Genomic DNA, 54,519 nt, shown 5'->3' with positions numbered 1-54,519 from the left:
CGTTCGACGGGGTCGACGAGGAGCGAGTAGTGGAGCCAGACCTGGATCCCGACGCCACGCTCCTTGCCGTAACGCACCAGCTCGGGCATCCAGTTGTTCGTCTGCCAGTCGGGGTCGATGACGTCCCACTCGCCGGGCTTGTAGTACCAGCCCGCGTCGACGACCTCGTACGGCCAGTCGCGCTGGGCCGCGTAGTCGACGTACTTCTTCTGCGCGTCCAGGCTCTGCCCGGCCTCCTTGCCGCCGGCGAGCCAGGTCCACAGGGCCGGGCCCGGCTTGATCCAGGAGGTGTCGCGGACACGGGACTTGGGGGCGAGGTCGTCGGTGAACGTCGACTCGGTGACGGTCGGCAGATCGCCGGTGACCACGGCGCGCCAGGGTGTGGTGAGCCCGCCGGACACCTGGACCGGCTCGTCGTTCCACGGACTCACACCGAACGTGGACGAACCGGCGGTGTGCGTGAGGTGGGAGCCGGCGTAGCTGCCGGTCAGGTCCGACTCGGCGACCAGGGCGTAGCCGCCGTCCGTCTTGAAGAGGGCCTGCATCGAGTACGTGCCCGCCGGTACCGCGGCCGCCGACGGGTAGCGGACGAAGGGGAGTTCGTTGTCCCGGCGGTAGGCGCTGATGACGGGCTCGGCGGTGGCGGGGAAGGTGAATGCGGACGCCTCGCGTACGACGTCGCCGTGATCGTCCGGCAGGACGTAGCGATACGCGACGCCGTCCGCGGCGACGCGGGTCAGCAGGTCGATACGCGCGCCGTCCGCCGTACGGAAGCGGAAGCGGGACTCGGTCATACGGACAACCCGCTTGTGCGACTTGCCTGTTGGGACCGTGTAGCGCTCCGAGATCGTGCGTTCGGAGCGGCCGGTGAAAGTCAAGTCCCGGGAGAAGTCGGCCTGTTCGGTGACGAGGCCGACGGGGGACGGTTCGAGGACCGTACGGCCGGCGCGTCTGACCGCCAGGGCAGGGCTGCCGTCGGCCGGGTCGAGGGAGACCACGGCCGTGGGGGAGCCGTGCGGACCGCGCACCTCCCAGGACGTGTGCGGGGTGGCTGCGACGGGAGCCTCGGCACGGGCCGGAAGCGTCGCCGCGGTGGTGGCAAGGAGTGCGGAACAGAGCGTCAACACGATGGTGCGGGCCCGGGGTTGGACCGCCATGTGGAACCCCTCCTGTCGCAGTCATCCGATGACTGGTCGATAAATGTGAGAGTGGAGGGGGCTTTGGGGCATGTCAAGGAATCTGACAGCATCAGACATCGGATTGCTGATGTGCCATTCAGTAAGAGAGGATCACTCGGGTCAGTGAGAGAGGATCACTCGGGACGGTGCGAGGTTCACTCCGGAAGGCTGAGGACGATCTTGCCCTTGGTGTGCCCCGCCTCCCCGAGTTCATGGGCCTTGGCCGCCTCCGCGAACGGCAGGACCGCGTCCACGTGGATCCGCACCCGGCCGCCCGCCAGCAGTGAGGCGATCTTCGCCAGCCGCATGCCGGACGGTTCCACCCGCACGACCGCGAAACGCAGCCCGCGCGCCTCGACGTCCTCGGCCGACAGGCCCGTGTCCCCGGGGAGCGCGGACACCAACAGGCCTCCCGGGCGCAGGGTGTTGAGGGTGCGCGGGCCGTAGTCGCCGCCGATCAGATCGAGGGCGACATCCATGTCCCGCACGGCCGTGGCGAAGTCCGTGGCCGTGTGGTCGACCGGCTCGTCCACGCCCAGGCCGCGCAGGAACTCGTGCTTGTCGGCGCGGGCTGTACCGACGACGTACGCGCCCTCCGCCTTGGCGATCTGCACCGCCGCGTGACCGACCCCGCCCCCTGCCGCGTGGACCAGCACCCGGGTGCCCGGGCCGACCCGGGCGAGGTCGACCAGCGCCTGCCAGGCGGTGAGGGTCGCCGTGGGGGCGCCCGCCGCGTGGACGTGGTCCAGAGTCGACGGCTTGGCCGCGAACTGGTCGGCGGGGGCGGCCACATGCTCCGCGTACCCGCCCCCCAGGACCTTGCCGAAGACCTCGTCGCCCGGCCGGAACCCGGTGACGCCCTCCCCGGCCGCCTCCACCACACCGGAGACATCGCCGCCGAGGACGAACGGCGGTTCCCCGAAGAGCGGCGCGGTGCCCGAACGCACCAGCCGGTCAACGGCGTTGACGCCCACCGCGCGCACCCGCAGCAGAACCTCCCCCGGACCGGCGACGGGCCGCTCCCGTTCCTCGACCTCCAGAACCTCAGGACCGCCGAAGCGGTACTGGGTGATCACACGCGTACGCGGAAGTGCGGTGGTCATCGGGTCTCCCTCCCGAAGCCGGTTTCACGGACCGCTCGGCCCCCATCGTGCTCCCGCGGCCCGGCTTCCGCAGCCCGCGGAATCAGGACGAACAGCGGAATCAGGACGAATGCCGGGGCGGTGGTCATCCGATACTGATGTGATGGCCATCCGACTGCGCACCGCCCACACGGCGGACCTCACCCCCGCCGAACTCCGCGCCGCCCGCACCCTCCTGGACGACGCGTTCGAGGGCGACTTCTCCGACGAGGACTGGGACCACGGGCTCGGCGGGGTGCACGCCCTCGTGCACGACGGGGCCGGACTCGCCGCCCACGGCTCGGTGGTCATGCGCAGGGTCCTGCACCGGGGCCGCTCCCTGCGCACGGGGTACGTCGAGGCGGTCGCCGTCCGCGCGGACGTACGCCGGACGGGCCTCGGCGGGCAGGTCATGGCCGCGCTGGAAGGGGTCGTCGACCGCGCGTACGCCCTCGGCGCGCTCTCCGCGAGCGACGAGGGTGCCGCCCTCTACACCGCCCGCGGCTGGCAGGTCTGGCCGGGCCGGATCTCCGCCCTCGGCCCGGACGGCATCGTGCGCCTCCCCGACGAGGAGGGCGCCACCTTCGTCCGCCCCGCCTCGTCCGGCCCTCTCGACCCGTCCCGCGACCTGACCTTCGACTGGCGCGACGGTGATGTCCTCTAGAGATGCCCTCTAGGGAGGCAAATGTAAAAAGCACAGGTCAGACCGGTGCGACCCGATGTGCCGTCTCAGATAGTAGGAAGTCCGACTAACTGTGGAGACAGATGCGCGGTCCTCACTTAGCTTTGTAGGAGCCGAACGTCTCGCTCGACCAAGCGAATGGCGGTCGTGAGCCGGAGCCCCTTGCAGGCAACCCCTGTGGCACCGCTCCCCGCCCCATCCGGCGTCTCGTAAATCCCTCATCGCACTTCCGGCGGCCGCTGCCGGAGGCAAGGAGTCGATTCATCATGGCCGAGACGACCGCCCGCCGAGTCCGTCACGTCTCCCGTTCGAGCGAGTCCGACCGCAAGAACGCCGCCGCCGCGCTCCAGCGCGCCCTCGACCGCAGGGACAACGGCGGCTCGACCGGGCACTGAGCCCGGTCCTGCCTCACCGGACACAGCTTCACCGAACACAGCTTTACCGGAACAAGCCGGGAGCCGCGCCCGCACGAGGTGCGGTGCGGGGCCTCACGCCCCGCGCCGCACCTCGAAGTAGTCGATGCGCTTTCCGCTCTGCGCCAGTGCCGACACCTTGAGCTTCGGGGCCGCTCCCGCCTCCGCCTCCACGGAGAGGAAGGAGTAGCCGGTGTACCGCACCCTCGACCACTCCACGGTGTCGGGGTTCTGGTCCCGCGACTTCGTCCAGTGGTACGTCTGCACGGACTCGCGGTCGGCGATCTTCCCCTCGTAGCTGTCCTTCACCCCGGCGGGGAAGTGGTAGAGGCTCTTGCCCGCCCCGCCCGCCGTGACGTACACGATCCCGTCCCGCGTCGGATCGGTCGACGCACCGACGGGCACCCGCCTGCCGACCTTGCCGCCCTTGATGGCGTCGGTCCGCTCGTAGACGTGGTTGTGCCCGTTGATCACCAGGTCCACCTGGTGCTTGGTGAACAGCGGCAGCCAGGCGTCGCGTACGCCGCCGTCCGAGGCGTGGGTCGACGTCGAGTACGTGCAGTGGTGGAAGAAGACCACGATGAAGTCGACCTGCCGCCGCAGTTCACCGAGCCGGGTGTCGAGCCAGGCGGTCTGCCGGCCGTCCGAGTAGCCCTTGTTGGCGGGGATCTCGTACGACACGTCGTTCGCGTCCAGCGCCACCACCCCGACGTTGCCGTACGTGAACGAGTAGACGCCCGGGGAGTTCTTCGCGTCGAAGCCGTTGTCCGGGAGGGCCCAGCGCGCGGACTGCCCGCCGTACCCGTTCGGGGAGTACCAGGCCTCCATGTCGTGGTTGCCGGTCGTCACCATCCACGGGACGGATCTGGCCACCGGCTCGGTCTGCTTGAGGAACAGGTCCCAGGTGGTGGGCGCGTAGTAGTCCGACTTCTTGCCGTGTCCCGTGTCGTCGGCGTAGCAGATGTCCCCCGCGTGCAGATGGAAGGACGGCTGCCGGCCGAGGATCAGCCGGTCGTTGGCGAGCGCGTCCGCGGTGACGCCCTGGTCGCCGAACGCGGTGAACACGAACGTCTCGGGGCGGGCGGGCGCCGTGGTGAACGAGCCGACCGTGGAATGCCGCTCCTTGGATGCCGGGTCGAAGCCCTCGTGACCGACGCCGTAGTAGTACGTCGTGCCGGGGCGCAGGCCGTCGAGCGCCGCATGCAGGTAGTACTGCTCCACCGCGAGCCGCTGCCCCTCCACCTCCGGGGTGTGCAGGTCGCGGACCTCGGCCTCGATCTTCCGGCTCAGCTCCCACGGCTTCAGCCCCACACGCACGTACGGCTTCCTGACCGGGAGCGGCACCTGCCACGAGATCCGCATCTGGGTCTTGGGGTCCGCGCCGAAGGCGAGGTGGCGGCCGAAGGGGGCGACGACCGAGCCGTTCACCCCACGGGTGCCGGTGGGTGTGGACGTGGCGGACAGGGGCGAGGCCGTCCGGCTTGCCGTGTCCGTACCGGAGCCCGGGCCGGAGCAGCCGGTCAGCAGCCCGCCGGCCACCGCGCCCGCGGTCACCAGGGCGCGGCGCCGCGAGTACTTCGTCCGCAGGTACTCGTACTGCTCCGCCATGCTCATCCGGCGTGCGAGCTGCGGCGGGATGCCGACGTCGGGAGTGTCCATGCTGGTGAACTTCCCAGCGTGTCCCAACAACCGCCATACATACGGGTGAACGGGAGCCGACAGATTGATGCGCGGCCATCCGGTGGTGTCCGTATCGCGGACTCCCCATGTCATCCCGTGGGACGAGGAGTAGGGTGCCGACATGTCTCGCAGCCTCAATCTCGCAGTGATCCCCGGTGACGGCATCGGCCAGGAAGTCGTGGCCCAAGGCCTGAAGGTCCTCTCGGCCGTCCTCCCGCAGGATGTGAAGCTGGAGACCAAGGAGTTCGACTTCGGTGCCAAGCGCTACCACGCGACCGGTGAGACCCTCACCGAGGCCGATCTGGACGCCCTGAAGAAGCACGACGCCATCCTGCTCGGCGCGATCGGTGACCCGAGCGTGCCGTCCGGTGTGCTGGAGCGCGGTTTCCTGCTCAAGCTCCGCTTCGCCTTCGACCACCACGTCAACCTGCGTCCGTCGAAGCTCCTTCCGGGTGTCGCCACCCCGCTCGCCGGCCAGCCGGAGATCGACTTCGTCGTGGTCCGCGAGGGCACCGAGGGCCCGTACACGGGCAACGGCGGCACCATCCGCAAGGGCACCGAGCACGAGGTCGCCACCGAGGTCTCCGTGAACACGGCCTTCGGTGTGGAGCGCGTCGTCCGTGACGCCTTCGCCCGTGCCCAGGCCCGCCCGCGCAAGAAGCTCACGCTGGTCCACAAGAACAACGTGCTGACCTTCGCGGGTCATCTGTGGACGAACGTCTTCAACAAGGTGGCCGAGGAGTTCCCCGAGGTCACCACGGACTACATCCACGTGGACGCCGCGACGATCTACCTCGTCACGGACCCCGCCCGCTTCGACGTGATCGTCACCGACAACCTCTTCGGCGACATCATCACCGACCTCGCCGCGGCCGTCTCCGGCGGCATCGGCGTCGCCGCCTCCGGCAACATCAACCCGAGCGGCGAGTTCCCGTCCATGTTCGAGCCCGTCCACGGCTCGGCCCCGGACATCGCAGGCCAGGGCAAGGCCGACCCCAGTGCCACCGTCCTGTCCGTCGCCCTCCTGCTGCGCCACCTCGGCCACGAGTCCGAGGCCGTGCGCATCGAGGACGCCGTCTCCGCCGACCTCGCGGAGCGCGTCGGCAAGCCCGCCCGCAGCACCGAGGAAATCGGCGACGCGCTCGCCGTACGAGTAGCCGGCTGACCCGCCGCGCCACTCGAAACTCTCGAAGCCGCCGGGTCACGCAAACACCCGGCGGCTTTTCTATGTCCCCGCCGGGTGTCACCATCATCCTCTGGGTCGCATTCACGCCCTTTTCGTCCATGGCCCCGCACGCGCGATAATCGAACGCGGAGCCGCGGAATGAGGGAATGCTCGGACGTCCTAACACCGGCCACTGGCAGGTACAGGCGTGAGCGCGGCCCGTCACACACGAAACCGGTGAAGGACATCTACTCATGACGACGCCCACGATCGAGCTCAAGCCCTCGGCCTCGCCACTTTCCGGCGCGGAGCGCGAGGCCATCCTCGCCAACCCCGGGTTCGGCCGCCACTTCACCGACCACATGGTGACGATCAAGTGGACGGAGGGCCGCGGCTGGCACGACGGCCAGCTCACACCGTACGGTCCGCTCTCCCTGGACCCGGCGACCAACGTCCTGCACTACGCGCAGGAGATCTTCGAGGGCCTGAAGGCCTACCGGCAGCCCGACGGCTCCGTCGCCACCTTCCGCCCGGACCGCAACGCCCTGCGCTTCCAGTCCTCCGCCCGTCGCCTGGCCATGCCCGAACTGCCCGTCGAGACCTTCATCGAGGCGTGCGACGCGCTGGTCCAGCAGGACAAGGCATGGGTGCCCGCGCACGGCGGCGAGGAGTCGCTCTACCTGCGCCCGTTCATGATCGCGAGCGAGGTCGGCCTGGGTGTGAAGCCCGCCAACGAGTACCTCTTCCTGGTCATCGCGTCCCCCGCCGGCGCGTACTTCCCGGGCGGCGTGAAGCCCGTCTCGATCTGGCTCTCCGAGGACCGCGTGCGCGCCGTCCCCGGCGGCATGGGCGACGCCAAGACCGGCGGCAACTACGCCGCGTCCCTGCTCGCCCAGGCCGAGGCCGCCTCGAAGGGCTGCGACCAGGTCTGCTACCTCGACGCCGTCGAGCACAAGTGGGTCGAGGAACTGGGCGGCATGAACCTGTACTTCGTGTACGGCGACAAGATCGTGACCCCCACCCTCACCGGCTCCATCCTGGAGGGCGTCACCCGCGACTCGCTCCTCTCGGTCGCCCGTGACCTCGGTTACGAGTCCGAGGAGGCCCGCGTCTCCATCGACCAGTGGCAGCGCGACGCCGAGAACGGCAGCCTGACCGAGGTCTTCGCCTGTGGCACGGCGGCCGTCATCACCCCCGTCGGCACCGTCAAGCGTTCCTCCGCCGAGTGGCAGCAGTCCGGCGGCGAGCCCGGCGAGGTCACCCTCAAGCTCCGCCAGGCACTCCTCGACATCCAGCGGGGCGTGACGAAGGACCAGCACGGCTGGATGCACAACCTGGGCTGAGGCTCCGGCCCCGCTGTCGCCCGGCTCGGCGGTTACGTTGTCGCCCGGGCTCAGCGGTTACGTTGCGAAAGGCCCGCCCCCTGTGTCGGGGGCGGGCCTTTCGCGCTACTGGGCGACCGAGGCTCGCTGGGTCTCCGTCCCCGGCACCTCCGAGGGCACCGGCGGCTGAGGTGCACGTGTCCGTGCCGTCAGAGCCAGGTACGCGGTGCCTCCGACCAGCCCCGACAAAAGGAAACTGCAGTCCACCCCGCCGGTCAGCGTCAGCAGTAGGCCCTCGTACGACGGGAGGGACACCGCGAGCAGTCCGGTGACGGCGCCGAGGGTCCACGACACCGTGGCCGGGATGTTCCAGCCGGCCGAGTACCAGTAGATCCCGCCCCGGGAACGGCGGTTGAAGACCTGGAGGGCGTTCGGGTCGTACATGCCGCGGCAGCGTACGAAGCCGATGAGTGTGATGACCGCCCATGGCGTGCCGATCGCGGTCAGCAGCAGCACGAAGGACGTCATCGCGTCCTGGGCGCTCGACGCGTAGTGGCCGACGAAGACACAGGCCGTGGCGACGACGGCGACCGTGTACGTGGCCCGGGTACGGGAGGCGCGCGGGAGGATCGCGTCGAGGTCGAGGCCCATCGAGTAGAGCATCAGGCCCGCGTTGCCGACCGACCCGGCGGAGGCGGCGAGCAGGAGCGGGACCAGGTACCAGCCGGGGGCGGCGGAGACCAGCGGGCCCGCGTAGTCGAGGGCCGCGCCGGCCGCGTACGCCGTGAAGGTGCCGAAGAGCTGAGGGACCAGCAGCCCGGCGGTCAGGCCCAGCCAGGTCGCGCGCAGGACCGTGCGGGAGGAGTGCCGGGCGGGTGAGATGTAGCGCGTGTAGTCGCCGAGCAGCGTGATGAACGCGACCGGACCCGAGAGACCCGCGGCCACCGCCGCCAGCAGCCACGTCGGCCAGAAGCCGCCAAGCAGATACCCGCCCGCCTCCGGCAGCGCGGAGGTCGTGAAGTGCGGCGCGTACGCGAACACCCCGAGGACCAGCAGGGCCGTCATGCCCACGGCCAGGATCCGGGACATGCCGAGCAGCACGCGGTAGCCGTACACCGCGCCCGCCACGGTGGCCGCCGAGAGCAGGGCGTAGACCAGCGCGTACGAGAGGTCCGAGGCGGGCAGTCCGAACAGGCGGTGCAGGACGCCCACCATCACGTCGCCGCCGATCCACACGGTCAGGGCCGTGTAGCCGAGGGCGAGCAGCAGCCCGACGACCGAGCCGACGAGGCGGCCCCGGACGCCGAACTGGGCGCCGGAGGACGTCGAGAGGTTCGTCGCCGTGCGCAGGGAGACCAGCGCGAGCGGAGCCGTGAGGGCCGTGCCGACCAGCGTGCCCACGACGACCGACGTGACGGACGACCACCAGTCAAGGCCGAACGACGGCGGCAGCCAGCCGAAGATGATCACGCCGAGGCAGAGGTTCGAGCCGAGCAGGATCGAGACCAGGTCCCGGGGACCGCTCGTCCGCTCCTCCTCCGGGATGGTGTCGACTCCGTGTTGTTCCACCGGCATGGCAGGTCCCCTTCGATCGGCCCCTTGCGCCCCACACTTTAGAGCGACGTTCAATGTGCCGGGTTCGTATTCGTCCGTCAATGGTTCCGTTCCATGAAGCTCATGGTTAGAGTGATGCTCTAAATCGTGTGACGCAAGGAGGTGTCGCGGCGTGAGACTGACCCCCACGGAACGTGACCGGCTGCTCCTGTTCGGGGCCGCCGAGCTGGCCCGCGCCCGCCGGGCGCGCGGTCTCAGGCTCAACGTGCCGGAGGCGACCGCCCTCATAGCGGACACCGTCTGCGAGGCCGCGCGCGACGGGCGACGGCTCGCCGAGGCCATCGAGGCGGCCCGGGCGGTGCTCGGGCCGGACGACGTGCTGCCGGGTGTCGCCGACGTCGTGACCGAGGTGCATGTCGAGGCCGTCTTCGACGACGGCTCGCGGCTCGCGGTCGTGGCGGACCCCATCGGCGGCGGCCTGGGGGACCGGGCCCCGGGCGCGTTGCTGCCCGGGCCCGTGCACGCCGAGCCCGAGCCCGAGGCGGTCGTGCGGCTCGCGGTCACCAACACCGCCACCGTGCCCGTCTCCGTCACCTCCCACTTCCACTTCTTCGAGGCCAACCCGCGGCTCGACTTCCCGCGCGCGGACGCCTACGGAATGCGGCTCGCCGTGCACGCCGGGTCGTCGGTGCGGTTCGGGCCGGGCGAGCGCGTGGAGGTCGGGCTCGTACCCGTCGGGGGCGAGCGGATCGCGATCGGGTTCGCCGGGCTCGTGGACGGCCCGCTGGACGCGCCGGGCGCGAAGGAGGAGGCCCTGCACAGGGCTGCCGCCTGCGGATATCTGGGAGCCGCGGCTCCCGGGGGCGAATCTCAGCAGGGGCAGGGGCAGGGGCAGGGGCAGGGGCAGGGGCAGGGGCAGGGGCAGGGAGCGACACGATGAATCCGTACGAGTACGCCGCCACCCACGGCCCCCGGGCCGGCGACCGCGTCCGCCTCGGTGACTCGGGGCTCACGATCCGCGTCGAGTCCGACGCCCAGAAGTACGGCGACGAGTTCCTCGCCGGGTTCGGCAAGACGGCACGCGACGGGCTGCACCTCAAGGCCGCCGCCGTCCGCGAGACCTGTGACGTCGTCATCAGCAACGTGGTGGTGATCGACGCGGCGCAGGGGATCCGGAAGGTCTCCATCGGCATCCGCGAGGGGCGGATCTGTTCCATCGGCCGGGCCGGGAACCCCAACACCCTCGACGGCGTCGATGTCGTGGTCGGCACGGGTACGTCCATCGTCTCCGGGGAAGGGCTGATCGCCACCGCCGGAGCCGTCGACACACACGTCCACCTGCTGTCGCCGCGCGTCATGGAGGCCTCGCTCGCGTCCGGCGTGACGACGATCGTCGGCCAGGAGTTCGGGCCGGTGTGGGGCGTCGGCGTCAACTCGCCCTGGGCACTGAGGCACGCGTTCAACGCCTTCGACGCATGGCCGGTCAACATCGGCTTCCTGGGCCGGGGTTCGTCCTCCCACGAGGCGCCGCTCGTCGAGGCCCTGGCCGAGGGCGGGGCGTCCGGCTTCAAGGTCCACGAGGACATGGGCGCCCACACCCGCGCGCTCGACACGGCCCTTCGAGTCGCCGAGGAGCACGACGTCCAGGTCGCCCTGCACAGCGACGGGTTGAACGAGTGCCTGTCCGTCGAGGACACCCTGCGCGTCCTCGAAGGCCGGACCATCCACGCCTTCCACATCGAGGGCTGCGGCGGCGGGCACGTGCCGAACGTCTTGAAGATGGCGGGAGTTCCGAACGTCATCGGCTCCTCCACCAACCCCACCCTGCCCTTCGGCCGGGACGCGGTCGCCGAGCACTACGGGATGATCGTCTCCGTCCATGACCTCAAGACCGACCTGCCCGGCGACGCGGCGATGGCCCGCGACCGGATACGGGCCGGGACGATGGGCGCCGAGGACGTCCTGCACGACCTCGGCGCGATCGGCATCACCTCGTCGGACGCGCAGGGGATGGGGCGCGCGGGGGAGACCGTGCGTCGGACGTTCGCGATGGCCGGGAAGATGAAGGCGGAGCTGGGGCCGCTGGACGGGGGCCACTCCGGGGGTTCGGGAGGCTCGGCCGGCTCCGGCGGGCCGGGCGGTTCCCGCGGCTCGGGCGGCTCGGCCGACTCGGGCGATGACAACGCGCGCGTCCTGCGCTACATCGCCAAGCTCACCATCAACCCCGCCATCGCGCACGGCCTCGCCCACGAGGTCGGCTCCATCGAGACCGGCAAGCTCGCCGACATCGTGCTGTGGCGCCCCGAGTTCTTCGGCGCGAAACCGCAGCTCGTGCTCAAGTCCGGCTTCCCGGCGTACGGAGTCGTGGGCGACCCGAACGCGGCGACCGACACCTGCGAACCCCTGGTCCTCGGACCGCAGTTCGGGGCACACGGCACCACACCCGCGGACCTCTCCGTCGCCTTCGTGGCACGGGCCGCGCTCGACCAGGGCAACGACGGCATGCCAACACGCCGCCGCCGCGTCGCGGTTCGCGGCACCCGCGGTATCGGCCCCGCGGACCTGCGCCTCAACTCCCGTACCGGGACGGTCGATGTGGACCAGCGCACCGGCCTGGTCACCCTCGACGGCGAACCGCTGCGCTCCGAGCCGGCCGACTCGGTCTCCCTCAACCGCCTGTACTTCCTGTGAGAAACCCGATGAGGACCCCGATGAACAAGCCTGCCGCCGACGGCTTCCGGATGCCCGCCGAGTGGACCCCGCACGAGCGCACCTGGATGGCATGGCCGGGCCCCAACCACACCTTCGACGACCCGGACGACCTCGCCGGGTCGCGTGCGGCGTGGGCGGCGGTGGCCCGTACGGTCCGGCGCTTCGAACCGGTGACCGTGGTGTGCGGTCCGGGGCAGTCCGCGGCGGCCCGGGGGCTCCTCGGTCCGGACATCGACATCGTCGAGCGGGAACTCGACGACGCCTGGATGCGCGACATCGGCCCCACCTTCCTCACCGACGGAAAGGGCGAACTCGCCGCCGTGGACTGGGTGTTCAACGGCTGGGGCGCCCAGGAGTGGGCCCGCTGGGAACACGACGCCAAGATCGCGGCGTACGTGTCGGACCTGGCCGGGGCACGGACGTACACCTCGAAGCTCGTCAATGAGGGCGGCGCGATCCACGTGGACGGCGACGGCACGGTGCTGCTCACCGAGACCGTGCAGCTCGGCCCCGAGCGCAACCCGGACTGGACGAGGGAACAGGTGGAGGCGGAGATCCACGCCCACCTCGGCACCCGCAGGGCAATCTGGCTGCCGCGCGGGCTGACCGGCGACTATCCCCCGCACGGATACGGGACGCTCGGCCATGTCGACATCGTCGCCGCCTTCACCCGGCCCGGAGTCGTCGTCGCGCACTCCCAGCCGGACCCGGCGCACCCCGACCACGAGGTGTCGAAGGAGATCATCGGGCTGCTCAGGGCACAGACCGACGCCCGGGGCCGCCGGATCGAGGTCGTCGAGGTCCCGGCCCCGACCGTCCTGGAGGCGGACGGCCACTGGGCCGACTACTCCTACATCAACCACTACCTCTGCAACGGCGGAGTCGTGCTCTGCGGCTTCGACGACCCGCGCGACGAGATCGCGGCCGGGATCTTCCGGCGGCTGTTCCCCGACCGGACGGTCACGCTGGTGGACGCGCGGGCGATCTTCGCGGGCGGCGGCGGCATCCACTGCATCACGCAACAGCAGCCGAGGGACTGAGAGCGGCCGCGGTCAGGTAGAACGTACGGGTGAACGTACTGTCGTGTGCCGCCTGCGACCACCGGCCGACCGATCGTGCCGTCGAGGCCGTCGAGGCCGTCGAGGCCGCCCGGGCCGTCGCGTGACGACCCGTCGGCGCAACACCGCCCCGCCCCGCGAGGACGTCCTCGCCGTGGCGATGGACATGATCGCCGAAAGCGGTCTGGAGAAGCTCACCATGGCGGCGCTCGGCCGCGAGGTCGGCATGAGCAGCGGCCATCTCCTCTACTACTTCCACTCCAAGGACGAGCTGTTGCTGCGCACCCTGGAGTGGAGCGAGGGGCGGCTCGGCGCGGAGCGCGGCCGGCTGCTCGCGCGGGTGGCTCCGGCGCGCGAGCGCCTCGACGCGTACGTCGACCTGTACGTGCCCGACGGCCACCGCGACCCGCACTGGACCCTCTGGCTGGAGGTCTGGAACCGCTCGCAGAACGCCGACGAGGACGCCCGCGAGCGACAGGCCGCGATCGAGGGCGCCTGGCACCGCGACCTGGTGGCGCTCCTGGCGGAGGGGGTGTCGCGCGGGGAGTTCCGCCCAGTGGACCCGGACCGTTTCGCGTCCCGGTTGAGGGCCCTGCTGGACGGCTTCTCCATCCACGTGGCCATCGGGCTGCGAGGCACCGACCGGGGCCAGATCCTCGACCACGTACGGGAGTTCCTGGACGAGGCACTGGCGCGCTCGGACGCCTGAGGGCCCGTCCAGGTTGTACTCAATTCGGCGGATTGACCCGTGCCCGCCGGTGCGTTTGCATCGAATGAGCCCTCGGCGCAGGGCCGGGGGAACAGCGCCAACGGGGAAACAGGGGGAAGCAGGCATGGGCAGAGCCATGCGTGGGGCGTCCGTCGCGGTGATCGCGGGGGCGATGCTGGCGACCACGGCAACGATGTCAGCGGCCGCGACACAGGCCCCGGCACCGAAGCCGGGGACCGAGCGGATCACACTGTCCGCGACGGGGGAGCAGGGCAACGACAGGTCGTACGGACCGGAGTTCAGCGCGGACGGCCGCTTCGCGCTCTTCAGCGCGGACGCGTCCAATCTGGTGCCGGGCGACACCAACGCCTCGTCGGACGTCTTCGTGCGCGACCAACGTACGGGCGCCGTCGAACGGGTCAGCGTCGGTTCGGACGGCACGCAGGCCGACGGCACGTCGAGCATCAGCGCCGACGGCCGGTACACCGGCGGGCCCGTGACGGACAACGACGTGACGGTCAGCTCGGTCGGCCCGGGAGCCCGGCGCATCGGCCTCAGCAGCCACTCCGCCCAGCTCGTCCCGGACGACACCAACGGCACCTCCGACGGCTTCGTCCGCCGCCTGAACTGACCGAACCGACACAGGGGGAACAGCTCATGCACGCCCGCACACGTACCGCACTCGCCGCCGCCGTGGTCGCCGCCACGATGGCACTGCCGGCGACCACGGCGAACTCCGCGCCCAGAGCTCCGCACACCGAGCCCATCAGCGTCACGCCCGAGGGGAAGGCGGGCAACGGCGTCACGCACAAGGCCGTCATCAGCCGCAACGGCCGCTACGCCGCCTTCACCACGGATGCCGAGGACGTGGACCCGGTTGTCCAGCACGGCGGCATGTACCGGCGTGACCTGCAGACCGGAAAGATCCGCTTCGCGGGGTTCGGGGACCTGCTGGCGGTCCTCGACGACGGCCGGATCGTCTACGCCTACGGCGACGAGGTGCGGCTGAACGACCTGGTCACGCCGGGAGGGGAGAAGACGTTCGGCATCGAGATCCCCGAGGGATTCACCGGGCCGCCCCGCGCGTTCTCCGTCAGCCCCGACGGCCGCTACGCCGTCTACACGCTCGACGAGACCGCCGAGGGCACCAGCGTGGTCTTCCTGCGCGACCGGATCGCGGGCACCACCGAGCGGATCAGTCACCCCCGCCCGACCTGGGAGCCGCGCAACGCCTTCGAGCCGACGGTCAGCGACGACGGCCGCCGCGTCGTCTACCAGTACAACTTCAGGAACGGCCCGCGCGGCGACGACTGGGGCGACGTCTGGCTGTACGACCGCACCACCGACAAGCACACCCAGGTCGACCGCTCCCACGACGGCTCGGCGACCGAGAAGGAGTCCCTGAAGCCGTCCATCAGCGGTGACGGCCGCACGGTCGTCTTCGAGTCCCGGGACACCCACCTGGTGCCCGACGACAACGACGCCAGCTGGAACGTGTTCGTGCACGACATCGCCACCGGCACCAACCGGCGCATCCACGGCACCCAGGGCGGCTCCGGCGAGGTCTACACACGCAACGCCGCGGTGAGCCCCGACGGCCGCTATGTCACGTTCATGTCGGAGGTGGAGGAGCCCGGCTCCCAGTACGGCAAGGAGTGGCCCGTCTACGTGCGGGACCTGAAGAAGGGCACCACCGCCCTGGTCACGCCCGACACCACCGGCGGCACGGCCACGGCCGAGGTCCTCCCGGGCCGGATCGCCGACGGCGCCCGCCGCATCGCCTTCCTGTCCGCCGACCCGGGGCTGATCCCGGCCGGCGACACCAACGAGGGCGACGACGCGTTCGTACGCCACCTGCGGTGATCAACCGAGTGCTCGCATCCTGAGACGGACGGTGAGCACGGGGGCGGTATGTGCCAGACTGCCTCCGTGCTCTCGTTCGCCACGATTATTGGCAGCAGGCGCGCCGGTCCGCAGTGACCGCACCGTACGACCACGTACGGGCGGCCACCGTCGTCCTGACCCGCGCGCAGACCTCTCGCACCCGCGAGAGGTTTTTCTGTTTCCTGGCCCACCTTCAGCCGGGACCGGAGCGCGAGAGACCATGGACGGTGGAGCCGGTCATTCCGGTAGACCGAATCCGATACAGGAGCCTCAAGAGATGACGGACGCAACCGACGAGAATCGCGACTCCTCCCGTCGCGGCCCCTCCCGAGTCGACGACGCCTTCCACGTCTTCGACACGACGCTGCGCGACGGTGCGCAGCGAGAGGGCATCAACCTCACCGTCGCGGACAAGCTGGCCATCGCACGGCACCTGGACGACTTCGGGGTGGGCTTCATCGAGGGCGGCTGGCCGGGGGCCAACCCGCGCGACACCGAGTTCTTCGCCCGCGCCCAGCAGGAGATCGACTTCAGGCACGCCCAGCTCGTCGCCTTCGGCGCCACGCGCCGGGCGGGCGGCAAGGCGAGCGAGGACCCGCAGGTCAAGGCGCTGGTCGCGTCCGGCGCGCCCGTCGTCACGCTCGTCGCCAAGTCCCACGACCGGCATGTCGAGCTGGCGCTGCGCACGACCCTCGAAGAGAACCTGGAGATGGTCCGCGACACCGTCTCCTACCTCCGCTCCCAGGACCGGCGCGTCTTCGTCGACTGCGAGCACTTCTTCGACGGCTACCGCGCGAACCCGCAGTACGCGAAGGCCGTCGTGCGGGCCGCCTCGGAGGCCGGCGCCGACGTGGTGGTGCTCTGCGACACCAACGGCGGCATGCTGCCCGCCCAGGTCCAGGCCGTCGTCGCCACCGTCCTCGCCGACACCGGCGCGCGCCTCGGCATCCACGCCCAGGACGACACCGGCTGCGCCGTCGCCAACACCCTCGCCGCCGTCGACGCGGGCGCGACCCACGTCCAGTGCACGGCGAACGGCTACGGCGAGCGCGTCGGCAACTCCAACCTGTTCCCCGTGGTCGCCGCCCTTGAGCTCAAGTACGGCAAGAAGGTCCTCCCCGAGGGCGCGCTCTCCGAGATGACCCGCATCTCGCACGCGATCGCCGAGGTCGTGAACCTGACGCCGTCCACGCACCAGCCGTACGTCGGTGTCTCGGCCTTCGCCCACAAGGGCGGCCTGCACGCGTCGGCCATCAAGGTCGACCCGGCCCTGTACCAGCACATCGACCCCGAGCAGGTCGGCAACACCATGCGGATGCTCGTCTCCGACATGGCCGGCCGCGCCTCGATCGAGCTCAAGGGCAAGGAACTCGGCGTCGACCTGGGCGGCGACCGCGAGCTGATCGGCCGGGTCGTCGAGCGGGTCAAGGCGCGCGAGCTCAAGGGCTACACGTACGAGGCCGCGGACGCCTCCTTCGAGCTCATGCTCCGGGAGGAGGTCGAGGGCAAGGCCCGCAAGTACTTCGAGGTCGAGTCCTGGCGCGCCATCGTCGAGGACCGCCCCGACGGCAGCCACGCCAACGAGGCCACGGTCAAGCTCTTCGCCAAGGGCGAGCGCATCGTCGCCACGGCCGAGGGCAACGGTCCGGTCAACGCCCTCGACCGTGCCCTGCGCGTGGCCCTGGAGAAGATCTACCCCCAGCTCGCCAAGCTGGAGCTCGTCGACTACAAGGTCCGCATCCTGGAGGGCAAGCACGGCACCCAGTCCACGACGCGGGTCCTCATCTCCACCTCCGACGGCACGGGTGAGTGGTCGACGGTGGGGGTCGCGGAGAACGTGATCGCGGCGTCGTGGCAGGCCCTTGAGGACGCGTACACGTACGGCTTGCTGCGCGCGGGCGTGGAACCGGCGGAATAGACCAACAGGCCTTTTCTCGCCCCCGCCGCCCCTACCCGTCCCGTCCCCTGGGGGCTGCGCCCCCAGACCCCCGCTTCGGCCTGAACGGCCTCGTCCTCAAACGCCGGACGGGCTGAAGGTGTCGGCCCGGGCTGCGAATTCTTCAGCCTCTCCGGCGTTTGAGGAGCGGGGGTTCGGGGGCGGAGCCCCTGAGTAAGGGACGGGAATGGGTAGGGGCGGCGGGGGCGAAAAAGGTCCGCGGCCTCCCTACCGCAGCTGCCACTTCTGATTGGCAGCCCCCGTGCAGCTCCAGATCTGCCCCCGCGCCCCGTTCGCCGACGAGTTGTCGCTCACGTCCAGGCACTTGTTCGCGCCCGTGTTGACGACGTCACCGGTCGAGGCGTTGTACGACCAGCGTTGCGCGCCCGAGCCGTTGCAGTCGTAGAGCTGGACCTTCGCCCCGTCGGAGACGGACGCACCGGTGACGTCGAGGCACTTCCCCAGGGCCCGGACGGAACCGTCCGCGGCGACCGTCCAGTTCTGGGCGGTGGAGCCGTTGCAGTCGTAGAGCTGCACCGCCGTGCCGTTGGCCGACGAACCGCCCGCCACGTCCAGGCACTTGCCCGCGAGCCCCACGAACGCGCCCGACTGATCGCCGCCGCCCGACTGGGTGCCGGACCAGGTGAAGGTCGCCGACGTCTTGCCGGGGAGCGAGTAAGTAGCGTGCTGCGAGCCCCAGTTGATCGTCACGGTCTTCGCCGCGCTCGCGTCGTTGTAGGCGATCAGCGCCTTCGAACCGTCCGGGTTCCGCCAGGCCACGTTCGGCACGGACGAGCTCGCCGTGGAGGCGATGCGCTGGGCTCCGGGACGTACGAACTTCGTCAGGTGGCCCATCGTGTAGTACTCGACGGTGTAGTCGACCTGGCCGTGCCGGGAGTCACCGTTGTGCACGGTGATCAGACCGTCGCAGGTGCCGCAGCCGCCGTTGTGCGGGCCGCGGTTCTGGTCCACGGCCAGCGACCACTTGGTCACCGACTTCGCCCAGTTACGGGTGTAGTCGATGATGTTGAGCATGTCCTCGCGCTGCTGGTTGGCGATCCAGGTGCCGCCCGAGTGCTCGGTGCCGAAGGCGTCCAGCTGCGGATACTGGTTGTGCACGGTGGTCTGCTTGGCCACGTCGCCGCCGTAGCCGTGCCAGGCGATGCCGCCGAAGTTCGGGTGCGAGCGCACCGCCGCGTCGTCGACGGTCTGGGCGGCGTACGCGTCGTACGTGTCCCAGTTCCAGTCGTGCGCCAGCACCTTCGTGGACAGGCCGGCGCCCTGGAGCTTGGGCAGCAGCTCGCTCTTGGTGAAGTACGCGAGGCCCGAGCCGTTCCAGCTCATGGAGGGGTAGCCGGCGCAACAGGTCGGCTCGTTCTGGGCGGTGACGTAGTCGACGGGGACGCCCTGGTCGCGCCACGCCTGGAGGTACTTCACGAAGTAGTTCGCGTACGCCCCGTAGTTCTCGGCCTTCAGCCAGCCGCCGTTGAGCTGCCCGTTGTCCTTCATCCAGGCGGGCGCGGTCCACGGCGACGCCATCAGCGTGAGGGACGGATTGAGCTGTCTGGCCTGCCTGGTGAGCGGCAGCACGTCCTGGAGGTCGTGGGCGATCGAGAACTCGGAGAGGTCCGGGTCGGTCTGTCCGGCCGGCATGTCGTCGTACGTGTAGCCGAAGCGGGCCAGGTCGGAGCCGCCCATCGGGTTGCGGAGCAGGGAGAGCCCGATGCCCTCGGTGGGGGAGAACAGCTTGCGCATCGTCGCGTCGCGGGTCGCCTGGGTCAGGGCGCCGCTGCCGTCCATCAGCCAGGCCGCGGTGTCCGTGAAGGACGCGCCACCGCCGGAGAAGGACTGGTAGCGCGTGTTCTCGTCCACGGAGATGTTCTCGCCGCTGCCGCCGCTGTCGGCCTGGAACGCGAAGGGGGTCTGCGCCTGCAACCCCCGCACGACGTGCCGGCCGCCGGTGTCGTCCGTCGTGGTGAGCCAGGCCGTGACCTGCTCGCCCGCGGCCTGCGCGGGCGAGGCACCGACGGCGGTCAGCCCCGCGGTGGTGAGCAGCCCGGCGAGGAGGAGCCGGGCCACCCGGAGGGGTCTTCTGGGGATGCTCATGGTGCGCCGCCCTTCTGGAGGTGGGGGATGTGGGCGTGCGAGGCGTGAGTTAATGACGGCTTCGAACGGGCGTCAAGGGGGTGCGCGTTCAGTTTCTGAAGGGGCAACGGCCCTGATCCGGCCGGGATTTGGGTGTGTACCGCTTCTGACGTGAAGTCTTGACGGCCAGACGGGGCCTCAGTTAACTCACGCCGTGAGGTAAGTCATGAGAGGTCAAGTCATAACAGCCGCACCAGAGCCGAGGGAAGGTCCATGCGAAGAACCGCCCTGCTCGTCTCCGCCGCCCTACTGACCGGGCTGCTCCCGTTCGCCGTGGCCGGCCCCGCCTCCGGAGCGGACGATCCCGCCCCCGTGCCCGTCGACAACTTCGAGGGCGAGATCCCGTTCGCGAACCCGCCCGCCGAGGGCATCTTCACCTGGGGCAGCGACACGGACGACCCGCCCACGCTGGAGCTCGCCGCCCGCGGCGACGCGCCGCAGGGCGAGAAGGTCCTCTCCGGTACGTACGACATCAGCGGCTACGGCGGCTTCACTCACGACTTCGCCTTCGACAAACCGGCCCACGACTGGTCGGCCCACCGGGGCATCCGCTTCTGGTGGGAGGGCCGGAACAACGGCAAGAAGGTCAACTTCGAGCTGAAGGACGGCGGCGCCAACGGCGAGGCCTCCGAGCTGTGGACGACCTCCTTCACCGACGACTGGACCGGCTGGAAACAGCTGGAGATCCCCTTCACGGACTTCACCTACCGCACGGACTACCAGCCCGTCGGAGGCATCGACCACATCCTCGGCCTCACCGAGATGTGGGGCTACGCGCTCACGCTCCCGGTCGGTCTCCAGGACCAGTTCGCCATGGACGGCGTGGAGTTGTACGGCAAGGCCGACCAGGCCCTGCGGGCCAACGTCGTCACCGACGCCGCCGTGTACCCCGTCAAGGAGGGCCGCTCGGCCGCCGTGAGGATCACGGTCGCCACCACCGGCTCAGCCCCGATCGAGGAGCCCGTCACCGTCGCGTACGAGACGGCCGGCGGCACCGGAGAGTCCGGCAAGGACTACACCCCGGTCCAGGGCGAGCTGACCTTCCCGGCGGGCACGGCCTCCGGCACCTCCCGGACCGTCACGGTGCCGACCCTCCGCGACAAGGCGGACGAGAACGCCGAGACCGTACCGCTGAAGCTGACGGTCACCGGTGCCAAGGCGCCCGCCGAGAACCCGCAGGTCGTGATCGACGCCCACGGACTCCCGTACCTGGACCCGAAGTTGCCGGTGAAGAAGCGGGTCGCCGATCTGCTCTCCCGGATGTCCCTCGCGGAGAAGGCCGGCCAGATGACGCAGGCCGAGCGCGGCGCGCTCACCACGCCGGGTGACATCGCCGCGTACGACCTCGGCTCGCTGCTCTCCGGCGGCGGTTCCACGCCGACACCGAACACGCCCGAGGCCTGGGCGAAGATGATCGACGGCTTCCAACTCCGGGCGCAGGCAACCAGGTTCCAGATCCCGCTCATCTACGGCGTGGACGCGGTGCACGGCCACAACAACCTCGTCGGCGCCACGATCATGCCGCACAACATCGGCATCGGTGCCTCCCGTGATCCCCAACTCGTCTACGAGGCGGGCAAGGTGACTGCCGCCGAGGTCCGGGCCACCGGCATCCCGTGGGACTTCGCGCCCTGCCTGTGCGTGACGCGCGACGAGCGCTGGGGGCGGACCTACGAGTCGTTCGGCGAGGACCCGGCGCTCGTCGAGTCCATGGAGACCGTCATCCAGGGCCTCCAAGGGGCGCCCAGCGGCAAGGACTTGAAGAGGAACGACAAGGTTCTGGCCACGGCCAAGCACTTCGTCGCCGACGGCGGCACGGAGTACGGCTCGTCCACGACCGGCACGTACACCATCGACCAGGGCATCACCAAGGTCACCCGGCAGGAGCTGGAAGCCGTTCACCTCGCGCCCTACCAGGACGCGGTGGACCGGGGCGTCGGCACGGTCATGCCGTCGTACTCCTCGCTCGACATCCTCGGCGACTCCGAGGGCCCGGTGAAGATGCACGCGGACGCCGCGATGATCAACGGCGTGCTCAAGGACCGCATGGGCTTCGACGGCTTCGTGATCAGCGACTGGCAGGCCATCGACCAGATCCCCGGCGACTACGCGAGCGACGTCCGGACGTCCGTCAACGCGGGCCTCGACATGATCATGGTCCCGTACGCGTACAAGGACTTCCACAGGACACTGTCGGACGAGGTGACCGCCGGCCGGGTCTCCGAAAAGCGGATCGACGACGCCGTGTCCCGCATCCTCACGCAGAAGTTCAGGCTCGGGCTCTTCGAGAAGCCGTACGCCGACACGAGCGGGGCCTCGGAGATCGGCTCGGCGAAGCACCGGGCCGTGGCCCGCGAGGTGGCCGCCGAGTCCCAGGTCCTGCTGAAGAACGCGGGCGGGGTGCTGCCGCTGAAGAAGTCGCAGAAGGTGTACGTCGCCGGGTCCAACGCCGACGACATCGGCAACCAGGCCGGCGGCTGGACGATCACCTGGCAGGGCTCCTCCGGGAAGATCACGGACGGGACGACGATCCTGGAGGGCATGCGGAAGGCGGCCGGGGGCGAGGTCACGTACTCCAAGGACGCCTCGGCGCCGACGGACGGCCATGACGTGGGGGTCGTGGTCGTCGGCGAGACCCCGTACGCCGAGGGCGTCGGCGATGTCGGCAACGGCAACGACCTGGTGTTCTCCGCCGCCGACCGGGCCGCCGTCGACAAGGTGTGCGGCGCCATGAAGTGCGCGGTGCTCGTCGTGTCCGGACGGCCGCAGCTCGTCGGCGACCAGCTCGGCGACATCGACGCGCTGGTCGCGTCCTGGCTGCCGGGCACCGAGGGCGACGGCGTCGCGGACGTGCTCTACGGGAAGCGGGCCTTCACCGGTCAGCTCCCGCTCACCTGGCCGAAGTCGGAGGCCCAGCTGCCGATCAACGTCGGCGACTCCTCGTACGATCCGCAGTTCCCGTACGGATGGGGTCTGACCACGCTGACCTCCGTGCCGGGCGGTGGGACCAGTGCCCTGAAGGCCCTCGCCGTCGCGGCCGCGGTGGCCGAGAAGGCCGGGTCCGGGACGGCCGGGCGCGCGATCGTCACCAAGGCGCGGCTGCTCGTCCAGCAGAAGATGGGGCAGACGATCACCGCGGCGAGCGCGAAGCCCTTCGCCGACGCCGACCACCTGCTGCTGACCGGGCGGTACGGGCAGGCGGTGGCGAAGCTGACGGCGGCGTACAAGGCTGCCTGATCGCTGCCTGTTCGCTATCACTGCCTGTTCGCTGCTGACGGGCCCGTCGGCCGAGGGATCCTCGGTCGACGGGCCCCTCGGCCGAAGGACCCCTGGTGGGCGGTGCGGCGCGCGGCATCGCACCGCCCACCAGGCACGGGGCGCCCGGCCGCCACGAGGTACGTTTCCGGCCGCCCAGGAGTAGCTTCGAAGGTATGAAGGCCGCACAGACCCTCAGCCGAGGACTCTCCGTACTCCTGATCGCGTTCGCGGCCTTGGCGGTGCTGTCCGTCGGGGCCACGGGCGCCCACGCGGCGACGGACGTCTCGACGGTCGCCGACGCCCTGAAGAAGAGCCCCGTGTACGTCGACCCGGCCATGTCCGGGCAACTGTCGTCGGCCGACGCCGACGCCCTCGCCGAGAAGATCGAGAGGGCCGACAAGCCGGTCTTCGTCGCCGTGCTCCCCGCGGACTTCCCCAAGCAGGACGTCTTCCAGAACCTGCGCACCGCGACCGGCATCACGGGTCTGTACGCGATCCGGCTCGGCGAACAGTTCGACGCGAAGGCCGACTCCTCGGTCCTGTCGCAGGACGGTGTGAAGAACCTCGTCACCAGCGTCCGGGGCGAGGACACGAAGACCCAGCTCGACGACTTCACCGACCGGGCCCTCGCCAACGTCGGCGGCTCGGCGCCCAGCGGCTGGAGCGAGGGCGGGGGCGGCGTGGACACGGGCGCCCTGATCGGGGCCGGCGCGGTGATCGTGGCGGGCGGCGCCGGCGCGTACACCCTCGTGCGCCGCAACCGCCGCAGGAAGGAGGCCGAGCGACAGGCCGCGCTCGACAAGCTGCGCGTCGTCGTCGACGAGGACATCACCGCCTTCGGAGAGGAACTCGACCGGCTCGACTTCCACCCCGCGGAGGCGGGCGCGGACGACGCGATGCGCGCCGACTACGAGCGCGCCCTCGACTCCTACGACAAGGCGAAGTCCTTCATGGCGGCGGCCACCCGCCCCGAGGAGGTGCGGGCCGTCACCCAGTCCCTGGAGGACGGGCGCTTCTCGCTCGCCGTGCTCGCCGCGCGCCGCGAACACCGGCCCGTCCCCGAGCGCCGGGCCCCCTGCTTCTTCGACCCGCGCCACGGTCCGTCGGTCGCCGACGCCACCTGGACGCCGTCGGGCGGGGCGACCCGCGAGGTGCCGGTCTGCGCCGCCGACCAGGTCCGTCTCGCCGAGGGCCACGACCCCGCCGTCCGCGAGGTCGACACCGACTACGGCCGCCGCCCCTACTGGGAGGCGGGCCCGGCGTACGGCCCCTGGGCGGGCGGCTACTTCGGCGGCGGCATCCTGCCCGGACTCCTCGTCGGCACGATGCTCGGCTCCATGATGGCCAGTCCGTCGTACGCGGCCGACTACGGCTCCGGGTACGGGAACTTCGGCGGCGGAGGGTACGAGGGCGGGGACGTGTCCGGTGCCGACTTCGACTCCGGTGACTTCGGCGGCGGCTTCGGAGGCGGTGACTTCGGGGGCGGCGGGGACTTCGGAGGGGGATTCTGAGACCGGTGGCCCCCGGCCGCCGAAGAGACCGCCGAAGAGACCAGGGAATGGGCATGGGCCCGGTGCTGATCAGCACCGGGCCCATGGACCTCGTACGGAAGATGCGGTGGGGGCGTCAGAGAGTCGACGCCGCCGAGGCGATGGCCGACGCGAACGTCGAGACCTCGCTGTAGACGCCGGGGGCGTTGGGCCGGGCGCAGCCTATGCCCCAGCTGACGATGCCGACCTGGATCCACTCGTTGGCGGCGTCCCTGCGGAACATCGGGCCGCCGGAGTCGCCCTGGCAGGTGTCCACGCCGCCCGCGGTGAAGCCGGCGCAGATCTCCTCGCTCGCGACGAGACCGCTGTAGCCGCTGTAGGAACGGCAGGTGGCGTCGCTGACGAACGGCACGGTGGCCTTGAGCAGGTAGCGCTGCTGCGCGCCGCCCTCGGTGGCCGAGCCCCAGCCGGCGACGGTGAAGGTGCCGGTGTTGTACTGCGTGGTCGTAGCGATCTTCAGGGTCGGCAGGTTGATCGGCTGGGCGAGCTTGATGAGCGCCCAGTCCTTGCCGGTGCCGTTGTAGCCGGGGGCCTGAAGGACCTTGGTGGACCTGACCTGGACCCGGCCGCTGGTGTTCTGGAGGTCCACGACTCCGGCGGTGGCCGTGATGCTGGTGTTGTTGCCGGAGCCGCTCACACAGTGCGCGGCGGTGAGCACGATCTGCTGGGTGTAGAGCGCGCCGCCACAGCCCATGGAGAGCCGGACCATGAACGGGAACTCGCCCTGCGCGGCACGGGTTCCGCCGACCACGGGCGCGGGGGCGGCCTGGGCGTTGGAGACGGGCTGAAGGCTGACGACCGCGAGGGCGGCCGCACCGGCGACCGCACATCTCTTGAGGGCCTTGAGGAGGTTCTTCAACGTGATGCCTTCCGTGGGGGGTTGACATACGAGCTGGTGGAACCGGATGCGGATGCGGCAGAAATGGCAGGCGCATGCCAAGGAAAGCGACAAATAATCGCGTCTGCTGGCATGAGCCGGTCAATTTCTGTTGAGGGATTATGTGAACGCTGTGACCGCCCCCACAAGGGGTGAAATCCGGCCGCCCTTATCCGGTCAGGCCGAGTTCCGCGCTCCGGCCGGACCGGCTTCCGTGTTCCGGACCGGGTTCCGTGTTCCGGACCGGGTTCCGTGTTCCGGTCAGGCCGAGCTCCCCGCCCCCGGCACGACCAGACCCGTCTCGTAGGCCATGACCACCGCCTGGGTCCGGTCGCGCAGCCCGAGCTTCGAGAGCACCCGGCTGACATGCGTCTTCACCGTCTCCTCGCCGACGTGCAGACGCCCGGCGAGCTCCGGATTGGACAGCCCCTCGGCGAGCAGCCGCAGCACCTCCGACTCGCGCGGAGTGAGCACCGCGAGCACGTCCCGGCGCGGCGCCCTGGGCTTCAGCCGGGCGAACTCGGCGATCAGCCGACGCGTGACCCCGGGCGCGAGCAGGGCCTCACCGGCGGCGACCACGCGTACGGCGTCGAACAGCCGCTCCGCGGTGACGTCCTTGAGGAGGAACCCGCTGGCTCCGGCGATGAGGGCGTCGTACACGTGCTCGTCGAGGTCGAAGGTGGTGAGGATCAGCACGCGGGGCGGGTGTGCGGGTCCGGCGTCGCCCATTAGCTCCGCGGTCGCCTGGATGCCGTCCGACACCGGCATCCGTACGTCCATCAGCACCACGTCGGGCCGCTGTTCGCGGCAGACGCGGATCGCCTCCGCGCCGTCCCGCGCGGTGCCCACGACCGCGAAGTCCGGCTGGGTGGCGAGGAGTCCGGCGTATCCGGCGCGGACGACCTCGTGGTCGTCGGCCACGACGATGCGGACGGGGCGGGCTTCGGCCGGCGCATCGGCCGCTGCCTCGGCGTCCGTCGCGGCAACCGCTCCGGGGGCGGCTCCGGGGGCGGCTTCGGGGGCGGCTTCGGGGGTCGTCACGAGAGGGCCTCCGCCCGTACCGGGAGGCGTGCCTCGACCAGGAAGCCGCCGCCCGGCGCGGGGCCGGTGCGCAGGGTGCCGCCCACGGTCGCCGCGCGTTCGTGCATGCCGAGGAGGCCGTGTCCGGCGTGGCCAGGGGGTGCCGGGTTCGCGGGGTCTGTCGGGTGCGCGGGGCCCGTGGGGTGCGCGGGGTGCGCGGGATGCCCGGCGGCGAAACCGGAACCGGGTTCCGGGCCGGGCCCCGGGTCGGGTCCGGGGCCGTTGTCGCGCACGCGGAGCTCCAAGTCGTCCGTCCCGTAACGGAGTTCCACGTCGACGGCGGCGCCCGGCGCGTGCCGGCGGGCGTTCGTCAGGGCCTCCTGGACGATGCGGTAGGCGGTGACCTCGATGCCGGGGTCGAGCGGGGCGACCGTGCCGCTGACGATCAGCCGGGTACGGGACCCCGCGGCGTCCCGGGAGTCGTCGACCAGCTCCATCAGCTGGCGCAGGCCCGGCTGGGGGCGCCGGGTGACCCCCACGTCCGCGTCCTCGCGCAGCACTCCGAGCAGCCGCCGCATCTCCGTCAGCGCGGCCCGTGCGGTGTCCCCGATGGCGAGTAGCCGGGTGGCGCCGTCGGCGGGCAGCCCCCGGGTGGTCAGCCGGGCGGTCTCGGCCTGTACGGCGATCATCGAGATGTGATGGGCGACGACATCATGCAACTCCCTGGCGATACGGGCCCGTTCACCCCGTGCCGCGTGTTCGAGCAGGGTGTCCGCGAAGGCCCGTTCCGTTGCGCTGTGGGCCTGCGCGGCCGTCCGTACGTGCCGGGTGATGCCCGTGGCCGCCGCGGCGGAGGCGAGCGTGGCGACCAGGACGGCCACGACACGGACGGTGGAGTCGGCGGGGTCGCCTGCCGCGGCCAGCGCGAGTCCGACGTACGGCAGCACGAGCAGACCGCTGAGCAGGGGTGTCCCTGCCCGCCCCAGCGCATGGACGGTGATCAGCTGGGCCGCCGCCCCCGCGAGGGTGAGGGCGCGGAAGGGTTCCAGGGCCAGGACGCAGGCGGTCGTGAGCGCGATGGCCGCGGTGCCGCGGACGGGCGCCCGGCGCTCCGGCGCGAGGACGAACCCCACGGGCAGCGTGGTGCACAGCGCGAGCAGCACCGCCAGCGCGAGATTCCCGCGCAGTCCGGCGGCGCGGACCAGGATCTCGACGGAGGCGAGGACCGCGAGACCGACGGAGAGCACGACGGTGGAGAAGGGCCCGACACCGGAAGCACCGGAAGCACCGGCAGCACCGGCAGCACCGGAAGCACCGGCGAAACGGGCGGCACGGGCGGAGAACAGGGCCGGAGAGCCGGGACGCGCCGCGTGGGAGAGGTAGCGCACCGCCCGGCCGAGAACGTCTACGCCACGGCCGAGAGCGTGTACGCCACGGCCGGGGGCACGTACGTCGTGGCCGCGGGTGCCTGCGCCGTGCCCGTCGGCGACGGCGCCGCGGTCGCGGTCGCGTGCGGCGCGGGAGGCGGCGGCCCGGCGCAGCCTCGACTTCCAGGGCCCGCGCGGCGTCGACTTCGAGCGCTCGCGCAGCCCCGACGGCCAGGATCGGCGCAGTCCCAACTGCCAAGGCGGGCGCGGGTGTTCCGCGGGTCGAGGGACCGCCCGCCCTGTCGTCGCCTCGTCCGCCCTGTCCACGTCCGCCATTCTGCCGCCGCCCGCGCCGGGCCGCGTCCCCCAGGTCGGCAGTGCGGTGTCCCTCGTGCGGGGGATGCCGTCCCCCGAGCCAGGGGCGGCGAAGACTGCTCCAGGGCGGGACGACGCCGCCCGCCGCGGTCCCTAGCCTCGCTGACATGGACGCAACCATCGAAGTCCGGGACCTCCGCAAGAGGTTCGGGCAGACCGTCGCCGTGGACGGGCTTACCTTCACGGTCGAACCGGGCCAGGTCACCGGCTTCGTCGGCCCCAACGGGGCAGGCAAGTCGACGACCATGCGGACCGTGCTCGGCCTGGACGCCCCCGACGCGGGGCACGCCCTCATCGGCGGGCGCCCCTACCACGCCCTGCGCACCCCGCTGTTGGAGGTCGGCGCGCTGCTCGACGCCGCCGCGCTGCACCCGGCCCGCCGTGGCCGCGACCATCTGCGCTGGCTGGCCCACTCGCACGGCCTGTCCATGCGCCGGGTCGACGAGGTCCTCGAACAGGTCGGCATGGAGCAGCCGGCCCGGCGCAGGGCGGGCGGCTACTCGCTCGGCATGCGCCAGCGCCTCGGTATCGCCGCCGCGCTCCTCGGCGACCCGCCCGTGCTCCTCCTCGACGAACCGGTCAACGGCCTCGACCCCGAGGGCATCCGGTGGATCCGCGGCCTGCTGCGCCGGCTGGCCGCCGAGGGCCGTGCCGTCCTCGTGTCCAGCCATCTCATGAGCGAACTGGAGGACACCGCCGACCACTTGGTCGTCATCGGCCGCGGACGCCTGATCGCCGACACGGCCGTCGCCGACCTGCTGGCCGCCGCGTCCGGCGACCGGGTGTCCCTGCGTACGAGTGCCCGTACGGAGGCGATGGAACTGCTCGCGGGCAAGGGCGGCACGGTCGCGGTGACCGGCCGCGACACCCTCACCGTCACCGGTCTTCCGCCCGAACGGATCGTGGCGCTCCTCACCGAGGCCGGGATCGCGTTCGCGGAGGTGGGTGCCCACCGGGCCACCCTGGAAGAGGCGTACATGGAACTGACCCGGGACTCCACGGAGTTCGTCTCCGCGGTGGACGGCGAGGTCGCACGATGACGTCCTCCTCGACCCCGCCCTCACTCACTCCCTCGACACCCCCGGCACCCGCGACGGGCACCCCTTACCGTTCCCGGCTCCAGCCGGGACGGGACGGGTTCGTACGGCTGCTGCGCGCGGAGTGGAGCAAGTTCTGGACCGTACGGAGCTGGCTGCTGGTCCTCGTGCTGGCCGCCGCCGCCACGGTCGTGATCTCGCAACTCGGCGCGAGCGGCGCCGTCAACGACTCCAACGGCCAGGTCCGCATCGTCTCCGCCCCCGACGGCACCCGCGTGAACGACACCTTCCGCCTCGTCCACCGGCCGCTCACCGGTGACGGCAGCGTCACGGTCCACGTGTCCGGCGTCGAGGGACACGAGGGCCGGTCCCCGGAGCCCTGGGCGAAGGCCGGCGTCATCGTCAAGTCGAGCACGAAGCCCGGCAGTTCGTACGTGGCCCTGATGGTGACCCCGGACCACGGAGTCCGTATGCAGTGGGACTTCACCCACGACGAGCAGGGCTCGTCCGCCGACGCACGCTGGCTCCGGCTGACCCGCTCGGGACAGGAGCTGACGGGCTACGAGTCGCCGGACGGCCGCGAGTGGACGAAGATCGCGACCGTCCGCCCGGCGGACCTGCCGAAGACGGCCCGGGCGGGTCTCTTCGTCGCCACCCCGGCGCACACCACCCTGCGCCGCTCCTTCGGCGGCACCTCCGCCACCGCGGGAATCGCGACCGCGACGGCGGCCTTCGACCACGTGGAGCTGCGCGGCGACAGCGCGCGCCCCTCCTGGGCCAGCACCGACGTGGGCGCCCCCGACCCGGACGACCCGAACCTCCCGGAGTCGGGCCCGGCCCGGCCGATCCCCGGCAGCACGAAGGTCACCGGCGACGGCGCCTTCACGCTCACCGGCCAGGGCGACATCGCCCCGGACCAGACCGGCGGCGACACCGTCCAGATGAGTTTCCAGGGCGTCTTCGTGGGCGTCCTGTTCATGGTGGCGCTCGGCGCGCTCTTCATCACCGCCGAGTACAAGCGCGGCATGATCCGTACGACGTTCACGGCGAGTCCGCGCCGGGGGCAGGTGCTGGCGGCGAAGGTCCTGGTGATCGGGGGAGTGACGTTCGCGGCGGGACTCGTCGCGGCGGCCCTGGCCTTCTCGCTCGCCCAGGACACGCTGCGCTCCAACGGCTTCGAACCGCCCGCGTTCCCGGATCTGTCGATGCTGGAGGGAGTGGTCCCGCGGGCGGTCGTCGGCAGCGCGCTCCTGCTGTCCCTGGTGGCGGTACTCGCCCTGGCGGTGGGCACGCTGCTCCGCAGCAGCGCGGGCGCGATCACGCTGGTGGTGGTCCTGGTGATCCTGCCGCAGATCCTGGCGTTCGCCCTCCCGCTGCCGGCCGGCGAGTGGCTGCTGCGGCTGACCCCGGCGGCGGCCTTCGCGATCCAGCAGGGGGTCACCTACTACCCGCAGGTGGACCACAACTGCCTGCCGGAGAGCGGCTGTTACCCGATGGCCCCCTGGAACGGCCTTGCGGTGCTGGGTGTGTACGCGGCGGTGGCGCTGGCCCTCGCGGTCTGGCGCCTGCGCAGGAGGGACGCGTGAGCAGCCTGAGGGCGCCGCGGCCGCTGCACGCCCGCCTGACGGCGCTGCGGCCACTGCACGCCGAGTGGACGAAACTCCGTACGCTGCACAGCAGTTGGTGGCTGCTGGCGGCCACCGCGGTCCTCACGGTCACGGTCGGCGCGGCCGCGCTGTCCGCCGTCGGCACCGGCGCGTGCCCGTCGGCGGCCGCCTGCCACGAGGACACGGTGAAACTGAGCCTGACGGGCGTCTGGCTGGGCCAGGCGACGGCCCTCGTCCTCGGCGCGCTGTCGATGGGGGCGGAGTACGGCACGGGGACGATCCGCACGACACTGACGGCGATGCCGCACCGGGTGCCGCTGCTGGTGTCGAAGGCCGCGGTCCTGGCCGCCATGACGGCGGCGGCGGGAACGGCGGCAGTACTGGGTTCCGTCCACGCGGGCCGGCTGATCCTCCCCGGCAACGGCTTCACTCCGGAGGCCGGCTACCCGCTCCCGTCCCTGGCCGACGGCCCCACGCTCCGCGCCACGTTCGGGTCGGTCCTCTGCCTGACCCTGACCGCCCTGCTCGGCCTCGGCCTCGCGGCCCTGCTCCGGGACAGCACGGGCGCCATCACGACGGGCCTGGGCCTGCTGTACGCGGTCCCGCTCCTGGCCGACCTCCTGGGCGACCCGAGCTGGCGGGACCGTCTCGAACGCTGGGCCCCGATGCCGGCGGGTCTGGCCATCCAGGCCACGCGGGACCTCTCCCGGCTCCCGATCGGCCCGTGGCCGGGCCTCGGCGTACTGGCGGCGTACGCACTCGGGCTGCTGCTGGTGGCGGGCGCGGCCTTCAGGGTGCGGGACGCGTAGGAGCCGTGGCCGGCCGGCGGTGATGGGCAGGAGCCGTGGCCGCCAAGGCAGTTCAACGGCTCGGCGGCCGGGTGGTTCAGCGGTTCATCGGTGCAGAGGCTCAACGGGGCAGTGGCTCAACGGGGCAGTGGCTCAGTGGTTCAGTCGGCCAGGTCCGGCAGGGCCAGCCATTCCTTCCAGGACAGGTCCCGCCCGATGAACCGCGGCCGCTCGAAGGGCCACGCCTCACCGATCCACCGCGGCACGAGCGCGTCGAGATCCCGCTCCAGTCCGGTCCCCACCCGCTCGTCGACGACCCACCAGGAAATCTCGGCATCCGCCCCGGCCTTCTCCGGCGGATCGATGTAGACGCACCCGTACTCGACGCTCTCCGCCTCGTCGAACAACACGTAGTTGAACGACTCGTGGGCGGCGATCTCGGCCTCGTGCCGCTCCAGGTCCGCCAGGTTCGCCTCGTAGGTGATCGTGGCGGCGGGCCATCCCCAGGCCTCCCCGAAGATGGACCACAACCGCTCCCGCGACGCCATCACCGTCGGGTAGTCGATCGCGGCGTCGCCCCCGGTGATCGGCCGCAGATGATGCCCACCGGGCACGTCGACGCGCAGCGGATGGACGAAGTCAGCGGGCAGCCAGGTCATCCCCGGAGGCTAACCGCCCGCCCGCCGACCCGCACCGGGTTATTCCGTGGGCTGTCCGAGGGGACGCCCGCTGTCGTCGGTGCGGACACCGTCCACGCCGCCGTCGGCGCTCACGCGGACCGCGAGGACCCCTGTCCGCCACGCGGCCGCTCCCACCACCAGGGCGAGCCCCACCAGCACGACACTCACCCACACCGGCGAGCGGTACCCCAGCCCCGCCCCGATCGCGAGCCCGCCCAGCCACGGCCCGAGCGCCCCGCCCACGTTGAACGCGGCCGTGGCGAAACCGCCCGCCAGGGTGGGCGCACCGGCCGCCTCGTACAGCACCCGGGAGATCAGCGTGGACCCGACCCCGAACGACAACACGCCCTGTACGAAGGCGAGTACGACCGCCGCCACCGGGTTCCCGGCGGTCAGGCCGAGGAGGCCCCACCCGACGAGCAGGGCCACTCCGCCCCCGACGAGGACCCCGCCGGGCCGGGCATCCCGAGCAGCCACCGGTAAGCCGGTGGCCGGAGTCTTGACGCCTCGGGGCTGGACATGGCGGCAGGCTTGTGATGCCCGGCTTCCCCGGTCCACTCAATTGTCGGAGAACCTCTCCGCGAGGTCGCGATGCCAGTCCGCGGCCTGCTTCGCCTGAGTGTGGCTGATGGTCGATCCGGGCATGAGGCCCAGGCGTTCGACCACCTCCGCGAGCCGCAGATGCTCGCGCCCCGCGTGTTCACGGCAGGCGAGGCAGGTGACGCTGTCCGGACGAGGAGAGGTCATCGCATACGGCACGCGCAGTCCGCACCCCGTGTCGACAACACTCGGCAGGTCACCGGCCAGACCGAACGTGGACGCCAGCACATTGCGGACAGCGGCGTCGCCCCGGGCCACTTTCGACTCGACATGGATGTGCGGATCATGACCGTGTTCGTTCATGTGTCCTCCTCGCTCCGCTGAGGAGTTCGACTGGGCCACCGTCTGGGTTTGCTCTCCGCGAAGAGTGTGTTCTGGCAATGGCCGGTAGGCGCCGGGGAAAACGGCCCCAAGAGGAAACAGTCCCGAGGGCGCTCGACCCTCTGGTGGTGATCCGCCTCCACCGGCGCGGAGAGTGAGTACGGTTGGCTTTGTTCACTGTAGGTGTCGGTGCCGCACAGCGGATGAGTAGCCACCGTCCGGGACATCGCCGACAGCGCGGCCACCGTCGCGGCACACACATCCAGCACGCCGACCCGGACGCCTCGCCGGTTCGCCCGCTCGGCCAAGAGCTCCTGGGCCCGTGGCGATCGGTCACCAGCCGTCATAGGGCACATCTGCCGCCTTGCCGCTCATCCAGTGATTCGGTGATTCTCGCGTGTGTGCCTCACCCCTGGTCCTCCCGCGGCCACGGGGTCCGTGTCTGGTGCGTGAGGGGATCCGGCTTCGCCGCCGTCGGTTCTCCGTGGGGAAGGACCAGTGCCCGCAGCACTGTAGGGCCCGGTGGCCTGTAGACCAGGCCGATGTTGCGCCATCCCCGCGACTGGAACCCGGCGCAGGCTGCACGATGGGTCCGGTCCACCAGGGTCGCGCCGAGCAGGGCCCGGTGGTCGGCGAGCAGCCGCTCCTGCAGACGGTCGGCCAGGCCGTGGTGCCGCTCGGAGGGGCGGACCAACATCCCGCTGATGGCGAAGATCTGTCCGGCCGCAGTGAGTTGCTCGACGTCTTGCGGCAGTGTCCCCCGCAATCCGCTCCACCAGGAGCCGTCACGCGGCACGGGGAATCCGAACGCGCACCCCACCAGGTCCGGTGCTTCAGCGGTCAGCATGGCGAACCCCGGCCGCCAGATGTCACGTGTGAGACGGCGCAGGAAGTTCTTCTGGCCGCGGTACTCCCGACCGGGCACTGTGGCGCAGGACTCCTCATACAGGTGTGCCAGGTCCTCCTGAAGTCCCTCGGTCTGCCAGCGGTTGAGGCGGCGCAGGATCAGGGGCGTCGCGCGCGTGACGGGTGGCTGGTGGCCTGCCCTTGTGGGTGATCGGGTCGGTCCGGGCGGGGCCGTCACAGCGCACCGCCCGGAAGAGCAGGCAGCGCCGGAGCGAACTGGTGCGCGGCCTGGTGCAGGGGAGAGGACCAAGGGGGCGGTCGGCTCCCGGCGAGGGCGTTCGGGAGGGTGAGGAAGAGGGAGCCGGAGCCGGTGAGGGTGACGAGGCGTTTCAGCGCCGGACTCGGGTGGTGCAGTCGCAGGGTTCCTCCGGCCGCGGCGGTTTGCAACAAGGCGTAGAGGAAGGCGTTGAGACCGCTGCAGTCGCAGAAGGTCACGGCGGTCACGTCGACGTCGATGGCGCGGATGCCGTCGTGCAGGCATCGCTCCAGTGATGCGTGCACCAGGGGTGCCGAATCGAGGTCGATCTCACCGGTCAAGGTGACCAGTGTCTGGTTGTGGGTGTCGTGCCGTTGGACGGTCAGGATGGGTGGGATGCGCATGGGCGGGGTGCCTCGGTTCACGGGACCGTGCCGGGCTTCGGGCGCGGTCGTAGTGTGGTGCAGGCAGGTGAAGGGCCGGTCCAGCAGCGGGTGTTCCGGGGCGTAGGACCCAGCCGGTCCCCTCGGGGATGTGCAGGGCGACGGGACGTATGTTCCGCTCTCCGCAGGCGTGTGCGCCAAACAGCGGTGGCCCGCCGGGGTCTGAGACGTCCATACGCAGCATAGCCCTGGGTCCGGTCCTGCGGTTGGCCTGGGAGAGGGGTACCAGGATGTTTACACGGCGTTGACCGGGCGGCTCCGATGCTCTGCTGCCTTCGGCACGGGTGGGCGGTGGGCTGCCGGCCTGTGCGACAGGCTCCGTCGGGTGGCCCACCGACGCGGTCAGCGATTCGGCGTCGTCGTGATGCCGGTGACGTGAGCGGCCGGCTCGGCCTGCGGCGCCGGGAGGATGCGGTCCTCCCACCAGGACAGGCCCATCACGGTGGCGAGCAGGACGAAGGGGACAGAAGCCGGAACGATCAGTACGTACATACGTACCGCCTGCGGTGGATGCGTGCGACGCGGCGGGCAGCGGAGGGGGATGCCCGCATGGGGCGCATCGGTGCGGCGCCGGGATTGGGTGGCGACGGCGGGCGCGGCCCGTTGGGGGCGGGACGGGTTACGGCACTGATGCGCGAGGTGCGCCCTCGGAGGAGCGCGAGAGGTGTTCGACGCTGCCGGGGGCTCGGGCCGTACCGCACACGCTAGCCCTCGCCGCGCTCTCTGGACAGACGTCAAGTGGCCATCCGGTTCCGGCGGAGGACGCTGACGTGGGTCGCTGTCCGCAACCTCTGGGGAGGGCTACGCTGTTCGTACAGGCCCCGGCCCCCGGCAGTGATGTCTTGTTCCGCTCCGGGGAGGCCCGCCGTGTTCGTTCTTCTTGCCATCCTGATCGTGGTCTTGTTCGGCCTCGGATTCATGAACCCCATCTGGTGGGTGGCCGCAGCGGTGTTGGTCTACGGCGCAGCCCGGCACGGCCACGATCGCGGGGGAGGCGGGATGCGTGGTGGCGGTTCCGATCTCGGGGACTACCGGGACTACGAGCAGCGCCGGGACCGTCAGGACCGCTGGAACCGTCGCTACAGCCGTCGGCACCGGGCGCGCTGGAGGCGCGAGGACCGTCGGGACTACGAACGCCGCGGGTGACCGCTGAAGTTGCGCCCGACATCCAGAGATTCCGGGGCGGCTTCAGCCACCCCGGACGCGCGGAAATCGTGGAGAGGAACATGCCATGCAGCGCACAACCTTGCTTCCGGAGAACTGGTGGGATCTGAGGGCCGAGGCCGTGGTGGGGGAGGCGGCTCAGGACGTCGTGGCGCTGCGCGCCGAGAATGATCAGCTGCGGCGGGCACTGGCCGGCCGTATGGTCATCGACCAGGCGTGCGGCATGGTGATGGTCCTGGCCCCCTGCCGCCGTGGGCCGGCACGGAACCTGCTGATGGATATCTCACGGCAGTGCCACACCCAACTTCCGGAGGTGTCTGCGGCCGTGGTCGCGGCCTGGGAGGGTGAGCCTCTCTCGCGGCTGATGCAGCGGGCACTGCGGGATGCACTGCGGCGGCTCTACGCGGAAGACCGGGGGTGCGACTCCTCACTGGCGGATGAGCCGTCCCCCAGGGGAAGGCCATGAATCACGCAGTCGACATCCGGGAATGGCGCGACCGCGATCCCGTCGACACCGAGGCGTACGAGATCGGTGTGCTGGAGGCGGTGTATGTGGACGCCACCGACTGGAAGGCCATGGCCACCATGCGGATCGGACTGCCCATCCGACACCGTCTGGTTCTTTGTCCCCATCGATGATGCGATCGTCGGGCCGGGGCATCTCAAACGGTCTTCAGGCGCTACGGACTGGCCTGCAAGCCCGGTGCGGTCGGCGAACGGCAACTGGCGGGCCGCTGACCACCTGTGGGCAGGGTGACTGCCCTGTGAGGTATGGACCATGCGCCAGGTGACCACGCCCCGAGAAGAACAGCGGCTGTTGACGGCTGGGACATCGACCGGAGAGGCGGCCCTGGCTGCCGAGATTCTCGAACTGCGTGCCAAAAACGAGCAGTTGAGCCAGGCGCTGGCCAGTCGTGCGGTGATCGACCAGGCGCGCGGCATGGTGATGGTCCTGGCGCCGTGTTCCAGCGGCAGGGCCTGGGACCTGCTGGTGGACGTGTCGCAGCACTGCAACGTGAAACTCCGGGACGTGGCTGCGGCTCTGGTCGCCACGACGAAGGACGAGAGGCTCCCGGAGCCACTGCAGAGGGAGCTGAGCCGAGGGCTGCGGCGCCTCCATCTGGCAGACCGGCGGTGACGGTGTGTGCGCTGAGCGGACGGCACCGGGAGCTGTGGGTTCAACTCTCCGGTGCCTTCGTCCAGGACGGCCGTCGGGCGCCTCCGTTGTGTAGCCCACCTTGTGGAGCTCAAACACCAGGTCTGCCCCTTCCCTGACCTTGAAGCCGTTGAGCGGGCAGAACGGCAGAACGCTCAAGAGCACCACTCCGCCAACGCCTCACCGCGGGGCGGCGCGCCCCGTGGGAAGCCGCAGTTGCTTGGTGCAGAAACTGTTTGAAAGCGGGCCGCCCGGGGACCCGTCCGCCGTGCTTCAGACCGGAGGCACGCCCGTGGGAGCAGCTGTCGCTGCTCCCCAGTGTGCTGCGGTCTGCTGGCTCCCACGGTGAGTGACGCCACCGATCAGGGAGAGACGCGCCCATGCCGTACGCACGCACGAAGGGTCCACGAAGCGCACGCTCCTACGACGACGCGCCGGACACCGCGGCCGCCTTCAGCCGTATCGCCGCCCTGCCGGACGGCCCGGGGAAGTCCGCGCTGCGGCAGGAGGTGGTGTGCGCCTGGATGCCGATGGCCGTACGGCTCGCCGGACGGTTCCGTCATCGCGGCGAGAGCTTCGAGGACCTCAAGCAGGTCGCCCAACTGGGCCTGGTCAAGGCGGTATCGCGCTTTGACCCGAGCCGCGGTACCGCCTTCCCGAGCTTTGCCGTACCGACGATCATCGGCGAGGTGAAGCGGCACTTCCGTGACGAACTGTGGATCGTGCATGTACCGCGGCGCGTGCAGGAGCTGCGCGGCCGGATCCGCTTCGCCGGCAATGAGTTCGCTTCGCTCAACGGCCGCGAACCCTCGGTCCACGAGATCGCCGCGCACAGCGGCCTGACCGAGGCGGAGGTACTGCTGGGCCAGGGGGCGCTGGCCAGCTTCGCCGCCCTGTCCGTGGACGCCGTGCCCGGCCACTCCGAGGACAGCCACCCACTGACCGACACGCTTGGTGGCCTGGAGCCCGGCTTCGACCAAGTCGTCAATCGTGAGGCGCTCCGACCGCTCCTGAGGGCACTGCCCGAACGCGACCGGCAGATCCTGTACATGCGGTTCTTCTGCGAAATGACACAGAGCCGCATCGGCGAGCAGCTCGGCATCTCCCAGATGCACGTCTCCCGTCTACTCACCCACACCTGTGCACGCCTGCGCGACCAGATGATGGCGGACCGCGATCCGAGGAGGGCATCATGACCACGTCCCGGGCGCACAGGCGCAGCCGACCGCCAGGGCATCGGCGGGGTGGCGGGGCGGGACAGTGCATGGTCAGGATGAAGATCCCTGCCGCAGCGAGTACCACGCCTCGTGCCACGCCTCCGACCACGCCCAGAGTGGTGACGACCTAGCTTCGTACGGTGGCTCATAGTGCCGGTGTCCAGCTGCCGCAGGAAGCGTCGCATGGCCGCCACCGTGCGCATGCGGGCATGTGGAGCGGCGGTCCGCCATCCACCACCGCGCGTCAGTGGGCCGGGTGTCGGCGCGAGCGCGATACCGAGCGCACGAGCAGGTACAGCACGGCGGCGATGAGGAGCAGCACGCCGGCGGAGAGCAGATACAGCATGCCGTCGACGGCAGCGCCGATGACGATCAGCGCGATGGCGCAGATGAGCAGAACCAGGAAGAAGACCATGGCGCTACGCCTCCTGGGGTGGTGGCGGAAGGGCGGCCCAGAGGCCGTCCACCCAGTAGTGCCGGTGTCCTCCGATCTCGCACCTACCTCAATTTCAGGGTAGACGCAACCCGTGGCGGTGGCCTGCCGGGCAGAACGGTTCTACCGTGGGGAGAGGAAACAGATCCCAGGAGCGCGCCATGATCATCCTCGGACTCGTCATCCTCGTCGCCGCGGTGGCCATCGCTGTCGCGGGCGTTCTTTCCAACAGCGGCAGCGCCCACGAGCTCACCGGTGGATTCTCTGTCTTCGGTGTCGACGTCACCGGCTCCACCGGCACCCTCTTCCTCTACGGCATCGTCGTCGGGGCGGCGGCTCTGCTCGGGTTGAGCCTGATCCTGGCCGGTACACGCCGCACCACCCGCCGCCGCCGCACCGCACACCGCGGCCGCAAACCGTCCCGGCGCGAGACAGCCGCAGCCGAACAGGAACGCGCTGGCCTGACCAGCGAACGCGACACCCCCCGCGCGCAGACGGCGCAGGCGGAGAGGAAGGACGAAGACCGGGCCGACCTGGTCGGACGCCCCCGCCACAAGCAGCACTGGTTCCACCGCCGGGCCGCTCCCCGCTGACGATCCCGCAGACGGCCTCGACACAGACCTCGGCCGACCCACCGGGCACGGTGACGGTGGGTAGGCAGAGAGCGGGTGGTCCTCATGGAATGGCTGAGAAGGCTGCCCGTGATCGGAAAGCTGATGCGTACGCACGCCTGGCGGGCGTTCGAGCGGCTGGATGCCGTCCACTGGGCCCGGCTCGCTGCGGCCATCACCTTCACCAGTTTCGTCGCGCTCTTTCCGCTGATCACCGTGGGCGCGGCGATCGGCGCCAAGCTTTTGAGTGAGGACCAGCTGGGGAAACTCCAGGACAAGATCACCGACCAGGCGCCGGGCCTCTCCGACCTGCTGGACCTGGACAGCCTCGTCGCGCATGCCGGATCCGTCGGGCTGATCGCGGGCGCGCTGCTGCTCGTGATCGGCATCAACTGGGTCGGCGCCCTGCGCGGGTGCCTGCGCGCGGTGTGGGAGAAGGAGCAGGACCCGGGCAATCCCTTCCTGCTCAAGTTCAAGGACTCCGTAGTGCTGGTCGGCCTCGGCGCGGTCGGGCTGGTCGCGATCGGCAGTTCGGTGTTCGCCAACAGTGCCGTCGGCTGGGCCGCCGACAAGGCCGGTATCGAGGGCGGGGCGGGACGAGCCCTGCTGTTCTTCGCCGGCCTGGCCATCGCCCTGCTCGTCGACTTCCTGCTGCTGGTCTACCTGCTCACCCGGCTACCGCGGGTACACCCGGGCCGACGTGCGGTCGTGGTCGCCGCTCTGATCGGTGCGGTGGGCTTCGAACTGCTCAAGTGGTTGCTGACCGGCTACCTGCAGGGCGTCGCTGGGAAGAGCATGTACGGCGCCTTCGCCGTACCGGTCGCCGTCGTGCTGTGGATCAACCTCATGGCCAGGCTGCTGCTGTACTGCGCCGCATGGACAGCGACAGGGACAGCGACAGGGACAGCAACGGGGACGGCGGTGCGGTCCGGCGAGACAACCGAGGGCGAGAGTCCGGAGCCCGGGATCAGTCCCGCAGATGACGCCGCACCACGCAGGGCGTCAGCCGGCAGCCGCGCACCAGCAGCACCGCACCTCCAGAAGCACGGCCCGTGATCCGACCTTGATTCCTCGTGCTCGGGCAGCTGCGTGCGGTCACCGCTTCGGCGACGGTGTCAGGCCACCAGGCCGGGAAGGACTTCCGTACCGTCGATAAAGGCGCGGGCCACATCGGACAGGCGGCGGTTGTGGGCGCGGGCGTAGCCGCGCAGCGCAGTGAACGCCTGTTCCATGTCGATGTTCTGGCGTTCGGCGAGTTTCCCCTTGGCCTGCTCGATCAGTACGCGGCTGTTCAATGCCGTCTGGAGTTGTTCGTTGAGGACGGTGCTGCGGTGGGTGGAGCGTTGTTGAAGGAGGCTGATGGTGGCGACGTCGGCCAGGGCCTGTCCGATGAGCGTGCCGGCCGAGTCGAAGGGGCCGGGTGTGGCGTGGAAGAGGTTCAGGGCGCCGACGGTCTCGTCCCGCAGGCGCATGGGCAGGGCCTGGACGGCGCCGAACCCGCTGCGGTGGGCTGCTGTGGCGAAGTGCGGCCAGCGGTCGACCTCGCGGGTCAGGTCGGGGACGATCACCGGTGTGCCGGTGCGGTAGCACTCCAGGCAGGGGCCCTCGTCGTTCTGGAGCTGGAAGAGTTCCAGCAGGCGTACCCGTTCGTCGGAGGCGGCCATCACACGGAGTTTGCCGTCCCGGTCGGCGAGCAGCACCCCGGCGGCGCTCGCGTCGAGCATGCTCACGCAGCGGTCGGTGAGCAGGCGCAGGAAGTCGATCAGGTCGAAGTCGGCGACCAGGTTGTCCGCCAGCTCGACGAAGGTTTTGGCCAGGAGCTGCTGATTCATCGTGTCACCCTCGATTGAGACTAGTCCCGCCGGGAGGGGGCGGGAAGCGCAGCACATTCATCGGATGCCACCAGTGCGTCAGGTTTCCTCATCGGTCCCTCTGGGCTCCGTGTCGGGGGAGAAGCGGAGCCGGTGGGCCACCACGTCGGCGGCCACGTCGGCGAGCCGGCGTCCCTGGGTATAGGCGTAGGCGCGCAGCCGGACGAAGGCTTCGTCGATGCCGACTTCGAGCTGGACGGTGAGGATGCCGGTGGCCTGGTCGATCTCCGCCCGGTATCCGCCCAGGTCCTCGAAGCCCCGGTCTGCCAGTGCTCCGTCGACCGGCGCGCCCGTCTCATCGATACGCGCGTCGAGCAGGAGCAGTGTCGCGAGGTCGGCGAAGGCCAGTGCGTCGGCCAGCTCCTCCGCGTCCAGCATGGTGGGGACGTTGGCGTACAGGTCCAGGACTCCCGGGCTGATCGCCCCGATCTGCAGGGGGAGTGCGAAGACGGCGCGTGCCCCGGCGTCCAGGGCCGCATCGGCGAACACGGTCCAGCGGTCCTGCAGTTCACCGGTGAGCAGATCGGGGGTCAGGACGGCCGAGCCATGAGTGAAGGCGTCCACGCAGGGTCCCTCACCCAGGGTGAGCTGCAGCTCCTCCAACTGCTCGCTGATGGTGTCGGTGCTGCACAGGGGATGGCTTGCCGCGGTCCGGGACATCGCCGATACCCCGGCTCCGCCGATCGGGAGCGCGGCCACGGCCGCGGCGCACACGTCCATCACGCCGGGCCGTGCGCCGCGTCGGGCTGCCTGTTCGGCGACCAGCACCTGGATACGGGCCGAGCGGCTGTCGGACCTCATCCGGGCCACCGTGTCCAGGCGTCGTGGGCCAGGCCCTCCAGTCTCGCTGTGGTGCGTTCCCCGAGGGGGAGTACCAGCGCGCGGAACATGGTCGGGTCCGCCGGCCGCCACATTTCTCCGACGTTCAGCCATCCCCAGGAGCGGAACGAGGCGAGGGTCGGGTGATCGTCGGGATCCACCAGGGTGGCGCCGAGGGATGCCTGGTGGTCGCTCAGCAGCCGCTCCTGCAAACGGCGGGCCATGTCCTGGCCCTGTGGGTGTGGCTGGACCAGGATGCTGGTGATCGCGAAGACGCCGCCGGACGCGGTGAGTTGCTCAATGCTCTGCGGCAGTGCTCCGTCGAACCCGAGCCACCAGAAGCCGTCACTGCCCACCGGGAACCCGAAGGCGCACCCCACCAGGTGGTCCGTCTCCGCGATCACCATGGCGAACCCCGGCCGGCGGATGTCACCGGTGAGACGGTTCAGGAAGTCCTGGCGGCTGCGGCTGCGGTATGCCTCAGGGGCGGGCGTCTCGCGGGAGCCGACGTACAGATCCGCCAGCTCCCCGCTCAGGCCCTGTGCCAGCCAGCGGTTCACGCGGCGCAACCGGACCGCGTCCATGGTGGACGGCTCGCCTGCCTGGGGCTTGTGCGGCTGCCCCTGCCTGGGCTGGGCCTTCACCGCGCATCGCCCGAGAAGACAGGCACCCGGGGAGCACTCCGGTGCGGCAGGGCTGGGGCGGCCGTGTCAGGGACGTTCCCGAGAGACGGTGACAGATGCCAGAGCGGAAGGCCGAGAAGCAGGAACCCGCAGCCGGTGACCTCAAGGATCCGCCACAGTGACGGTGCCGGGTTGTGCAGTCGTAGGATCCCGCCGACCTCCGTGGTCCGCTGCGCGGCGTAGAGGAAGGCATTGAGGCCGCTGCAGTCGCAGAAGGTCACGGTGGTGAGGTCGACATCGATGATGCGGATGCCGTCGCTCAGGCACTGTGCCAGTGTCGAGCGCAGCAACGGTGCCGATTCCAGGCCGATCTCACCGGCCAGGGTGATCAGTGCCCGGTGCCTTTGGTCATGGCGGTAGATGGTGAGCTGTGGGACAGGCATGCCGCCTCGGTTCAAAAGACCATCCGGCAGCGAGGTGGGGATACCGGGTTTCCCGGTCCCTCTTGGCGCGCTGCCGGAAGGGGCGTACGTTCGGCGGAGGCGGAACGAGGGCCGGTCCGAGGACCTGTACAACAGGACAGGGGATCCACCCGGTTCCCTCCAGGGATGCGCCGGGTGACGGACGAAAGGTCCGCTCCCCGCAGCCATCTGTGTCGTGAAACGACAAGCCGCCGGGGTCTGGGACGCCTGGACAACAGCATAGCCCTGGCCCAGTGCGACAGACGGTCCGAAGCCGTCCCATCTCAGGATGCGGACGATGTCGAAGCGTGGTGGCGCGCTCATGTCCGGTGCTCCGCACGGTACTTGGGGCCTGCGGTACGTAGGCGGCGGCCAACAGCCGCTCAGGAATGGCAGTCCGTCGACTGCCCGAGGAGGTGGCCTCGCATGACGGAGCCGAACGGTTCAACCCTGCAGAAGCCCGATACCGACGAGGCGAGCACTGGCCTGGGCACGATGCTGCAGGCCGCACGGCCCGGACCTCAAGAACCACCGGAGACCCGCGGCCGGACGACCATTGCGGACGGGGTGGTGGAGAAGATCGCCGGGATCGCCGCACGGGAGGTCCCCGGAATCAACGCACTGGGCGGCGGATTCACTCGCACCATGGGCGCCGTGCGCGACCGGGTCCCCGGCGGGCACGCGAGCGCGGGGCGCGGCGTCAAGGTCGAGGTCGGCGAGAAACAGACCGCCATCGACCTCCAGGTCGTCGTCGAATACGGGGTCAGCATCCGCGAGATCGCCGCAGAGGTCCGCGAGAACGTGATCGCCGCGGTGGAACGGATGACGGGCCTTGAAGTCGTCGAGGTGAACATCGCCGTCAATGACGTACACCTGCCGGACGAGGACACGCCGCAGACCGGCGAGGACCGCGTGCTCTAGCCGCGAGGCGGCAGGGCAAGGACTCCGCCCCATCGCTCCTCCGGGGCATGGGGACACTCACCGAGTGCAGGCGGTGATCGTCTGATCCGGGCGCAACGCGGCCGGCTGGTGGGTAATCCGCAGCGGCTCCGGGTTCGGATCCGTGAGCGAGAGGATGGAACACATCGCTTTGCTCAGCGTCGACTTCCGCTTCTCCGGGTGGAGCTTCCTCGGGTGGAGCTTCGCCGGGTGGACCAGCCGGACCCCACGCCGGCCGAGTGCACGGCGAGGAAAGCAAGCCCGACGAGCATGAGGCTCGTCGGGCTGAAGATCACCTCGGTCGACGTCTCGGTGACACGGATGATGAAGGCGATGACGAAGAATGCGGCGGCCACGAATGCGAGCATCTGTCTACCCCTGCCGATGGACGACGAGCCACACGTGATCCCGGTGGCTGCGCCGCTACCTGCCGGGTGCCCCGGACGGTGCCGATCAGTCGCGTAAATCCCGTGCCGGAGTCGGCGGCGACACCCCGTCGCCCGACCTGCTGAGCCTGTGAACGAGGCAAGCGGGACTCCGATAACGTGCCCCCCTTCGGCCGTCCGGCCCGCAGGTCGACGGAACCGACATGTCGAGCTCAACAACAGATCTGGTGAGCCGTTCCACGGACGCGATCCGTGCAAGCATGAGGAGTGGACAGGCCGTCACCGAGCACCCGGATCCTGATCGGATGCCGCGGTCGGCCATCTGCGACAGTGAGGAGCGCCCCATGGGCGCGAACACGGCCGAAGCCGCGGTACCCGACACCATTCAGGAGCTGACGGACCGACTGACGGCCTCCTACGCCAACCTGCTGACGGCTGCAACCGTGCAGGGCGTGGTGCAGGACTGCTACCAGCCGCTCAGCAACGCTCGTATCCCCAACTACGTGCCGATCCTCGTCGAGCACAACAGCCGCACCAAGCTACGACAACTCACCCGACGCTCCGATCCCACGGCTCTCCTTCGCGAGCACTCCGACGGGACACGAGGCCACTCCATCACGAGGGCCTGCCGAAGGGTTCGAGTCGCCCTGGCCCGCTCAGCCTAGGCGCCAGGACGCCGCGGGCGCCTGAATCGCATGGTGCCGGTCCCTGCCCCGGCCCGGTCTACGCTGTGAGCAGGGTCCTCTCTCCCGTGTCGATTATCGTCGACGGGGGGCCAACCCGCGTTTTTCGGCCCTCAGTCCCCCGGCCACCACGGCCACAAATCCGGCATTGCGAAGCAGCTGGAGCCGCATCGCCGACAATGCGGCTCCAGCCGTTCGCCCACCCTTGGGCCGAGAACCTCAGTAGCGCCCCTCTTGCCGCGGCAAGAGGGGACCGAGTGGGCCGAGGTCGAGGTTCAGGTCTTCGGGGCTCAAGTCGTAGCGCTCGCGTAGTTCGGTCATGCGGTCGTCGAGGATCATGAGCGTCATGCCGATACGTTCTTCCTGCTCCTCGGTCAGGTTGTTCCTTTCGACTCGGCGGATGGCCTGCCGTTCCATGAGCTGGCGCAGCAACTCCACGACGGTGAGCACCAGTCGGACGAGGTCGCGTTCGACCGTGTCCTTGTCCAGGTCGAGGCGTCGGGGCGGGGACGGTTCGGAGCCCGGTGCCGGCGTCGCCTGAGCGCCGACGGGAAGTGAGCGGTCCGTGTCCAGAGGCGGGGGCGATGTACGCGAATCGGGGAGCCGGCTGAGTCCGGGTTCGTCGCGTGGTGTCACGTCAGGATTCCTTCCGTGGCCGCTTCGACCGAGGTGAGCAGGGCGCGCAGGGAGATGCGTACCAGTTCCACGTCGGCGATACAGAGACTGAGGTCTCCCGTGATGACGACACCGCCGGCCAGGAGCCGGTCGAGGAGATCGACCAGAGCGACCTCTGCATGAGGCGGGCCCCCGGCGGTCACGGCGTCGTCTGCGGGATCGCGGGCTCCGCCCTTTCGGCCTGTTCCTGCGGGGGCGAGGCGAAAGAGTACGGGGCCCAGGGTCCGGTGATCTCAAGTCGGACGCCGACGGTCCCGGCCGCGAGCACCTCCACGCGGTCCTGGAAGCTCCGCGTGTGCTTTCGCGGGACAAGGTAGGCCGCGTTGACGACGTTCTCCCCCGGGTTCGCGGACAGGGCGGCCGACTGGGGACGATGATGCCGTATGTCAGTGGCCAGGTTCGCTTCCGCGAGCATACGGTCCACTCGTGCGCCGAGGTCAGCGGCGGCCTGACGGGCCAGATCGTGGCCGTCTCGGCTCGTGCGGCGCGCCCGCAGGTAGTCACGCCCGGAGCGTGGCCGGTCCCCCGGGGACATCGCAGTGGTCGGGTGCGTGATCGACGGATGGGCATAGATCTTGACGCCCCACTCGTCGTGGCCCTCCAACTGGTTCAAGGTGGTGCGGAAGTGGCCGTCGTCGGCGTGCAGGCGTCGCAGCAGGCTGTCGTCGTCGAGGTACACCGTGGCCAGCCGGAGGGGTAGTACTGCCGTATGGGAAGCCAGTGCGGCGATCACCTGGTGATGGTCGCGGGCCAGGCGTTCCAGGTCGGTGATGTCGTCGAGCCGCTGTGCGACGGCCTCTTCGGTGAAGGCGTCGGCGGGTACGTCGCTGACGACTGCGACTGTGCCGGCGCCGCGCAGTATCCGTACTGGCAGCGCGTCGACGCCGCGTAGTTCTCGGGCGGCCCGCTCGGCCGCCTCGTTCTGCAGCAGTACTGCGTACGCGTAGACCGCCTCGGTGAGGCCTGCCGGGCGCGGGGCTTCGGGCTCAGAGAGCATCGGGTTCCTTCAACCGGGCGTTGAGCGACTGGAGTTCGGCGAGAAGGCGTGCGTTCTCCGCGGCGAGTTCCTCCGTGCGGGCGAGGTCGGGTGACTGGGCGGGACGTACGGCACGAGAGGACAGCGTCGGGTCGTGCTCCCACCAGTCGATGCCCATCTCGCGCGCGGTGTCGACCGAGACGATGAGCAACCGCAGTTTGATGGTGAGGAGTTCGATGTCGAGCAGGTTGATCTTGATGTCTCCTGCGATCACGACCCCTTTGTCGAGGACGCGTTCCAGAATGTCGGCCAGATTGCCTGCGCCGCCCGGCTGGGGCGACGGAGCACCTGACCGCCGCACGAGGGCGTCGGTCACGGGGAGCCTTCCTGTAGTGCCGAACCTTCGAAGTCGGCCAGATCCGCGCCGTTGCCCGAGGCGATCTCTTCCAGACGATCCAGGAGTTCGTCCTCCCGAAGGCCGAACTCCTCCTCAGTGATGCGGCCGGCCAGCAGATCAGCCTCCAGTTCGGCCAGTTCACTGTGGATGGGAGCCGGGTCGGCATACTGCCGCTCCGCCTCCTGCACCACCTGTTCCAGCACCCAGGCGACCCCGTGCAGCGGAGCCAGTGGCAGGCCGAGCAGGCTGCCCAGCAGACCCATACGGCGCTCTCCTTCCGGTCGGGAGGTGGCGGGGCGAAGTGCGGTGCGCGGTCGCGCGGTCAGACGAAGCTGTAGGGCGGGAGAGGGCCGGTTACCCGGAGTTCCAACCCGTGCCCGAGGCTCTCGGCAACCTGGCCCACGGACGCGGCGAACGCATCCGCCTGCCCGCGTTCGATCAACAGGCTCAGGTTCAGGAAGACCTCGCCCGTCGGATCACCCGCGGCGACGCGGTGGGCCAGCGGCTCCAGTCGGCGGGCGATGTCCCGGGCGTGCTGCTCCTGTAGCGCCTCGACCCCGGCGGCGACGACCGTGCCGAGGGACACCTGGTCGTCGTGCGTCCCAGCGCCGTCCCGGGTGAGGGCGCTCAGGCGTCGGGCTTCGGCACTGCCGCGCAGGACATCCCGCAGGGCGGTGTCCTCGTCCTGCAGGGCCTTGACGTTGAACTCGACGCGGTCCTCGACCTCTCGGAGCCGATCGGTGAACAACGACTCCTGATCCGCCAGCGCGCGGCGCACCGCGCCGTCGTCGGGGGCGAGTGTGCCGAAGCGCAGGGGCACCACGGCACCTGCGGCACCGAGCATCAGCAGCACATTCTGATGGGCGATCAGATCTCTTCGTTTGGCGCGTAGTTGTGCCGGCGCCTGGCTGACGACGGCGGCCACCCGGGCAGTGCGTACCGCCCGCAAGGGCGCGGGCGACGCCCCGATTCCGGTGGCACCGTCGACCGGCAGCGGGTGGTCGGCGTCCGTGACCGCATAGAGGTAGAGCGGCATCCGTCAGGCCTTCCCGTCCTGCTGTCCCTTGGCCTTGCCGCCCGGGGTCTTGTCGGGTGCGACGGTGGTGTCCTCCTCGTGGCGGGCCGCGGTCGAAGCCGGGGCGTCGATCACCTGCTGCACGGTGGTGTCGGCGCTGTGCGCCGCGGGATCCGCCACCGGGACCGCGGCACCGGCCGCCGGGGCGGCAGCGCTCACCACGGTCGCCGCTGTCGGGGCGACGGCTCCCACCACGGTGCCGACCGTCTGGCCCGCTGCGCCGACCACTCCGCCGACGGTCGGTGCCACGCTTTGGACCAGTCCCCCGACGGTCGGGGTGACGGCGCCGACGACGCCACCGACGGTCTGCCCGACCGTCCCGACCGCCTGTCCCACCGTCTGTCCGAGGTTCCCGACAACTGGGACCGCGGCACCGGTACCGGGCTGCCAGGCGGTGACGGGCTGCCCCTGCATGACGACAGTGCCGGGAGCAGGAGCTGCCGCGACGCCCGGCGAGACGGCCGCCGGAGCTCCGGATGCCACGGCAGTGGGCAGGGCCGGAGTGAACAGCGCGGGCGCCGGAGTCACCACGGGAGTACCGCGGTTCTCCAGGTCGAGGCGATTGGTCGCCGCGGCGAAGCGCAGGTAGGTGTCGACGCTGGCGATGACAATGCGGATGTCGACGCGCAGGATCTCGATGCCGATCACCGACACCCGGATGAAGACATCGATCACGAGTCCGCGGTCAAGGATCAGGTCGAGGATGTCGTAAAGGCCCCCGTCGGTCTTCTGGGCGCGGGGTGCGGCGGTCTGGGCGAGCACGGTCATCGGAGAGGTCCCCTCTGAGAGGTGGGGCGAAGGCGTGCGGGGCGGTTGTCGGCGATGGGCTGTCGCGGGATCGACGTACGGCAACTGGACGGAGGTCCCGGACCGGCGCAACCGGGTCGGGGGGGCGAGGACGTCGCAGGCATGGCCGTTTGCGACAGCAGGCGGAGCAGTCATGCACAGGAGTCTGCGTCGCACGGAGGGAAGCGATGCATCGGCAACTCGGTCGCTGCGCGGGCTACCTCGCACGCCCTCACTGCCGGTCGACCTGGCCTCGGGTGTAGCGGCGGCTGCGGGCGTAGCCGAGAAGGAGACCGTCGGCGTCCAGCGTCACTCGGTAGACGGCAAGGACGCTGGTGGAATCGGGGATGCGCTCCAGCTCCACAACCTCGACGTCGACCTGCCAGCCCGTCCCGTCGCGGCTGATCGCCGAGACCGACTCCGGTGTACGGCCCAGAAGTTCGGCAAGTTGGGCGCGCGCGTTACGCATCGCGCCCACGGCATCACCGGCCACAGGGGTCCCAGCGGCGGGTGACGACGGCGCCGAGCCCGGCGCGGGGTCGGATAAGTCGCTCGTGCTCATAGTTCGTCCGGTCCGTCCAGCTGGAAGGTACGTCCGACAGATCACGACGTGTCGGCAGGCCTTTCGCGCGCCCTTCGAGCGCGACGGCCGGCATACGCCGACTCACCAAATGTCGTGCACATGATATGAGCACATCTTGAACACGTGATGCCCGCAACTTCTACATACTGAGTACGCGAATTTTCGCGACCCCACCCACCCCACGCGACAACTGCACTCACCAGGAGCCCAGCGAAGGACAATCCGGCCACGTCCACGCGGTAGCGGGCAACAGCACGCCGGCGACGCCAGAAGCCCTCGGAGCGCTCGACGATGGTCACCGCCGTGACGGACTCACCGTGAGTCCTGCCGGGGTCCAGTAGGGAACGGATGGCCGATCCTGCCGAAATGAAGCAGTAAGCCGACGCCGGCTACGTCCTGCTGGACGGCACCTTGGCGGAGTGCGACCGGGTCGGCGACGGGCGGGCCGACTACTCCCACTGTGAGGATGGTGGCCGTGTCGTGAGGTCGGGCGGGTAGCCCTTGGCTCGCAGGTAGGTGTCGGGTGCCAGGGCGACGATGTAGCCGTGCGGAATGTCGGAGTCGGCGTTGCAGCGACGGATCCGCTGCTGCAGCTGAAGGGCCTCGGGGACGGCCAATCGGTGCCAGCGAAGCCTCCAGGATTGGCGTCCTGGGGGCTTTCGTATGTCTGGCTTCGGTGGAGGCAGGCGTCCCCATCGCTACTCGACCGAGGTCGATGCGAAGTGCCGTCAGGGGACTCAGCGTCTGATCCACACCGACCGGCCGACTCGGAGCCAAATCAGAGGGCGATTGCCTCTGACCGGCTCCGAGCGGCCCCGGTCGAATCGGGGTCGAATCAGTGTGTTTTCCTCTGACTGCCTTCGATCGCCTCTGCAACCCGTCCTAGCAGGTCACAGCCATTTCGGCCTTCATGAGTCACCCCGCGAAGGCCCGGCAGCCTCTGGTCGATGGTCAACGTGCGCAAGGTCGAGGCCCTCACCGCGGCCGGCCGGATGCGGCCCCCGGGGCTCGCGGAGGTCGCGGCGGCCAAGGCGGACGGCCGCTGGGAGGCGGCGTACGAGTCCCAGCGGAACACCACGGTCCCGGACGACCTGGCGGCCGCCCTGGACCGCAGCCCGCGCGCGAAGGCCTTCTTCGAGGGGCTCGGCAGGACGGATCAGTACCTGGTCATCCTGGGCCTGCTGAAGGCGAGGACCCCGGAGGTCAGGGCGGCCCGCCTGGAGAAGGCGATCACGGGGCTCGAATCCGGCCGCCGGGCGCGGTGACGTGCCGACAGGCCCCAAGACCTGGTTCCGACAGACCCCAGGACCTGGTTCCGACAGGTCCTAGACCCCGGGCTGCCCGCCCCCGTGCCGGAAGAGGTCGTTGAGGTCCGTCTGGGAGATCTGGTCGTCGGCGTACGCGAACGTGCCGTGGTCGGCCAACTCCCGTGCGGCGCGCAGCAGATGGCGGTACATCGTGCGGGCGATGCTGCCGCCGACCGTGACCCGCCGCACTCCGAGCGCGCGCAGGTCGTCCAGCGAGAGCGCGTTGCCGGTGAGTCCCATGACCACGTTGAGCGGACCGTCGAGTTCGCGCACCAGCGTGCCGATGGTCGCGGCGTCGCCGGCACCCGGCACGAACGCGCAGTCCGCGCCGGCCGCCAGATACGCGTTGGCCCGCCGTACGCACTCGTCGAGCGAACCGCCGACCAGCAGCGCGTCGGTCCGGCCGACCAGGACGAACGGCTCACCGGCGGAGTCGACGGCGGCCCGGGCGGCGCGGATACGGTCCTCTCCGAGCGCAGTGTCGTAGAGCGGCCGGGCACGGTCGCCGGTGAAGTCCTCGATGTTGCCGCCCGCGGCTCCCGCCTTGAGCGCCAGCGAGATCGTGGTCGCCACGGTCTCGGGCGCCTCGCCGTATCCGTCCTCCAGGTCCGCGCTCAGCGGCACCCCGACCTCGTCGGCGATCTCGTGGACCCGGCGCATCATCGTCTCGCGGTCGACGCGGCCCTCCTCCGGTGCCTGCTCGGCGAAGAAGTCGTGGTCCGGGCGTCCGAGGGAGAACGCGACCCCCGCGCTCGTGGTCGCCACGGCGGGAAAGCCGGCCGACTCCAGGATCCGCGCACTTCCGACGTCCCACGCGTTGGGGAGCAGGAAGCAGCCCTCCCGATGCAACTCGACGAAGCGTTCCGCCCGTTCGCGCCTGTCGCTGTCGCTGTCGCTGTCGCTGTCGCTGTCGCTGTGGCTGTCGCTGTCGCTGTCCACGCGGCCCTTCCTCGGTCCCGTGACGATCCGTGGCCCTCCGACCGGCTGATCGCCTTCCGCCCGGCCGAGGAAGAACGTACGACCCGGGGCCATGAACCGGAACCCCCGACGCGCCCCGGACCGGACCCCGACGCGCCCCGGACCGGACCCCGACACGCCCCTGACACACCTGAGCGCCCGCCTCCCGCTCCCAGGAAAACCAGGGAAGCCGGACGACGGGCGCGCTCAGAGATCAGTCAGTTGCCGGAAGGAATCCCGAACCCGATCAGTCGGCGTTCTTGATCGCCGAGATGTCGAAGTTCAGCTTGATCTTGTCGGAGACGAGCACGCCACCGGTCTCCAGCGCCGCGTTCCAGGTGAGGCCCCACTCGGAGCGCAGGATCTCCGCCTTGCCCTCGAAACCGACGCGCTCGTTGCCGAACGGGTCCTTCGCGGAGCCGTTGAACTCCAGGTCGATGGCGAGCTGCTGGGTGGTGCCGAGGATCGTCAGGTCACCGGTGATGCGGTAGTCGTCGCCACCGAGGGCCTCCGCCTTGGTGGAGCGGAACGTCATCGTCGGGAACTCGTCCGTCTTGAAGAAGTCCGCGCTCTTCAGGTGACCGTCACGGTCGGCCGAACCGGTGTTGATGCTCTCCATTTTGACGTCGAGGGAAGCCGTCGACTGCGACGGGTCGGCGCCGTCGAGGTGCAGGCTGCCGGAGAAGTCCTGGAAGCCGCCCTTGACGTTCGTCACCATGGCGTGACGGGCGACGAAGCCGATCGTCGTGTGGGACGGGTCGATCGTGTACTCGCCCGTGAGGGCGGCAAGGTCGGGGTTCACGGCGGCGGGCGCCGCGGTGGTGGTGTCGGTCTTGTCCTTGCTGCCGAAGAGGCCCATGACTAACTCCTTGAGGGGACGAGCCCGGCCTTGCGCCGAAGCTGTTTAACGTTCAACGACATCGACCATAGGCCTATTCCTTACGGGTTTCAACAGAACGCCTGGTGTGTTGCGTCGATTACACCCAGTTGTCATTGGTCTAGTCCTAAGATCACCCGTTGCCCCTCTGGTGAGCACACGGACACCTCGGGCACCATCGCCTGGCATGACCCCCACCCGCCGTACGTTCCTCCTGGCAGCGGCGCTCACGGCGAGCCCGGCGCTCATGCCCACCCCTTCCGCCCACGCGGCCCGCGACGACGACGAATACGACACCCTCCGCCTTCGCTGGCTGGAGATCGCCCTCGGCGCCGGCTACGACCCGGCCGCCGAGCCGTACGCCGCCCGCCTCGCCGAGACCGGCGAACTGGCCCGGGGCTTCCGGCAGACCATGGCCCCGACCGCGACTTCCCTCTGGCCCGGTTACCCCTATGACCCGCCGACAGGCATCACCCAGAGCTACAGCCGGCTGTGGACGATGACGCAGGCGTACGTCCAGGAGGGCACCGGCTCCACCGGCGACGCGGGCCTGCGCACGGACATCCTCCGCGGCCTCGACCACCTCTCCGCCACCGTCTACAACCCCTCCACCACCCGTTACGGCAACTGGTGGGAGTGGCAGATCGGCAGCCCCCGCCTCCTCATGGACATCGTGGCCGCCCTCCACGGCGAACTCACCCCCGCCCAGGTCGCCGCCGCCTGCGCCGCCGTCGACCACTTCATCCCCGACTCGATGCTCCGCGACTACTCGGGCACCTCGACCGGCGCCAACCGCGTCGACCTGTGCCGCTCCGTCGCCCTGCGCGGCATCCTCGGCCGCGCCCCCGAGAAGACCGCGCTCGCCCGGGACGCGCTCTCACCGGTCTTCCCGTACGTCACGAAGGGGGACGGGCTGTACGCCGACGGGTCGTTCGTCCAGCACACCTGGGTCGCGTACTCGGGAACGTACGGACAGGTCCTGCTCGACGGACTCGGCCGCCTCTTCGCGCTGCTGGCCGGTTCGACGTGGGAGGTGACCGATACGAACAGGCAGATCGTCCTCGACAGCGTGGAAGGCGCCTACGCGCCCCTGATCCACGACGGGCTGATGATGGACAGCGTCAACGGGCGTGCCATCAGCCGCGGTTACCTCAAGCTCGACGACCGCCACATCATGCGCAGCGACCACTTCCACGGGCAGGGACTGATCGCTGCGATCGCGCTCCTTGCCCAGGGCGCGAGCGCGGCGGAGCGCGAGCGCTGGCACGCGAGCGTCAAGGGCTGGATCGAACGGGACACCGTCACACCGCTTCTGACGGCACCCCAGTTCGGCGTCGGCGACCTGGCCCGGCTGCACGCTGTCGCGGACTCGGCGGTCGAGGCCGCGCCCGAACCGGTCGGCCACCGACTCTTCGCCGCCATGGACCGGGCCGTCCACCGCCGCCCCGGCTTCACCGCGAACATCGCCATGGCGAGCGACCGGATCGCGTACTACGAGTGCGGCAACGGCGAGAACCCGCGCGGCTGGCACACGGGCGCCGGAACGCTCTACTGGTGGGCCGGTGGTCCGGGGAGCCGGAGTGGCCGGGCCGATCAGTACACAGACTGGTACTGGCCGACCGTCGACTGGTACCGGCTCCCCGGCACGACCGTGTCCACCAAGCGGCTCGCGGACAGGGCCGGCGGGGAGTGGGGCGAGCCCAAGCCCGCCGTGCGCTGGGTCGGCGGGGTGACGGACGGGGAGTTCGCGGCCGTCGGACAGCACCTGTTGGGCCTCGGGTCGACCCTGAAGGCCCGCAAGTCGTGGTTCTGCCTCGCGGACACGATCGTCTGCCTGGGCGCGGGCATCACGGCCACCGACGGCGTCCCGGTCGAGACGGTCGTCGACAACCGCAACCTGGGGGAGGGCGGCACGCAGACCCTCGTACGGGGCCCCGGG

General features: G+C 70.4%; 56 protein-coding genes and 2 pseudogenes (2 of these 58 only partly in view). 27 read left to right on the top strand and 31 right to left on the bottom strand.

The genetic code is table 11. The features are described from left to right. Together ACZ5VQ_RS34480 and ACZ5VQ_RS34475 are read right to left on the bottom strand one after the other, a co-directional pair. A protein-coding gene (locus ACZ5VQ_RS34480; RefSeq protein ID WP_469108377.1) for a glycoside hydrolase family 97 catalytic domain-containing protein crosses the window boundary here: on the bottom strand, positions 1 to 1,157 show its 5' portion. It extends 766 nt beyond the left edge of the window; the window shows 1,157 of its 1,923 coding nt (coding positions 1–1,157); the start codon lies at positions 1,155 to 1,157; its stop codon lies off the left edge, out of view. Between the two features lie 176 nt (positions 1,158 to 1,333). Further along, positions 1,334 to 2,281 carry an NADP-dependent oxidoreductase gene (locus tag ACZ5VQ_RS34475; RefSeq protein WP_469108376.1) on the bottom strand — a complete coding sequence of 316 codons (948 nt, stop codon included), beginning with the start codon at positions 2,279 to 2,281 and terminating at the stop codon, positions 1,334 to 1,336. A gap of 109 nt (positions 2,282 to 2,390) precedes the next feature. On the opposite strand from ACZ5VQ_RS34475, the gene ACZ5VQ_RS34470 reads away from it, so the two are divergent. Continuing rightward, complete coding sequence (locus tag ACZ5VQ_RS34470) at positions 2,391 to 2,963, top strand: GNAT family N-acetyltransferase (RefSeq protein ID WP_469108375.1); 573 nt, start codon at positions 2,391 to 2,393, stop codon at positions 2,961 to 2,963. Between the two features lie 284 nt (positions 2,964 to 3,247). Then, positions 3,248 to 3,376, top strand: a complete 129-nt coding sequence (locus ACZ5VQ_RS34465; protein ID WP_260695433.1) for a hypothetical protein — start codon at positions 3,248 to 3,250, stop codon at positions 3,374 to 3,376. Positions 3,377 to 3,469: 93 nt separating this feature from the next. Here the strand turns inward: ACZ5VQ_RS34465 and ACZ5VQ_RS34460 are convergent, their stop codons facing one another. Continuing rightward, entirely contained in the window at positions 3,470 to 5,053 is a 1,584-nt protein-coding gene (locus ACZ5VQ_RS34460; RefSeq protein ID WP_469108374.1) for a purple acid phosphatase family protein, read from the bottom strand. A 142-nt stretch (positions 5,054 to 5,195) separates the two neighbouring features. On the opposite strand from ACZ5VQ_RS34460, the gene ACZ5VQ_RS34455 reads away from it, so the two are divergent. Further along, a complete protein-coding gene (locus ACZ5VQ_RS34455) occupies positions 5,196 to 6,239 on the top strand; it encodes a 3-isopropylmalate dehydrogenase (RefSeq protein WP_055612336.1) in 1,044 nt (347 codons plus the stop codon). Positions 6,240 to 6,493: 254 nt separating this feature from the next. After that, the gene (locus ACZ5VQ_RS34450; protein ID WP_362075520.1) at positions 6,494 to 7,582 is read left to right on the top strand and encodes a branched-chain amino acid aminotransferase; all 1,089 of its coding nucleotides are present in this window, start codon (positions 6,494 to 6,496) and stop codon (positions 7,580 to 7,582) included. A 105-nt stretch (positions 7,583 to 7,687) separates the two neighbouring features. Here ACZ5VQ_RS34450 and ACZ5VQ_RS34445 read toward each other — a convergent pair whose 3' ends face one another. Next, a complete protein-coding gene (locus ACZ5VQ_RS34445) occupies positions 7,688 to 9,136 on the bottom strand; it encodes a cytosine permease (protein ID WP_469108373.1) in 1,449 nt (482 codons plus the stop codon). A gap of 151 nt (positions 9,137 to 9,287) precedes the next feature. Here ACZ5VQ_RS34445 and ureA point away from each other — a divergent pair, with 151 nt between their 5' ends. The 7 genes from ureA (at position 9,288) to cimA (ending at position 17,396) form a co-directional block, all read left to right on the top strand. After that, positions 9,288 to 10,055 carry an urease subunit gamma gene (ureA, locus tag ACZ5VQ_RS34440; protein WP_469108372.1) on the top strand — a complete coding sequence of 256 codons (768 nt, stop codon included), beginning with the start codon at positions 9,288 to 9,290 and terminating at the stop codon, positions 10,053 to 10,055. Then, on the top strand, positions 10,052 to 11,806 hold the full coding sequence (locus ACZ5VQ_RS34435; protein ID WP_469108371.1) for an urease subunit alpha: 1,755 nt from the start codon (positions 10,052 to 10,054) through the stop codon (positions 11,804 to 11,806). Before ureA ends, ACZ5VQ_RS34435 begins: the two co-directional genes overlap by 4 nt. A 20-nt stretch (positions 11,807 to 11,826) precedes the next feature. Then, entirely contained in the window at positions 11,827 to 12,867 is a 1,041-nt protein-coding gene (locus ACZ5VQ_RS34430) for an agmatine deiminase family protein (protein WP_469108370.1), read from the top strand. 178 nt (positions 12,868 to 13,045) lie between these two features. Continuing rightward, positions 13,046 to 13,594, top strand: coding sequence for a TetR/AcrR family transcriptional regulator (locus tag ACZ5VQ_RS34425; protein WP_469108450.1), 549 nt, complete (start codon positions 13,046 to 13,048; stop codon positions 13,592 to 13,594). Between the two features lie 124 nt (positions 13,595 to 13,718). Then, entirely contained in the window at positions 13,719 to 14,225 is a 507-nt protein-coding gene (locus ACZ5VQ_RS34420; protein ID WP_469108369.1) for a hypothetical protein, read from the top strand. A gap of 26 nt (positions 14,226 to 14,251) precedes the next feature. Continuing rightward, positions 14,252 to 15,457 (top strand): hypothetical protein, encoded by a 1,206-nt coding sequence (locus ACZ5VQ_RS34415; protein WP_469108368.1) that lies wholly within the window; start codon positions 14,252 to 14,254, stop codon positions 15,455 to 15,457. A 298-nt stretch (positions 15,458 to 15,755) separates the two neighbouring features. Beyond that, positions 15,756 to 17,396: a citramalate synthase gene (cimA, locus tag ACZ5VQ_RS34410; protein WP_362075544.1), complete on the top strand. Its 1,641-nt coding sequence runs from the start codon at positions 15,756 to 15,758 to the stop codon at positions 17,394 to 17,396. Between the two features lie 246 nt (positions 17,397 to 17,642). Here cimA and ACZ5VQ_RS34405 read toward each other — a convergent pair whose 3' ends face one another. Then, on the bottom strand, positions 17,643 to 19,520 hold the full coding sequence (locus ACZ5VQ_RS34405; protein WP_469108367.1) for a ricin-type beta-trefoil lectin domain protein: 1,878 nt from the start codon (positions 19,518 to 19,520) through the stop codon (positions 17,643 to 17,645). A gap of 252 nt (positions 19,521 to 19,772) precedes the next feature. On the opposite strand from ACZ5VQ_RS34405, the gene ACZ5VQ_RS34400 reads away from it, so the two are divergent. Beyond that, positions 19,773 to 22,796, top strand: a complete 3,024-nt coding sequence (locus tag ACZ5VQ_RS34400) for a glycoside hydrolase family 3 protein (protein ID WP_469108366.1) — start codon at positions 19,773 to 19,775, stop codon at positions 22,794 to 22,796. Between the two features lie 194 nt (positions 22,797 to 22,990). Beyond that, positions 22,991 to 24,328: a hypothetical protein gene (locus ACZ5VQ_RS34395; protein WP_469108365.1), complete on the top strand. Its 1,338-nt coding sequence runs from the start codon at positions 22,991 to 22,993 to the stop codon at positions 24,326 to 24,328. A gap of 115 nt (positions 24,329 to 24,443) precedes the next feature. Here ACZ5VQ_RS34395 and ACZ5VQ_RS34390 read toward each other — a convergent pair whose 3' ends face one another. From ACZ5VQ_RS34390 to ACZ5VQ_RS34380, 3 genes are all read right to left on the bottom strand, one after another. Further along, complete coding sequence (locus tag ACZ5VQ_RS34390) at positions 24,444 to 25,226, bottom strand: serine protease (RefSeq protein ID WP_362075557.1); 783 nt, start codon at positions 25,224 to 25,226, stop codon at positions 24,444 to 24,446. A 279-nt stretch (positions 25,227 to 25,505) separates the two neighbouring features. Then, a complete protein-coding gene (locus ACZ5VQ_RS34385) occupies positions 25,506 to 26,171 on the bottom strand; it encodes a response regulator (protein ID WP_469108449.1) in 666 nt (221 codons plus the stop codon). 110 nt (positions 26,172 to 26,281) lie between these two features. Beyond that, a complete protein-coding gene (locus ACZ5VQ_RS34380) occupies positions 26,282 to 27,511 on the bottom strand; it encodes a sensor histidine kinase (protein ID WP_469108448.1) in 1,230 nt (409 codons plus the stop codon). 602 nt (positions 27,512 to 28,113) lie between these two features. Here ACZ5VQ_RS34380 and ACZ5VQ_RS34375 point away from each other — a divergent pair. The 3 genes from ACZ5VQ_RS34375 to ACZ5VQ_RS34365 are packed head-to-tail and all read left to right on the top strand — an operon-like array spanning position 28,114 to position 31,459. Continuing rightward, on the top strand, positions 28,114 to 29,046 hold the full coding sequence (locus ACZ5VQ_RS34375) for an ABC transporter ATP-binding protein (protein WP_469108364.1): 933 nt from the start codon (positions 28,114 to 28,116) through the stop codon (positions 29,044 to 29,046). After that, positions 29,043 to 30,629, top strand: a complete 1,587-nt coding sequence (locus tag ACZ5VQ_RS34370; RefSeq protein WP_469108363.1) for a DUF1349 domain-containing protein — start codon at positions 29,043 to 29,045, stop codon at positions 30,627 to 30,629. Before ACZ5VQ_RS34375 ends, ACZ5VQ_RS34370 begins: the two co-directional genes overlap by 4 nt. Then, positions 30,626 to 31,459, top strand: coding sequence for an ABC transporter permease (locus ACZ5VQ_RS34365; protein WP_469108362.1), 834 nt, complete (start codon positions 30,626 to 30,628; stop codon positions 31,457 to 31,459). The genes ACZ5VQ_RS34370 and ACZ5VQ_RS34365 overlap by 4 nt, the downstream gene beginning before the upstream one ends. Before the next feature lie 140 nt (positions 31,460 to 31,599). Here the strand turns inward: ACZ5VQ_RS34365 and ACZ5VQ_RS34360 are convergent, their stop codons facing one another. From ACZ5VQ_RS34360 to ACZ5VQ_RS34335, 6 genes are all read right to left on the bottom strand, one after another. Then, positions 31,600 to 32,097, bottom strand: coding sequence for an N-acetyltransferase (locus tag ACZ5VQ_RS34360; protein ID WP_469108361.1), 498 nt, complete (start codon positions 32,095 to 32,097; stop codon positions 31,600 to 31,602). 39 nt (positions 32,098 to 32,136) lie between these two features. Further along, positions 32,137 to 32,595, bottom strand: a complete 459-nt coding sequence (locus tag ACZ5VQ_RS34355) for a hypothetical protein (protein ID WP_469108360.1) — start codon at positions 32,593 to 32,595, stop codon at positions 32,137 to 32,139. Positions 32,596 to 32,676: 81 nt separating this feature from the next. Further along, on the bottom strand, positions 32,677 to 33,021 hold the full coding sequence (locus ACZ5VQ_RS34350; protein WP_469108359.1) for a hypothetical protein: 345 nt from the start codon (positions 33,019 to 33,021) through the stop codon (positions 32,677 to 32,679). A gap of 424 nt (positions 33,022 to 33,445) precedes the next feature. Then, positions 33,446 to 33,964 carry a hypothetical protein gene (locus ACZ5VQ_RS34345; protein ID WP_469108358.1) on the bottom strand — a complete coding sequence of 173 codons (519 nt, stop codon included), beginning with the start codon at positions 33,962 to 33,964 and terminating at the stop codon, positions 33,446 to 33,448. A 155-nt stretch (positions 33,965 to 34,119) separates the two neighbouring features. Further along, complete coding sequence (locus ACZ5VQ_RS34340) at positions 34,120 to 34,545, bottom strand: STAS domain-containing protein (protein WP_469108357.1); 426 nt, start codon at positions 34,543 to 34,545, stop codon at positions 34,120 to 34,122. A 381-nt stretch (positions 34,546 to 34,926) separates the two neighbouring features. Then, a complete protein-coding gene (locus tag ACZ5VQ_RS34335; RefSeq protein ID WP_469108356.1) occupies positions 34,927 to 35,076 on the bottom strand; it encodes a hypothetical protein in 150 nt (49 codons plus the stop codon). A 375-nt stretch (positions 35,077 to 35,451) separates the two neighbouring features. Here ACZ5VQ_RS34335 and ACZ5VQ_RS34330 point away from each other — a divergent pair, with 375 nt between their 5' ends. The 5 genes from ACZ5VQ_RS34330 (at position 35,452) to ACZ5VQ_RS34310 (ending at position 38,100) form a co-directional block, all read left to right on the top strand. Beyond that, positions 35,452 to 35,730, top strand: coding sequence for a hypothetical protein (locus ACZ5VQ_RS34330; RefSeq protein ID WP_469108355.1), 279 nt, complete (start codon positions 35,452 to 35,454; stop codon positions 35,728 to 35,730). Positions 35,731 to 35,815: 85 nt separating this feature from the next. Then, positions 35,816 to 36,214, top strand: a complete 399-nt coding sequence (locus ACZ5VQ_RS34325; protein ID WP_469108354.1) for an ANTAR domain-containing protein — start codon at positions 35,816 to 35,818, stop codon at positions 36,212 to 36,214. After that, positions 36,211 to 36,387: a hypothetical protein gene (locus ACZ5VQ_RS34320; RefSeq protein WP_469108353.1), complete on the top strand. Its 177-nt coding sequence runs from the start codon at positions 36,211 to 36,213 to the stop codon at positions 36,385 to 36,387. Before ACZ5VQ_RS34325 ends, ACZ5VQ_RS34320 begins: the two co-directional genes overlap by 4 nt. 139 nt (positions 36,388 to 36,526) lie before the next feature. Next, the gene (locus ACZ5VQ_RS34315) at positions 36,527 to 36,886 is read left to right on the top strand and encodes an ANTAR domain-containing protein (protein ID WP_469108352.1); all 360 of its coding nucleotides are present in this window, start codon (positions 36,527 to 36,529) and stop codon (positions 36,884 to 36,886) included. A gap of 398 nt (positions 36,887 to 37,284) precedes the next feature. Then, positions 37,285 to 38,100 carry a SigB/SigF/SigG family RNA polymerase sigma factor gene (locus ACZ5VQ_RS34310; protein ID WP_469108351.1) on the top strand — a complete coding sequence of 272 codons (816 nt, stop codon included), beginning with the start codon at positions 37,285 to 37,287 and terminating at the stop codon, positions 38,098 to 38,100. Positions 38,101 to 38,365: 265 nt separating this feature from the next. On the opposite strand, the gene ACZ5VQ_RS34305 is transcribed toward ACZ5VQ_RS34310, so the two are convergent. Further along, positions 38,366 to 38,536: a hypothetical protein gene (locus tag ACZ5VQ_RS34305; protein ID WP_469108350.1), complete on the bottom strand. Its 171-nt coding sequence runs from the start codon at positions 38,534 to 38,536 to the stop codon at positions 38,366 to 38,368. Between the two features lie 179 nt (positions 38,537 to 38,715). Here ACZ5VQ_RS34305 and ACZ5VQ_RS34300 point away from each other — a divergent pair, with 179 nt between their 5' ends. After that, on the top strand, positions 38,716 to 39,147 hold the full coding sequence (locus ACZ5VQ_RS34300; RefSeq protein ID WP_469108349.1) for a hypothetical protein: 432 nt from the start codon (positions 38,716 to 38,718) through the stop codon (positions 39,145 to 39,147). Positions 39,148 to 39,231: 84 nt separating this feature from the next. Further along, the gene (locus ACZ5VQ_RS34295; protein ID WP_469108348.1) at positions 39,232 to 40,221 is read left to right on the top strand and encodes a YihY/virulence factor BrkB family protein; all 990 of its coding nucleotides are present in this window, start codon (positions 39,232 to 39,234) and stop codon (positions 40,219 to 40,221) included. Between the two features lie 59 nt (positions 40,222 to 40,280). On the opposite strand, the gene ACZ5VQ_RS34290 is transcribed toward ACZ5VQ_RS34295, so the two are convergent. From ACZ5VQ_RS34290 to ACZ5VQ_RS34275, 4 genes are all read right to left on the bottom strand, one after another. Further along, positions 40,281 to 40,997: a GAF and ANTAR domain-containing protein gene (locus ACZ5VQ_RS34290; RefSeq protein ID WP_469108347.1), complete on the bottom strand. Its 717-nt coding sequence runs from the start codon at positions 40,995 to 40,997 to the stop codon at positions 40,281 to 40,283. A gap of 78 nt (positions 40,998 to 41,075) precedes the next feature. Further along, entirely contained in the window at positions 41,076 to 41,837 is a 762-nt protein-coding gene (locus ACZ5VQ_RS34285) for an ANTAR domain-containing protein (RefSeq protein ID WP_469108346.1), read from the bottom strand. After that, entirely contained in the window at positions 41,834 to 42,499 is a 666-nt protein-coding gene (locus ACZ5VQ_RS34280; protein WP_469108345.1) for a hypothetical protein, read from the bottom strand. The genes ACZ5VQ_RS34285 and ACZ5VQ_RS34280 overlap by 4 nt, the downstream gene beginning before the upstream one ends. Continuing rightward, positions 42,496 to 42,921 (bottom strand): STAS domain-containing protein, encoded by a 426-nt coding sequence (locus ACZ5VQ_RS34275; RefSeq protein ID WP_469108344.1) that lies wholly within the window; start codon positions 42,919 to 42,921, stop codon positions 42,496 to 42,498. The genes ACZ5VQ_RS34280 and ACZ5VQ_RS34275 overlap by 4 nt, the downstream gene beginning before the upstream one ends. A 444-nt stretch (positions 42,922 to 43,365) precedes the next feature. Here ACZ5VQ_RS34275 and ACZ5VQ_RS34270 point away from each other — a divergent pair, with 444 nt between their 5' ends. Further along, positions 43,366 to 43,860 carry an Asp23/Gls24 family envelope stress response protein gene (locus ACZ5VQ_RS34270; protein ID WP_469108343.1) on the top strand — a complete coding sequence of 165 codons (495 nt, stop codon included), beginning with the start codon at positions 43,366 to 43,368 and terminating at the stop codon, positions 43,858 to 43,860. Positions 43,861 to 44,033: 173 nt separating this feature from the next. Here the strand turns inward: ACZ5VQ_RS34270 and ACZ5VQ_RS34265 are convergent, their stop codons facing one another. Then, positions 44,034 to 44,246, bottom strand: a complete 213-nt coding sequence (locus tag ACZ5VQ_RS34265; RefSeq protein ID WP_469108342.1) for a hypothetical protein — start codon at positions 44,244 to 44,246, stop codon at positions 44,034 to 44,036. A gap of 362 nt (positions 44,247 to 44,608) precedes the next feature. Between ACZ5VQ_RS34265 and ACZ5VQ_RS34260 the strand changes: the two genes are divergently transcribed. Continuing rightward, positions 44,609 to 44,929, top strand: coding sequence for a three-helix bundle dimerization domain-containing protein (locus tag ACZ5VQ_RS34260; RefSeq protein ID WP_469108341.1), 321 nt, complete (start codon positions 44,609 to 44,611; stop codon positions 44,927 to 44,929). Between the two features lie 237 nt (positions 44,930 to 45,166). Here ACZ5VQ_RS34260 and ACZ5VQ_RS34255 read toward each other — a convergent pair whose 3' ends face one another. The 9 genes and pseudogenes from ACZ5VQ_RS34255 to ACZ5VQ_RS34215 all read right to left on the bottom strand — a co-directional run bounded on the left by ACZ5VQ_RS34255 (position 45,167) and on the right by ACZ5VQ_RS34215 (position 50,056). Further along, complete coding sequence (locus ACZ5VQ_RS34255; RefSeq protein WP_151478841.1) at positions 45,167 to 45,436, bottom strand: gas vesicle protein K; 270 nt, start codon at positions 45,434 to 45,436, stop codon at positions 45,167 to 45,169. Between the two features lie 143 nt (positions 45,437 to 45,579). After that, positions 45,580 to 45,765 (bottom strand): gas vesicle protein, encoded by a 186-nt coding sequence (locus ACZ5VQ_RS34250; RefSeq protein WP_189149243.1) that lies wholly within the window; start codon positions 45,763 to 45,765, stop codon positions 45,580 to 45,582. Then, positions 45,762 to 46,619 carry a GvpL/GvpF family gas vesicle protein gene (locus ACZ5VQ_RS34245; RefSeq protein ID WP_469108340.1) on the bottom strand — a complete coding sequence of 286 codons (858 nt, stop codon included), beginning with the start codon at positions 46,617 to 46,619 and terminating at the stop codon, positions 45,762 to 45,764. Before ACZ5VQ_RS34245 ends, ACZ5VQ_RS34250 begins: the two co-directional genes overlap by 4 nt. Then, entirely contained in the window at positions 46,609 to 46,974 is a 366-nt protein-coding gene (locus ACZ5VQ_RS34240) for a gas vesicle protein (protein ID WP_469108339.1), read from the bottom strand. The genes ACZ5VQ_RS34245 and ACZ5VQ_RS34240 overlap by 11 nt, the downstream gene beginning before the upstream one ends. Continuing rightward, positions 46,971 to 47,258: a gas vesicle protein GvpG gene (locus ACZ5VQ_RS34235; protein WP_469108338.1), complete on the bottom strand. Its 288-nt coding sequence runs from the start codon at positions 47,256 to 47,258 to the stop codon at positions 46,971 to 46,973. The genes ACZ5VQ_RS34240 and ACZ5VQ_RS34235 overlap by 4 nt, the downstream gene beginning before the upstream one ends. A gap of 59 nt (positions 47,259 to 47,317) precedes the next feature. Further along, positions 47,318 to 48,031, bottom strand: coding sequence for a GvpL/GvpF family gas vesicle protein (locus tag ACZ5VQ_RS34230; protein WP_469108337.1), 714 nt, complete (start codon positions 48,029 to 48,031; stop codon positions 47,318 to 47,320). Positions 48,032 to 48,612: 581 nt separating this feature from the next. Beyond that, positions 48,613 to 48,838: pseudogene (gene gvpJ / locus ACZ5VQ_RS34225) on the bottom strand (gas vesicle protein GvpJ); the annotation flags it as partial. 250 nt (positions 48,839 to 49,088) lie between these two features. Further along, positions 49,089 to 49,418, bottom strand: a complete 330-nt coding sequence (locus ACZ5VQ_RS34220; RefSeq protein ID WP_469108336.1) for a gas vesicle protein GvpO — start codon at positions 49,416 to 49,418, stop codon at positions 49,089 to 49,091. A gap of 470 nt (positions 49,419 to 49,888) precedes the next feature. Then, complete coding sequence (locus tag ACZ5VQ_RS34215; RefSeq protein ID WP_469108335.1) at positions 49,889 to 50,056, bottom strand: hypothetical protein; 168 nt, start codon at positions 50,054 to 50,056, stop codon at positions 49,889 to 49,891. 297 nt (positions 50,057 to 50,353) lie between these two features. Here ACZ5VQ_RS34215 and ACZ5VQ_RS34210 point away from each other — a divergent pair. Continuing rightward, positions 50,354 to 50,704 (top strand): annotated as a pseudogene (locus ACZ5VQ_RS34210) (YdeI/OmpD-associated family protein); the annotation flags it as partial. 60 nt (positions 50,705 to 50,764) lie between these two features. Here the strand turns inward: ACZ5VQ_RS34210 and ACZ5VQ_RS34205 are convergent. Together ACZ5VQ_RS34205 and ACZ5VQ_RS34200 are read right to left on the bottom strand one after the other, a co-directional pair. Then, on the bottom strand, positions 50,765 to 51,685 hold the full coding sequence (locus ACZ5VQ_RS34205) for an isocitrate lyase/PEP mutase family protein (RefSeq protein WP_469108334.1): 921 nt from the start codon (positions 51,683 to 51,685) through the stop codon (positions 50,765 to 50,767). Between the two features lie 265 nt (positions 51,686 to 51,950). Beyond that, on the bottom strand, positions 51,951 to 52,562 hold the full coding sequence (locus tag ACZ5VQ_RS34200) for a YceI family protein (protein ID WP_469108333.1): 612 nt from the start codon (positions 52,560 to 52,562) through the stop codon (positions 51,951 to 51,953). 205 nt (positions 52,563 to 52,767) lie between these two features. On the opposite strand from ACZ5VQ_RS34200, the gene ACZ5VQ_RS34195 reads away from it, so the two are divergent. Further along, positions 52,768 to 54,519: the 5' portion of a polysaccharide lyase 8 family protein gene (locus ACZ5VQ_RS34195; protein ID WP_469108332.1), read on the top strand. The gene runs 588 nt beyond the window's last position; the window shows 1,752 of its 2,340 coding nt (coding positions 1–1,752); the start codon lies at positions 52,768 to 52,770; its stop codon lies off the right edge, out of view.

This window comes from Streptomyces sp. NPDC033178, assembly GCF_055577685.1.
Note: the sequence above shows the minus strand (reverse complement) of the source record. Positions and strands in the feature narration are given on the sequence as shown.

Excerpts from the sequence above, each read along its gene's own strand:
- ACZ5VQ_RS34445 (WP_469108373.1), bottom strand. The coding sequence starts at position 9,136 with ATGCCGGTGGAACAACACGGAGTCGACACCATCCCGGAGGAGGAGCGG.
- ACZ5VQ_RS34270 (WP_469108343.1), top strand. The coding sequence starts at position 43,366 with ATGACGGAGCCGAACGGTTCAACCCTGCAGAAGCCCGATACCGACGAG.
- ACZ5VQ_RS34350 (WP_469108359.1), bottom strand. The coding sequence starts at position 33,021 with ATGAACGAACACGGTCATGATCCGCACATCCATGTCGAGTCGAAAGTG.
- cimA (WP_362075544.1), top strand. The coding sequence starts at position 15,756 with ATGACGGACGCAACCGACGAGAATCGCGACTCCTCCCGTCGCGGCCCC.
- ACZ5VQ_RS34360 (WP_469108361.1), bottom strand. The coding sequence starts at position 32,097 with ATGACCTGGCTGCCCGCTGACTTCGTCCATCCGCTGCGCGTCGACGTG.
- ACZ5VQ_RS34430 (WP_469108370.1), top strand. The coding sequence starts at position 11,827 with ATGAACAAGCCTGCCGCCGACGGCTTCCGGATGCCCGCCGAGTGGACC.
- ACZ5VQ_RS34300 (WP_469108349.1), top strand. The coding sequence starts at position 38,716 with ATGATCATCCTCGGACTCGTCATCCTCGTCGCCGCGGTGGCCATCGCT.
- ACZ5VQ_RS34295 (WP_469108348.1), top strand. The coding sequence starts at position 39,232 with ATGGAATGGCTGAGAAGGCTGCCCGTGATCGGAAAGCTGATGCGTACG.
- ACZ5VQ_RS34320 (WP_469108353.1), top strand. The coding sequence starts at position 36,211 with ATGAATCACGCAGTCGACATCCGGGAATGGCGCGACCGCGATCCCGTC.
- ACZ5VQ_RS34420 (WP_469108369.1), top strand. The coding sequence starts at position 13,719 with ATGGGCAGAGCCATGCGTGGGGCGTCCGTCGCGGTGATCGCGGGGGCG.
- ACZ5VQ_RS34305 (WP_469108350.1), bottom strand. The coding sequence starts at position 38,536 with ATGGTCTTCTTCCTGGTTCTGCTCATCTGCGCCATCGCGCTGATCGTC.
- ACZ5VQ_RS34310 (WP_469108351.1), top strand. The coding sequence starts at position 37,285 with ATGCCGTACGCACGCACGAAGGGTCCACGAAGCGCACGCTCCTACGAC.
- ACZ5VQ_RS34460 (WP_469108374.1), bottom strand. The coding sequence starts at position 5,053 with ATGGACACTCCCGACGTCGGCATCCCGCCGCAGCTCGCACGCCGGATG.
- ACZ5VQ_RS34315 (WP_469108352.1), top strand. The coding sequence starts at position 36,527 with ATGCGCCAGGTGACCACGCCCCGAGAAGAACAGCGGCTGTTGACGGCT.
- ACZ5VQ_RS34425 (WP_469108450.1), top strand. The coding sequence starts at position 13,046 with ATGGACATGATCGCCGAAAGCGGTCTGGAGAAGCTCACCATGGCGGCG.
- ACZ5VQ_RS34375 (WP_469108364.1), top strand. The coding sequence starts at position 28,114 with ATGGACGCAACCATCGAAGTCCGGGACCTCCGCAAGAGGTTCGGGCAG.
- ACZ5VQ_RS34265 (WP_469108342.1), bottom strand. The coding sequence starts at position 44,246 with ATGCTCGCATTCGTGGCCGCCGCATTCTTCGTCATCGCCTTCATCATC.
- ACZ5VQ_RS34450 (WP_362075520.1), top strand. The coding sequence starts at position 6,494 with ATGACGACGCCCACGATCGAGCTCAAGCCCTCGGCCTCGCCACTTTCC.
- ACZ5VQ_RS34325 (WP_469108354.1), top strand. The coding sequence starts at position 35,816 with ATGCAGCGCACAACCTTGCTTCCGGAGAACTGGTGGGATCTGAGGGCC.
- ACZ5VQ_RS34405 (WP_469108367.1), bottom strand. The coding sequence starts at position 19,520 with ATGAGCATCCCCAGAAGACCCCTCCGGGTGGCCCGGCTCCTCCTCGCC.
- ACZ5VQ_RS34200 (WP_469108333.1), bottom strand. The coding sequence starts at position 52,562 with ATGGGCCTCTTCGGCAGCAAGGACAAGACCGACACCACCACCGCGGCG.
- ACZ5VQ_RS34465 (WP_260695433.1), top strand. The coding sequence starts at position 3,248 with ATGGCCGAGACGACCGCCCGCCGAGTCCGTCACGTCTCCCGTTCGAGC.
- ACZ5VQ_RS34470 (WP_469108375.1), top strand. The coding sequence starts at position 2,391 with ATGCCGGGGCGGTGGTCATCCGATACTGATGTGATGGCCATCCGACTG.
- ACZ5VQ_RS34275 (WP_469108344.1), bottom strand. The coding sequence starts at position 42,921 with ATGCCTGTCCCACAGCTCACCATCTACCGCCATGACCAAAGGCACCGG.
- ACZ5VQ_RS34475 (WP_469108376.1), bottom strand. The coding sequence starts at position 2,281 with ATGACCACCGCACTTCCGCGTACGCGTGTGATCACCCAGTACCGCTTC.
- ACZ5VQ_RS34395 (WP_469108365.1), top strand. The coding sequence starts at position 22,991 with ATGAAGGCCGCACAGACCCTCAGCCGAGGACTCTCCGTACTCCTGATC.
- ACZ5VQ_RS34235 (WP_469108338.1), bottom strand. The coding sequence starts at position 47,258 with ATGGGTCTGCTGGGCAGCCTGCTCGGCCTGCCACTGGCTCCGCTGCAC.
- ACZ5VQ_RS34415 (WP_469108368.1), top strand. The coding sequence starts at position 14,252 with ATGCACGCCCGCACACGTACCGCACTCGCCGCCGCCGTGGTCGCCGCC.
- ACZ5VQ_RS34340 (WP_469108357.1), bottom strand. The coding sequence starts at position 34,545 with ATGCGCATCCCACCCATCCTGACCGTCCAACGGCACGACACCCACAAC.
- ACZ5VQ_RS34290 (WP_469108347.1), bottom strand. The coding sequence starts at position 40,997 with ATGAATCAGCAGCTCCTGGCCAAAACCTTCGTCGAGCTGGCGGACAAC.
- ACZ5VQ_RS34335 (WP_469108356.1), bottom strand. The coding sequence starts at position 35,076 with ATGTACGTACTGATCGTTCCGGCTTCTGTCCCCTTCGTCCTGCTCGCC.
- ACZ5VQ_RS34245 (WP_469108340.1), bottom strand. The coding sequence starts at position 46,619 with ATGCTCTCTGAGCCCGAAGCCCCGCGCCCGGCAGGCCTCACCGAGGCG.
- ACZ5VQ_RS34455 (WP_055612336.1), top strand. The coding sequence starts at position 5,196 with ATGTCTCGCAGCCTCAATCTCGCAGTGATCCCCGGTGACGGCATCGGC.
- ACZ5VQ_RS34230 (WP_469108337.1), bottom strand. The coding sequence starts at position 48,031 with ATGCCGCTCTACCTCTATGCGGTCACGGACGCCGACCACCCGCTGCCG.
- ACZ5VQ_RS34400 (WP_469108366.1), top strand. The coding sequence starts at position 19,773 with ATGCGAAGAACCGCCCTGCTCGTCTCCGCCGCCCTACTGACCGGGCTG.
- ACZ5VQ_RS34285 (WP_469108346.1), bottom strand. The coding sequence starts at position 41,837 with ATGAGGTCCGACAGCCGCTCGGCCCGTATCCAGGTGCTGGTCGCCGAA.
- ACZ5VQ_RS34435 (WP_469108371.1), top strand. The coding sequence starts at position 10,052 with ATGAATCCGTACGAGTACGCCGCCACCCACGGCCCCCGGGCCGGCGAC.
- ACZ5VQ_RS34220 (WP_469108336.1), bottom strand. The coding sequence starts at position 49,418 with ATGAGCACGAGCGACTTATCCGACCCCGCGCCGGGCTCGGCGCCGTCG.
- ACZ5VQ_RS34260 (WP_469108341.1), top strand. The coding sequence starts at position 44,609 with ATGGGCGCGAACACGGCCGAAGCCGCGGTACCCGACACCATTCAGGAG.
- ACZ5VQ_RS34370 (WP_469108363.1), top strand. The coding sequence starts at position 29,043 with ATGACGTCCTCCTCGACCCCGCCCTCACTCACTCCCTCGACACCCCCG.